General features: G+C 72.3%; 41 protein-coding genes. 28 read left to right on the forward strand and 13 right to left on the reverse strand.

The genetic code is table 11. The features are described 5' to 3' along the window. Positions 1-120 precede the first annotated feature (120 nt). The 8 genes from mshD to pstB all read left to right on the forward strand — a co-directional run bounded on the left by mshD (position 121) and on the right by pstB (position 9769). Positions 121-1125, forward strand: coding sequence for a mycothiol synthase (gene mshD / locus ACFVVA_RS39370; RefSeq protein WP_387695498.1), 1005 nt, complete (start codon positions 121-123; stop codon positions 1123-1125). A gap of 271 nt (positions 1126-1396) precedes the next feature. Next, entirely contained in the window at positions 1397-3667 is a 2271-nt protein-coding gene (locus ACFVVA_RS39375) for an RNA degradosome polyphosphate kinase (RefSeq protein ID WP_387695499.1), read from the forward strand. Positions 3668-3771: 104 nt separating this feature from the next. After that, the gene (locus ACFVVA_RS39380; protein WP_387695500.1) at positions 3772-4860 is read left to right on the forward strand and encodes a CHAD domain-containing protein; all 1089 of its coding nucleotides are present in this window, start codon (positions 3772-3774) and stop codon (positions 4858-4860) included. Positions 4861-4903: 43 nt separating this feature from the next. Beyond that, positions 4904-5389, forward strand: coding sequence for an NUDIX hydrolase (locus ACFVVA_RS39385; protein ID WP_387695524.1), 486 nt, complete (start codon positions 4904-4906; stop codon positions 5387-5389). A 229-nt stretch (positions 5390-5618) separates the two neighbouring features. Beyond that, positions 5619-6755: a phosphate ABC transporter substrate-binding protein PstS gene (gene pstS, locus ACFVVA_RS39390; protein ID WP_359914160.1), complete on the forward strand. Its 1137-nt coding sequence runs from the start codon at positions 5619-5621 to the stop codon at positions 6753-6755. A gap of 150 nt (positions 6756-6905) precedes the next feature. After that, positions 6906-7883, forward strand: coding sequence for a phosphate ABC transporter permease subunit PstC (pstC, locus tag ACFVVA_RS39395; RefSeq protein WP_360355288.1), 978 nt, complete (start codon positions 6906-6908; stop codon positions 7881-7883). Continuing rightward, entirely contained in the window at positions 7880-8950 is a 1071-nt protein-coding gene (gene pstA, locus ACFVVA_RS39400) for a phosphate ABC transporter permease PstA (RefSeq protein ID WP_387695501.1), read from the forward strand. The genes pstC and pstA overlap by 4 nt, the downstream gene beginning before the upstream one ends. Before the next feature lie 42 nt (positions 8951-8992). Then, entirely contained in the window at positions 8993-9769 is a 777-nt protein-coding gene (gene pstB, locus ACFVVA_RS39405) for a phosphate ABC transporter ATP-binding protein PstB (protein ID WP_359914169.1), read from the forward strand. 159 nt (positions 9770-9928) lie between these two features. Here pstB and ACFVVA_RS39410 read toward each other — a convergent pair whose 3' ends face one another. Both ACFVVA_RS39410 and ACFVVA_RS39415 read right to left on the reverse strand, forming a co-directional pair. Beyond that, positions 9929-10924 carry an inorganic phosphate transporter gene (locus ACFVVA_RS39410; RefSeq protein WP_359914171.1) on the reverse strand — a complete coding sequence of 332 codons (996 nt, stop codon included), beginning with the start codon at positions 10922-10924 and terminating at the stop codon, positions 9929-9931. Positions 10925-10929: 5 nt separating this feature from the next. Then, complete coding sequence (locus ACFVVA_RS39415) at positions 10930-11550, reverse strand: DUF47 family protein (RefSeq protein WP_359914173.1); 621 nt, start codon at positions 11548-11550, stop codon at positions 10930-10932. 359 nt (positions 11551-11909) lie between these two features. Between ACFVVA_RS39415 and ACFVVA_RS39420 the strand changes: the two genes are divergently transcribed. Then, entirely contained in the window at positions 11910-12278 is a 369-nt protein-coding gene (locus ACFVVA_RS39420; RefSeq protein ID WP_359914176.1) for a metal-sensitive transcriptional regulator, read from the forward strand. 145 nt (positions 12279-12423) lie between these two features. On the opposite strand, the gene ACFVVA_RS39425 is transcribed toward ACFVVA_RS39420, so the two are convergent. Then, complete coding sequence (locus ACFVVA_RS39425; RefSeq protein ID WP_387695502.1) at positions 12424-12612, reverse strand: hypothetical protein; 189 nt, start codon at positions 12610-12612, stop codon at positions 12424-12426. Positions 12613-12829: 217 nt separating this feature from the next. Further along, positions 12830-13729, reverse strand: a complete 900-nt coding sequence (locus tag ACFVVA_RS39430) for a hypothetical protein (protein WP_387695503.1) — start codon at positions 13727-13729, stop codon at positions 12830-12832. A gap of 133 nt (positions 13730-13862) precedes the next feature. Here ACFVVA_RS39430 and ACFVVA_RS39435 point away from each other — a divergent pair, with 133 nt between their 5' ends. Continuing rightward, on the forward strand, positions 13863-14054 hold the full coding sequence (locus tag ACFVVA_RS39435) for a hypothetical protein (protein ID WP_387695504.1): 192 nt from the start codon (positions 13863-13865) through the stop codon (positions 14052-14054). Between the two features lie 74 nt (positions 14055-14128). On the opposite strand, the gene ACFVVA_RS39440 is transcribed toward ACFVVA_RS39435, so the two are convergent. Next, positions 14129-14851 carry a phosphatase PAP2 family protein gene (locus ACFVVA_RS39440; RefSeq protein WP_387695505.1) on the reverse strand — a complete coding sequence of 241 codons (723 nt, stop codon included), beginning with the start codon at positions 14849-14851 and terminating at the stop codon, positions 14129-14131. Positions 14852-15044: 193 nt separating this feature from the next. After that, the gene (locus tag ACFVVA_RS39445; RefSeq protein ID WP_387695506.1) at positions 15045-16253 is read right to left on the reverse strand and encodes an NlpC/P60 family protein; all 1209 of its coding nucleotides are present in this window, start codon (positions 16251-16253) and stop codon (positions 15045-15047) included. A gap of 239 nt (positions 16254-16492) precedes the next feature. Between ACFVVA_RS39445 and ACFVVA_RS39450 the strand changes: the two genes are divergently transcribed. The 6 genes from ACFVVA_RS39450 (at position 16493) to ACFVVA_RS39475 (ending at position 24108) form a co-directional block, all read left to right on the forward strand. Next, the gene (locus ACFVVA_RS39450; protein WP_359914191.1) at positions 16493-16843 is read left to right on the forward strand and encodes a hypothetical protein; all 351 of its coding nucleotides are present in this window, start codon (positions 16493-16495) and stop codon (positions 16841-16843) included. 166 nt (positions 16844-17009) lie between these two features. Next, complete coding sequence (locus tag ACFVVA_RS39455) at positions 17010-17825, forward strand: hypothetical protein (protein ID WP_387695507.1); 816 nt, start codon at positions 17010-17012, stop codon at positions 17823-17825. 52 nt (positions 17826-17877) lie between these two features. After that, a complete protein-coding gene (locus ACFVVA_RS39460) occupies positions 17878-19110 on the forward strand; it encodes a hypothetical protein (protein WP_387695508.1) in 1233 nt (410 codons plus the stop codon). 7 nt (positions 19111-19117) lie between these two features. After that, positions 19118-20692, forward strand: a complete 1575-nt coding sequence (locus ACFVVA_RS39465; RefSeq protein ID WP_387695509.1) for an SCO6880 family protein — start codon at positions 19118-19120, stop codon at positions 20690-20692. Between the two features lie 70 nt (positions 20693-20762). Continuing rightward, positions 20763-22112: an ATP-binding protein gene (locus tag ACFVVA_RS39470; protein ID WP_387695510.1), complete on the forward strand. Its 1350-nt coding sequence runs from the start codon at positions 20763-20765 to the stop codon at positions 22110-22112. Positions 22113-22308: 196 nt separating this feature from the next. Beyond that, entirely contained in the window at positions 22309-24108 is a 1800-nt protein-coding gene (locus tag ACFVVA_RS39475) for a bifunctional metallophosphatase/5'-nucleotidase (RefSeq protein WP_387695511.1), read from the forward strand. On the opposite strand, the gene ACFVVA_RS39480 is transcribed toward ACFVVA_RS39475, so the two are convergent. The 5 genes from ACFVVA_RS39480 to ACFVVA_RS39500 form a co-directional block, all read right to left on the reverse strand. Continuing rightward, entirely contained in the window at positions 24015-25625 is a 1611-nt protein-coding gene (locus tag ACFVVA_RS39480; protein WP_387695512.1) for a sensor histidine kinase, read from the reverse strand. The two genes, ACFVVA_RS39475 and ACFVVA_RS39480, sit on opposite strands and share 94 nt — an antisense overlap. Then, positions 25622-26392, reverse strand: a complete 771-nt coding sequence (locus tag ACFVVA_RS39485) for a response regulator transcription factor (RefSeq protein ID WP_359915066.1) — start codon at positions 26390-26392, stop codon at positions 25622-25624. The genes ACFVVA_RS39480 and ACFVVA_RS39485 overlap by 4 nt, the downstream gene beginning before the upstream one ends. Positions 26393-26460: 68 nt before the next feature. After that, on the reverse strand, positions 26461-27708 hold the full coding sequence (locus tag ACFVVA_RS39490) for a S1C family serine protease (protein WP_387695513.1): 1248 nt from the start codon (positions 27706-27708) through the stop codon (positions 26461-26463). Between the two features lie 115 nt (positions 27709-27823). Further along, entirely contained in the window at positions 27824-28882 is a 1059-nt protein-coding gene (locus tag ACFVVA_RS39495; RefSeq protein WP_387695514.1) for a LacI family DNA-binding transcriptional regulator, read from the reverse strand. A gap of 148 nt (positions 28883-29030) precedes the next feature. Continuing rightward, on the reverse strand, positions 29031-29762 hold the full coding sequence (locus tag ACFVVA_RS39500) for a response regulator transcription factor (RefSeq protein WP_387695515.1): 732 nt from the start codon (positions 29760-29762) through the stop codon (positions 29031-29033). A gap of 718 nt (positions 29763-30480) precedes the next feature. Here ACFVVA_RS39500 and ACFVVA_RS39505 point away from each other — a divergent pair. The 7 genes from ACFVVA_RS39505 (at position 30481) to ACFVVA_RS39535 (ending at position 35326) form a co-directional block, all read left to right on the forward strand. Next, positions 30481-30774, forward strand: coding sequence for a MoaD/ThiS family protein (locus ACFVVA_RS39505; protein ID WP_387695516.1), 294 nt, complete (start codon positions 30481-30483; stop codon positions 30772-30774). 5 nt (positions 30775-30779) lie between these two features. Continuing rightward, entirely contained in the window at positions 30780-32309 is a 1530-nt protein-coding gene (locus ACFVVA_RS39510; RefSeq protein ID WP_387695517.1) for a hypothetical protein, read from the forward strand. Between the two features lie 193 nt (positions 32310-32502). After that, positions 32503-33234 (forward strand): DUF2993 domain-containing protein, encoded by a 732-nt coding sequence (locus ACFVVA_RS39515; protein ID WP_387695519.1) that lies wholly within the window; start codon positions 32503-32505, stop codon positions 33232-33234. Between the two features lie 254 nt (positions 33235-33488). Continuing rightward, a complete protein-coding gene (locus ACFVVA_RS39520) occupies positions 33489-33569 on the forward strand; it encodes an Ms5788A family Cys-rich leader peptide (RefSeq protein ID WP_353652343.1) in 81 nt (26 codons plus the stop codon). Between the two features lie 233 nt (positions 33570-33802). Further along, the gene (locus ACFVVA_RS39525; RefSeq protein WP_380354414.1) at positions 33803-34636 is read left to right on the forward strand and encodes a sulfurtransferase; all 834 of its coding nucleotides are present in this window, start codon (positions 33803-33805) and stop codon (positions 34634-34636) included. Between the two features lie 53 nt (positions 34637-34689). Then, positions 34690-34980 (forward strand): DUF1416 domain-containing protein, encoded by a 291-nt coding sequence (locus ACFVVA_RS39530; protein WP_030059605.1) that lies wholly within the window; start codon positions 34690-34692, stop codon positions 34978-34980. Between the two features lie 73 nt (positions 34981-35053). Beyond that, a complete protein-coding gene (locus ACFVVA_RS39535) occupies positions 35054-35326 on the forward strand; it encodes a DUF3099 domain-containing protein (RefSeq protein ID WP_359909413.1) in 273 nt (90 codons plus the stop codon). 14 nt (positions 35327-35340) lie between these two features. Here the strand turns inward: ACFVVA_RS39535 and ACFVVA_RS39540 are convergent, their stop codons facing one another. Then, the gene (locus ACFVVA_RS39540; protein ID WP_359909410.1) at positions 35341-35703 is read right to left on the reverse strand and encodes a DsrE family protein; all 363 of its coding nucleotides are present in this window, start codon (positions 35701-35703) and stop codon (positions 35341-35343) included. A gap of 348 nt (positions 35704-36051) precedes the next feature. On the opposite strand from ACFVVA_RS39540, the gene ACFVVA_RS39545 reads away from it, so the two are divergent. From ACFVVA_RS39545 to ACFVVA_RS39555, 3 genes are all read left to right on the forward strand, one after another. Beyond that, on the forward strand, positions 36052-36654 hold the full coding sequence (locus ACFVVA_RS39545; protein WP_359909407.1) for an FABP family protein: 603 nt from the start codon (positions 36052-36054) through the stop codon (positions 36652-36654). A gap of 116 nt (positions 36655-36770) precedes the next feature. Next, the gene (locus ACFVVA_RS39550) at positions 36771-37235 is read left to right on the forward strand and encodes a Fur family transcriptional regulator (protein WP_387695520.1); all 465 of its coding nucleotides are present in this window, start codon (positions 36771-36773) and stop codon (positions 37233-37235) included. Between the two features lie 19 nt (positions 37236-37254). Continuing rightward, positions 37255-38217 carry a folate-binding protein gene (locus tag ACFVVA_RS39555; protein WP_359909431.1) on the forward strand — a complete coding sequence of 321 codons (963 nt, stop codon included), beginning with the start codon at positions 37255-37257 and terminating at the stop codon, positions 38215-38217. Between the two features lie 7 nt (positions 38218-38224). Here the strand turns inward: ACFVVA_RS39555 and dtd are convergent, their stop codons facing one another. Continuing rightward, complete coding sequence (gene dtd / locus ACFVVA_RS39560) at positions 38225-38665, reverse strand: D-aminoacyl-tRNA deacylase (protein WP_387695521.1); 441 nt, start codon at positions 38663-38665, stop codon at positions 38225-38227. Positions 38666-39289: 624 nt separating this feature from the next. On the opposite strand from dtd, the gene ACFVVA_RS39565 reads away from it, so the two are divergent. Further along, entirely contained in the window at positions 39290-39910 is a 621-nt protein-coding gene (locus ACFVVA_RS39565; protein WP_387695522.1) for an ABC transporter substrate-binding protein, read from the forward strand. Positions 39911-39982: 72 nt separating this feature from the next. Beyond that, complete coding sequence (locus tag ACFVVA_RS39570) at positions 39983-40942, forward strand: asparaginase (protein ID WP_387695523.1); 960 nt, start codon at positions 39983-39985, stop codon at positions 40940-40942. Positions 40943-41033: the final 91 nt, after the last annotated feature.

A 41033-nucleotide genomic window follows, 5' to 3' on the forward strand; every position in this document is an offset into this window, starting at 1 on the left:
ATGGTACTGCAGGGGGGACCCTGTGGGAGAGTAGGACGCCGCCGAACAATTATTCAGAAGAACCCCCATCCGGGATCCGGATGGGGGTTCTTCGCATTTCCGGTGACGTATCGTCTGGGCATGGACGATCAGACAGCGGTCATTGCGGACGATGTGCTCCGGCCCGAGCAGCGCGACGGTTCCCTGCGTGTTCTGGCGGCGGCCCAGGCGGTGGACGGCCGGGCCGCCGTGTCCGAGCAGGGCCGGCTTCGGTTGCGGAACGCGGACGTCCCGCGGCCGGGTGTGATCCACCTCGTCGAGACCGGGACCGACACCGACACCGACACCAAGACCGAATCCGGGACCGGGAGCGACGCCGTCCTCGGCTACGGCCAGCTCGAGGTGCCGGAGAACCGGGCGGCCAACCCCGCCGCCGAGCTGGTGGTCGACCCGGCCGCCCGCGGTCGCGGCCTGGCCCGCCCGCTGGTGGACGCCGTCCTGGAGCAGGCCCACCGGGCGGGGCGCGACGCGGTGGACTTCTGGGTGCACGGCGGCCACCCGGCGGCCCGGCACCTGGCCGGGGCCTACGGCGCCGAGCTGGTCCGCGAGCTGCGGCAGATGCGCCGCACCGGCCGGCAGACCGAGGAGGTGGCCGTTCCCGAGGGCATCGAGCTCCGGACCTTCCGCCCGGGCGAGGACGACGCCGAGTGGCTGCGGCTGAACGCCCTGGCCTTCGCCCACCACCCCGAGCAGGGCGCCTGGACCGGGCAGGACCTGGCCGAGCGGATCGCCGAGCCGTGGTTCGACCCGGCCGGTTTCTTCCTCGCGACCCGCGACGGCAGGGTGGTCGGCTTCCACTGGACCAAGGTGCACCCGGCCACCGCCACCGAGCCCGAGCTCGGCGAGGTGTACGTGGTCGGGGTGGACCCGGCCGAGCAGGGCAGCGGTCTCGGCCGTGCGCTGACCGCGGCGGGCCTGCGCCACCTGACCGGCACCGGTACCGGGGAGCGCGGACTGGACACCGTGCTTCTCTACGTCGACGCCGACAATCCGGCCGCCGTGCGGGTATATGAACGATTGGGATTCGCCGTTCACGAGGTGGACCTCATGTACCGAGCCCAGTACCGGACGAACCGGTCGGCCTAGCCGGGTCCCCGGGGTGTCCGCGCACCGGACTCCCCGGTCCTCCGGCGGCGTCGAACGCGGCCGGGACGGCCCCGCGGGCGGTCGCGGGCGAGGGACGGGACGGCGACGCCCCTTGCTCCGACCGACTCAGCTTTCCTCCTGGCCATGCGGTGTTTACCGTGGATTCAATTGCTGCCGCGAAGATCACAGGATGAAGTCCGTAGTGTCTCGCTCGTGCAGAGTCGACCGCCACGCACCGGCCGGTCCTGTACGGACCGCACCGGGAGGGTGGGTGCTGTCCCCGGGTCCGGCCCGGGGCGAGGGCGACGGCCCGCAGAGCCATTCGCGTCCGGACGCCGTCCTGCTGCTGGAGGAGCTGGAGCCCATGAGCATCCCCCGCCCCGTCTCTGCCCCGCTGTCACCTACGGCCCGGATGTCCGGCGCGCTGGGTATTCCGCCGGAGCTGCCGGCCACGGACGAGGAGGAGTTCGAAGCACTGCCGCAGGGCCGCTTCCTGGACCGTGAGCGCAGTTGGCTGGCGTTCAACGAACGGGTCCTGGAACTGGCCGAGGACCCGGGCATCCCGTTGCTGGAGCGGGCGAAGTTCCTGGCGATCTTCGCGAGCAACCTGGACGAGTTCTTCATGGTCCGGGTGGCCGGCCTCAAGCGCCGGATCGCCACCGGAGTAGCCCAGCGCAGCGCGTCCGGCCTCCAGCCGCGCGAGGTGCTGGACCTGATCTGGACCCGCTCGCGCGAGCTGATGGCGCGCCACGCCGCCGCCTTCCAGCAGGAGGTGCTGCCGGACCTCGCCGGCGAGGGCATCGAGGTGGTCCGCTGGTCGGAGCTGGCGGAGAAGGAGCAGGCCCGGCTGCACACGCTGTTCCGGCAGAAGATCTTTCCCGTCCTGACCCCGCTGGCCGTCGACCCGGCGCACCCCTTCCCGTACATATCGGGACTTTCGCTCAACCTGGCCGTCGTGGTGCGCAACCCGGTGTCCGGCCACAAGCACTTCGCGCGCGTCAAGGTGCCGCAGTCGCTGGCCCGCTTCCTGGAGGCCTCGCCCCAGCGGTACGTCCCGCTGGAGGACGTCATGGGCGCCCACCTGGAGGAGCTCTTCCCGGGGATGGAGGTGCTGGCCCACCACGCCTTCCGCGTCACCCGCAACGAGGACCTGGAGGTGGAGGAGGACGACACCGAGAACATCCTCAAGGCCCTGGAGAAGGAGCTGATGCGGCGGCGCTTCGGCCCGCCGGTCCGGCTGGAGGTCGAGGAGTCGATCGACCCGTACATCCTGGACCTGCTGGTGCGGGAGCTGAACATCACCGAGGCGGAGGTCTTCCCGCTGCCCGGGCCGCTGGACCTGACCGGGTTGTTCGGGATCGCCGAGCTGGACCGCCCGGAGCTCAAGTACCCGAAGTTCGTGGCCGGCACGGCCCGGGGGCTGACCGACGTCGAGTCGGCCTCCCAGCCGGACATCTTCGCCGCGATGCGCGAGCGCGACGTCCTGCTGCACCACCCCTACGACAGCTTCTCCACCTCGGTGCAGGCCTTCCTGGAGCAGGCCGCCGGGGATCCGGACGTGCTGGCGATCAAGCAGACCCTGTACCGCACCTCCGGCGACTCGCCGATCGTCGACGCGCTGATCGACGCGGCCGAGTCCGGCAAGCAGGTGCTGGTGCTGGTGGAGATCAAGGCGCGCTTCGACGAGCAGGCCAACATCAAGTGGGCCCGCAAGCTGGAGGAGGCCGGCTGTCACGTGGTGTACGGCCTGGTCGGGCTGAAGACGCACTGCAAGCTCTCGCTGGTGGTCCGGCAGGAGGGCGACACCCTTCGCCGCTACTCGCACGTCGGCACCGGCAACTACCATCCGAAGACGGCCCGGCTGTACGAGGACCTCGGCCTGCTCACCTCCGACCCGCAGGTCGGCGCGGACCTCTCGGACCTGTTCAACCGGCTCTCCGGCTACTCGCGCCGCGAGTCCTACCGCCGCCTGCTGACCGCCCCGCGCGGCCTGCGCGACGGGCTGGTCTCCCGGATCCACAACGAGATCGCCCACCACCGGGCGGGCCGCCCGGCCTACGTGAAGCTCAAGGTCAACTCGATCGTCGACGAGGCCGTGATCGACGCGCTGTACCGGGCCTCCCAGGCCGGTGTGCCGGTGGACGTCTGGGTGCGCGGGATCTGCGCGATCCGCCCGGGCGTGCCGGGGCTGAGCGACAACATCCGGGTCCGCAGCATCCTGGGCCGCTTCCTGGAGCACTCCCGGGTCTTCGTGTTCGGCAACAACGGCGATCCGGAGGTCTGGATCGGCAGCGCCGACATGATGCACCGCAACCTGGACCGCCGGATCGAGGCGCTGATGCGGATCACCGATCCGGCACACCGCGCCGAGCTGTCCGGGCTGATCGACCTCGGGGTGTCGGACGAGACCGAGTCCTGGCACCTGGGGCCGGACGGCGCGTGGACCCGCCACTCGCAGGACGCCGAGGGCCGTCCGCTGCGACATGTCCAGGACCTGCTGATCGACTCGCGCCAGCGCCGCCGGGCCGCGACCTCGCGCTGACGCGTCCACTGATGCGAAGCCGCCGGGACAGCAAGGGGACCTGTCCCGGCGGTCGGCCACCAGCTCCGGGGGAGCACCTCGGAGGAACGGGGATCTACCACGCCATGACCGAAGCGCCGATGACGGCCCAGGCGGCCTCCACAGCGACCGCCGGGGACATCCTTTCCCACCACCTCACCGCCCAGGCCGGCGCCTTCCTGCGCGCGCTGCCGCTGGCGGTGGGCGAGGTCGGCGCCAGACCCGGGACGGCCTCGGTCGTCCCGTCGGCCGGCACCTCGGACCTGCTGCGGGCCGTCCGGCGGGTCGGCGGGCTGCTGCACACCTTCGGCTCGGTCTTCGAGCAGACCTGGGCGCAGGAGTCGCGCACCGAGCTGCGCTGGCTGCTCAACCTGCTGGCGCTGGAGCCCGGCTACGTCCGCCGCTCGGCCCGGCTGCTGGGCGCGCTGGACTCGCTGAGCGGCACCGACCCGGAGGGGACGGGCATGCTGGCCGGCCACGTGGGCGCCCCCAAGGCGCGGGCGCTGCTGGACCGGCAGCTGACCCTGGCCCGGACCAGGGCGCACTCCACGGTGCTCCAGGAGCTCCGTTCCGCCCGGCTGCACGCGCTGGCGGACCGGATGACCCTGCTGGTCGGCGACGCCCCGCTGCTGGAGTCGGCGGGCGGCCGGGCCCCCGCGGTGCTGCTGCCGCAGGCCGCCGCCGCCTTCGCCGCGCTGACCGCGGGCGCCCAGCAGCTGCCGCTGCGGCGGGCCGCGACGCCGTACGGCGGGGACGGCCTGCGCCGGCTGGGCACGGTGCCGGCGTCCCGCGGGGCGACGGACGCGGACACCGCGCTGGCGGCCGACGACGCGCCCTGGGCCCGGATGCGGATCCTGGTGAAGCGGGCCCGGTACGCACTGGAGGTATGCGGCCGCGCCTCCTCCGAGCTGGACGGGCTGGACCTGGTGCTGGCCCGGCAGCAGGAGGCGGCGGACGCCGCCGTCACCGCCGCCACCGCGGCGCGCACCCCGCGGATCACCCCGGCGACCGCGTACGTGCTGGGGGTGGTGCACGCCGACCAGCGGCTGGAGGTGGAGTCCGCGCGGTACGCCGTCGGCCTCCGCTGGCCCGACCTGCCGCCCGGCCCGGACGGCTGGCTGGAGCTCGTCCCGACCGACGCCTGGGGGCACTCCGCCGCGGCCGGGACGGTCTGAGGTGGGCGAGCGCCCGCCCGTCGGCCGGGCGGCGGCGGGGGCCGTGACCGGGGCGCGGCACGCCCCGGTGGTGCTGGCGGCGGGCGCGGTGCTGTGGCTGCCGGGCCGGCCGAAGAAGAGCGGCCGGCTGGGGCGGCCGCGGATCGCGGTGATCCACCGGCCCAAGTACGACGACTGGAGCCTGCCGAAGGGCAAGCTCGAAGCCGGTGAGGGCGTGGTCGACGCGGCGCTGCGCGAGGTCCGGGAGGAGACCGGGTTCCGCTGCCTGCTGGGCCCGGAGCTGCCCACCCAGCACTACCGGGTGCAGGGCCGTCCCAAGGAGGTCCGCTACTGGGCGGCGGTGCCCTCCAGCGGCTCCTTCCGGCCCAACCGGGAGGTGGACCGGCTGGAGTGGCTGCCGGCCGGGAAGGCACGGGCCCGGCTCACCCACGACCACGACCGGTCGCTGATCGACGCGCTGCTGGCGCTCCTGGGGGCGAAGCCGGTGCGGGCGGCCGGGGCGGCACCGGTGAAGGAACGGTGGAAGTGATCTTCCCGCGCCCTTGCCGTGACGCAACCGTTACTACCTGACGTAGTTTCCTGTCATCCGTTCGAGGTTCACTCCCCGTTCACTTGCGACCGGCTGTCGTGTCACTTACCCGGCCTAACTTCGGGACCACCGGAGGGCCGAACGGGCCCCGGACCACAGCAAAACCCGTGCTGGGCCGCCGTAGCCGTACGGCCCGCGCAAGGGCAATGCCACAGAAAGGGACACCCCTGTGAAGCTCCAGCGGAACGGCCGCTCCAAGGCCCTCGCGATCGGTGCCATGGCGCTCGTCAGCTCGCTGTCGCTCGCCGCCTGCGGGTCGGACAACAACAACAACACGACCGCGTCCGGCGGCTCCGGCGGTTCCGCCGCGCCCGCCGCCGCGATCAACTGTGGCAAGGCCGGTTCGCTGATCGCCGCCGGTTCGACCGCGCAGGGCGCGGCGATGGACGTCTGGAAGACCAGCTTCGCCGCCGCCTGCTCGGGCAGCACCATCAACTACCAGGGTGGCGGCTCCGGTGCCGGCATCCAGCAGTTCAACCAGGGCAAGATCCAGTTCGCCGGCTCCGACTCGGCCCTGAAGCCGGCCGAGGTCGACGCCTCCAAGGCGGTCTGCACCGGCGGCCAGGGCATCGACCTGCCGATGGTCGGCGGTCTGATCTCGCTGGTCTACAACGTCGACGGTGTCGACAACCTGGTCCTGGACGGCCCGACCTCCGCCAAGATCTTCGACTCGCAGATCACCAAGTGGAACGACCCGGCGATCGCGGCCCTGAACCCGGGCGCCAAGCTGCCGGACACCGAGATCCAGACCTTCCACCGCTCGGACGACGCCGGCACCACCGAGAACCTGACCAAGTACTTCGCCGCCGCCGGCGGTGGCGCCTGGTCCTACCCGGCCGGCAAGGCCTGGGCGGGCAAGGGCGGCCAGTCGGCCAACGGCAGCGCCGGTGTCTCGGCCCAGGTGAAGCAGGTCAAGAACTCGATCAGCTACGTCGAGCTGGCCTACGCCCAGACCAACAGCCTGAAGAGCGCCGCGATCAACACGGGCGCCGCCAAGCCGGTCGAGGCCACCGCCGAGAACGCCGCCTCCACGATCGCCAAGGCGCAGGCCGCCGGCACCGGCAGCGACCTCGCGCTGAAGCTCGACTACGCGACCAAGGAAGAGGGTTCCTACCCGCTGGTCCTGGTCACCTACGAGATCGTCTGCGACAAGGGCAACAAGGCCGAGACCCTCGACACCCTGAAGTCCTTCCTGACCTACACCGCCAGCGACGCGGGTCAGAAGGCCATCGGCGAGAAGGGCTACGTCCCGCTGCCGAAGGCCGTGACCGACAAGGTCAACGGCGTCATCGCCACCCTGGCCTGACCCGACAGGACCCCCGGTGGAGCGGCCCCGTGAGCGAGGGGGGCCGGGGCCGCCCCACCGGAACGGACCACACCCAGCACCACGTCCGGGGCACCGCCGCCATGGTGCCGTCCCCCTTCCGGGGCGGCACCACCAGACCGGAGTAGACCAATGACTTCATCCTCCCCTGCCGCCCCGCGAGGCAGGGAACGCCGGCCGCGCGACAGCCGGGTCGGCGACAAGATCTTCATGAACCTCGCCCGGGGCTCGGGCATCCTCCTGCTGGTCGTCATGGCCGCCATCGCCGCGTTCCTGACCTGGCGGTCGGTCCTGGCCCTGACCACCAACGAGGGCAACTTCCTCACCAGCTTCGAGTGGACGCCGGACGCCCCGAAGCCCGTCTTCGGCATCGCCGTCCTGGCCTTCGGCACCATCGTCAGTGCCGTCATCGCGATGGCGATCGCCGTCCCGGTGGCCATCGGGATCGCGCTGTTCATCTCGCACTACGCGCCGCGCAGGATCGCCCAGCCGTTCGCCTACCTGGTCGACCTGCTCGCCGCCGTCCCCAGCATCGTCTACGGCCTCTGGGGCGCGCTCTTCCTGGTCCCGCACATGGACGGCCTGACCAGCTGGCTCAACGAGTACCTGGGCTGGACGTACATCTTCGACCAGACCAGGACCGGCACCCCGCGCAACCTGTTCACCGTCGGCATCCTGCTGGCGATCATGGTCCTGCCGATCATCACCGCGGTCTCCCGCGAGGTGTTCCGCCAGGTGCCGCGGATGCACGAGGAGGCGGCGCTCGCGCTCGGCGCGACCCGCTGGGAGATGATCCGCACCGCGGTGCTGCCGTTCGGCCGCCCCGGCATCATCTCGGCCTCGATGCTCGGCCTCGGCCGCGCGCTCGGCGAGACCATCGCGGTCGCGGTGGTGCTCTCCGCCAGCAACGTCCTGTCGCTGCACATCCTCGACGCGGGCGGCGGCACCTTCGCGCAGAACATCGCGCTGAAGTTCGCCGAGGCCGGTGACAACGGCCGCAACGCGCTGATGGCCTCCGGCCTCGTCCTGTTCGTCATCACCCTGCTGGTGAACGGTGCCGCGCGACTGATCATCGCCCGCCGCAAGGAGTACTCGGGGGCCAACGCATGACCGTCACCGCCGTCATCGAGGACGCCCGGCCGGTCGGCCGTCCGCTGACCGCCAACCGACTGCCCAAGTGGGCCCCGGCCGCCGTGGCCGTCGGCTCGATCGCCCTCGGCTGCGGGATCGGCGTGGCCGGCGGGCTTGCCAGCCACCTCCAGTGGGGCCTGATCTCGGCCCTGCTCTTCGTCCTGATCAGCTACGTCCTCTCGGCCCGGGTCGAGGGCCGCCGGCAGGCCAAGGACCGCTTCGCCACCTCGGTGGTCTGGGTCGCCTTCATCCTGGCCGTCGTCCCCCTGGTCGCCCTGACCTTCTACACCGTCCAGCAGGGCATCGGGGTGGTCGACGGGAACTTCCTGAGCCACTCCATGAAGGGCGTGATCCAGTCCGGTCCCGGCGGTGGCATCTACCACGCGCTGATCGGCACCCTGGAGCAGGTCGCCCTGGCCACCGCGATCGCGGCCCCGATCGGGCTGCTGACCGCCGTCTACCTGGTCGAGTACGGCCGCGGCACGCTCGCCAAGGCGGTCACCTTCTTCGTCGACGTCATGACGGGCATCCCGTCGATCGTCGCCGGTCTGTTCATCCTCTCGCTCTGGAACCTCGCCCTGGGCTTCAGCTACTCCGGCTTCTCGGGCAGCCTCGCGCTGGCGATCCTGATGATGCCGGTCGTGGTCCGGTCCACCGAGGAGATGCTGAAGCTCGTCCCGAACGAGCTGCGCGAAGCCTCGTACGCGCTCGGCGTGCCGAAGTGGAAGACCATCCTGCGGATCGTCATCCCCACCGCGATCGGCGGCATCACCACCGGTGTGATGCTCGCGGTCGCCCGCATCACGGGCGAGACCGCCCCGGTGATGATGCTGGTGTTCGGCGCCGACTACATCAACAACAACCCGTTCGACGGACCGCAGCAGTCCCTGCCGATGTACATCTGGACCCAGTACTCGCAGGTCAACAACGACTTCGGCTACGCCCGTGCCTGGGGCGCGGCGCTGGTGCTGATCGCCTTCGTGATGGGGCTCAACCTCGTCGCCCGGGGCATCGCACGCTGGCGCTCGCCCAAGGGCGGGCACTGAGCGACCGACTGACGTACGAGACAGACGAGAGAAGCAACGATCATGGCCAAGCGCATCGACGTCAGCGGACTGTCGGCCTACTACGGCACCACCAAGGCCATCGAGGACATCTCGATGAGCATCGAGCCCCGCTCGGTGACCGCCTTCATCGGCCCGTCCGGCTGCGGCAAGTCCACCTTCCTCCGGACCCTGAACCGGATGCACGAGGTGATCCCGGGCGCCCGGGTCGAGGGCAAGGTCCTCCTGGACGACGAGAACCTCTACGCCTCCAACGTCGACCCGGTCGCCGTGCGCCGCTCGGTCGGCATGGTCTTCCAGCGCCCCAACCCCTTCCCGACCATGTCGATCTACGACAACGTGATCGCGGGTCTGCGGCTCTCCGGCGTGAAGAAGAAGTCCGTGCTGGACGAGGTGGTGGAGCGTTCGCTGAAGGGCGCCAACCTCTGGAAGGAGGTCCACAACCGGCTGAACAAGCCGGGGGCCGGCCTCTCCGGCGGTCAGCAGCAGCGCCTGTGCATCGCCCGCGCCATCGCGGTCGAGCCCCAGGTCCTGCTGATGGACGAGCCCTGCTCCGCGCTCGACCCGATCTCCACCCTCGCCATCGAGGACCTGATCGGCGAGCTCAAGGAGCAGTTCACCATCGTCATCGTGACCCACAACATGCAGCAGGCGGCCCGCGTCAGCGACCGCACCGCCTTCTTCAACCTGGCCGGCGTCGGCCAGCCGGGCAAGCTGGTCGAGCTGGACGACACCCAGCGGATCTTCTCCAACCCGCAGGTCCAGGCCACCGAGGACTACATCTCCGGCCGCTTCGGCTAGACCGGAGCCCGTCACGGGCGGCGCCGAGGCGCCGGGACGCGTGACGGACCGCGAGCTGTCCCGCGGTGCTGCATGGCGGTGCCGCCGCGGGACATGGAAAAGGGCCCGCCCCCGAGATGTGGGGGCGGGCCCTGTCCGTTCGTGCGTCCTGCGGGGCCGTCAGCCCCAGAACAGGTGGACGAACCAGTACATCAGCGCCGCGACGACGGCGGCCGCCGGCATCGTGATGAACCAGCCGAGCACGATGTTCTTCGCGACGCCCCAGCGCACCGCGCGGATCCGCTTGGTGGCCCCCGCGCCCATGATCGCCGCGGTGATCACGTGGGTGGTGGAGATCGGCGCCTTGAAGACGAACGACGAGATGTACATGACCGTCGCGGAGGTGGCCTCGGCGGCGAAGCCCTGCGGCGGGTCCAGCTCGATGATCTTCCGGCCGAGCGTCCGCATGATCCGCCAGCCGCCCGCGTAGGTGCCCAGCGAGAGCATCGTCGCGCAGGAGATCTTCACCCAGACCGGAATGCCGTTGCCGGACTGGTGGCCGGAGATGGTCAGTGCCATGACCACGATGCCCATGGTCTTCTGGGCGTCCTGGAGGCCGTGCGCCAGGGCCATCGCGGCGGCCGAGGCGGTCTGGGCGACCCGGAAGTTGCGCTTGGCCCGGTGCGGGTTGGCCCGGCGGAAGATCCACAGGATCGCCAGCATCACCAGGAAGCCGCCGACCAGGCCGACCACCGGCGAGACGAACATCGGGATGACGATCTTGTCGAGGACCCCGCTCCAGATCACCTCGGTGCCGCCGGCCAGCGCCGCGCCCACCATGCCGCCGAACAGCGCGTGCGAGGAGGAGGACGGGAGGCCGAAGTACCAGGTGACCAGGTTCCAGGCGATCGCCCCGACCAGGGCCGCGAACAGGATCGCCATCCCCTGGTTGCCGGTGGGGGTCTCGATGATCCCCTGGGAGACGGTGTGCGCCACGCCGCTGCCGAGGAACGCGCCCGCCAGGTTCATCACCGCGGCCATCGCCAGCGCCGCCCGGGGGGTGAGCGCCCGGGTGGAGACCGACGTGGCGATCGCGTTCGCCGAGTCGTGGAAGCCGTTGGTGTACGTGAAGAAGAACGCAACGCCGATGACGGCGATGAGTGCTGCCATGTCCACGGGGGTCAGGACTCCTTGACGGCGATGGTCTCCACCGTGTTGGCGACGTGCTCGAACGCGTCCGCCGCCTCCTCAAGGACGTCCACGACCTGCTTGAGCTTGAGGACCTCGATGGCGTCGTACTGACCGGAGAACAGGTGGGCGAGCAGCTTGCGGTGGATCTGGTCGGCCTGGTTCTCCAGACGGTTGACCTCGATCCAGTACTCGGTGAGGTTGGACATGCTGCGCAGGTTCGGCATCGCCTCGGCGGTGAGCTCCGCGGCGCGCGCCAGTACCTCGATCTGCTGCTCGACGCCCTTCGGCAGGGTCTGGATGTCGTAGAGGACGACCAGGTCGACGGCTTCCTCCATGAAGTCCATGATGTCGTCCAGCGACGAGGCGAGGCTGTAGATGTCCTCGCGGTCGAAGGGCGTGATGAAGGACGAGTTCAGCTGGTGGAAGACGGCATGGGTGGTGTCGTCCCCGGCGTGCTCGGCGGCGCGCATGCGCTCGACGATCTCCGCACGGGCCGACACGTCTGATCCCAGCAGCTCCAAAAGGAGCTTCGATCCGACGACGAGGTTCTCCGCCGCGGCGGCGAACATGTCGTAGAAGCTCGTCTCCTTCGGGGTCAGGCTAAAACGCACGGAAATCTCCGATGTGCGGGGTAGGGACTGAACGATGCTAGGTGCAACCGAACGCAATCACGCAAACGGGGTGTCGGGAAAGGAGCCGGAACCTCCCCTTCCGTTCGGCCGCCGCACCGGCTGATCCAGGCGCACCACCACACGTGGACGCGAGCCCCAGTCTGACGGAACCTCGCCCGGATTGTCCCCGTCGTGCGCACCGGAGAACGGGGCGCCGCTCAGACGGGTGAACCGCCGGGAGCCCCCTCCAGGACCCCCGCGGCACATGCCGGGACGGCCGTCGGAACACCACGGAGGGCCCCGGTGTTGGACACTTGTGGCCGACGCAGCCACCAGGCACTGAGACGAAGGCGGGGCCGATGACCACGACGCAAGCGCGCAGCGAGCCGGAGCACGCGCAGGGGACCGAGCCGCCTGCCGGCCAGGCCCCGGCCGGGCACCACGGCCCGCACGGCTACAGCGCGCAGAAGGACGCCCACCTCAAGCGGCTGCGCCGGATCGAGGGCCAGATCCGCGGCCTCCAGCGCATGGTCGACGAGGACGTCTACTGCATCGACGTGCTCACCCAGGTCTCGGCCGGCACCAAGGCGCTGCAGTCCTTCGCGCTCTCCCTGCTGGAGGAGCACCTGCGGCACTGCGTCGCCGCGGCCGCCGAGGAGGGCGGCGCCGAACTGGACGCCAAGGTGGCGGAGGCCACCGCCGCGATCAGCCGCCTGCTGCGCAGCTGAGCCGCCGGGCCGGCCGCTTCGCTCCGGGGGCGCGTCGCTCCCGGAGCGGGCCCACCCGTGGCGCGTGCGGGGCCGCGTCGCACCGGGGCCGCGTCGCTCCCGGAGCCCGTGTCGCGTCCGGAGTCCGCCTCGCGCCCGGAGCCCGCTAGCCGTCGGCCTCCCGGTCGCACTGCCCGCGTTCGGACCGGTCCAGCAGCACCTCGTCGATCCGCTCGGTCGGCAGCCGGTCGCCGGAGCTGGCCGTCGCGGCGATCATCAGCTCGCCGGCCAGATCGATCTCGTCGAGGGCCGCGTCGTCGTGGCCGCCGCTGCGGCCGCCCGTGGACGACACCACCTGCACCACCCCTTCAGTGCCTCGCCAGCCCGGGCGGCAGCCACCCGGAGTCCAGCCTAGGCACTTCGGGGCCCGTCCACATGGCACGGACGGGCCATCTCGGCGCCGCCGAAACGGGTGGCAGCCGCTCCCCGGACGGCCACCCGCCCCGGCGGCACCCCGTCTCGCCCCGGCGCCGGAGCGCTGCCCCGGCGGCCCGGGGCGCGTCGGACCATCTCTACTTCGGGCTCTCCGTGGGCTTCATCCGGTAGATGTCCGAGGCCGAGGGCTCGGCCGCCTCCACCGGCTTGCCGAAGTCCGACAGCGAGGTCGTCGACGTCACCTTCACCTGGTCCTTGGGCTCCTTCGACCCGGCCACCCCGGCGAAGGTGAACACCTCGACCACCTTGCGCAGCCGGCCCTGGTCGTCCAGCCAGGCGTCGTACGGGACCTCCTTGACGGTGAAGGTCTGCGCGCCCGTCCGCAGGCCGTCCCCGCCCCTGCCGCCCGTCGCGTCGGCCGCCTTCACCAGGTCCAGGGTGCCCCGGAAGTGGTGCAGCGCCACCCCGTCGACGGTCTCGGTGCCCACCGCCTCCGCCTTCTGCGCCCCGCGCAGCGCCCCCGCCGCCGAGGCCGGGTCGGTGGCGCCGCTGCTGACCAGGTTGCCGTCCGGCAGCTGGCGCACGTCCAGCTTGACCCACTTGCCTGCGGGGACCTTGGCGCCGCTGTTCTGGAGGTAGACGGTGCCCGGCAGGACCACCTCGACGATCTTCCCGGTGGTCGCCGCACCCGGCGGCACCTGGACCTCCAGCCGGCCGATCCGCTTGACGTAGTCGTAGCCGCCGGTGCCGCTGAACGAGGCCTTCTTCTCGGTCGACTCGGTGACCAGCTCGGTCGCGGCGTGCGCGGAGCCGGTGCGGCCGGTGATGTCGGGGGCGTTGCGCACCGCCGTCAGCGCGTCCGCGGCGAGCTGGTCGGGGGCGCCCGACTGCTGGTCGGAGGAGCCGTCGACGGGGCCGGCGGAGCAGCCGGCGGCCCCCGCCGCCAGGACGGCGGCGAGCAGGGCGGCCCCCGCCGCCGAGCGCAGGTGCGGACCCGGCCGGCGTGCCGACCGTCCGGTGCGCTGCTGGTCGGTCATCTTCATCCTCGCGACAACCCCCTCGGGCCCGACTGCCCCGCCGGCCACCACCGGGCGGGCAGAGCTCTTTCCGGGCAAACGAGTTGGGGCGCCAAGGGTTACGGGGGCCGGTGCGGGCGCTACCGTGAACCACGTGCACAGTGAGCTGCCGACGGCACCCGGCACCGCCCGGATGCCCGAACACCGCCTCGTGGTCGGCGAGCGCGGATCCTTCGCCTTCGCGACCTGCAGCTGCGGCTGGTACTCCCCGGCCCGCCGCTCGCGCGATCTGGTCCGCCGCGAGGGGGCCGACCACCTCGCCGAGAACGGCGCCGGACCGGACTGACCCCACCGGGCCCAGGACACCTCGTCGGCGCCGGGCCCTGGACACCTGCACGGCGCCGGGCCCGGGGGACGGCGTCAGGCCGCGAGGTCGGACTCCGGCGGCTGCTCCCCGGCCCGCACCGCCCCGCGCCCGCGGCGACGGCCGCGCGGACCGGCCCCGACGCGGGCCGCACCGCCGCGCTCGGGCGCCCGGATCAGCGGGGCGACCACCGTGCGGCTCAGCGCGTGGCAGAACGGCACCAGCACCGCCATCGCGATCGGCGCCAGCAGCAGCACCACGGCGACGGCGAGCGCGAAGCCGCCGATCACGTCGGTCGGGTAGTGGACGCCCATGAACATCCGGCAGAAGCCCTGGAGGAGCGCCAGCCCGCCGGCGATCCAGCCCAGCCTGCGGTTCACCAGGAACAGCGCCACCGCGACACCCATGGTCATGGTCGAGTGGTCGCTGACGAAGGAGTGAGTGCCGGCCTTGCCGTCCACCAGCACCAGCAGCCCGGGATGGTCGACGAAGGGACGCGGGCGGTTCACGATCGCGGCGATCGGCAGGTTGGCCAGCTCGGCGACGGCCACCGAGAGCGGCACCCAGAGCAGCCCGGCCACCGCCACCGGCGCGTCCGGCCGGCGTCTGGCCTGGAGCCAGGCCACCAGGCCGAGCATCGCCAGGCCGATCAGGATGCCGTACTCGCCGATCCACGAGACCAGGTGGTCCAGCCACTGCGGGGAGCGCTTGGCCAGACCGTTGACGGCGTAGAGCAGGTCGAGGTCGGGGTTGGTCGTGTCGGCAAGCGGCGTCGACACGCCGCACCTCCTTCTGGTCCGCTGCACCTGTACGTTCCCGCCGGGGTCCGCCCGGCGCCGAAAGCTGACGAGGGACCACCGGACCCAACGTCATCGCCGGGACACAGCGTTCCACGGAAACGCGCGGTTATGGAAACTTGACTCAGCGTCCACAGCGCGCACACAGCTCCCCGCCGTCCCGGCCCCACCGCACCTACCGACCCGCCCCGGCGGGAGCCGGCCCGGACGGTGCGGGCGGGGCGGCGACGGCCGACCGGGCGGGGGTCGCCGGGGCGCTTCCCGGCGCGCCGCCCTGGGGGAGGCCCTGGGTGCCGCCCTGGTTCCCCGCGGGGGCGGTGGGCTCCGTCCCGCCCGGGCGGGACGGAGCGTTGACCGCGCCGTCGTTGTTGCGGGTCGGCAGCGCCTGGGCCCCGTCCGAGGTGACCCGGGTCGCGCCGATGTACTCCCGGGTGTCGATCTTGTCGTAGCGGATCACCGCGCCGGTGTGCGGGGCGTTGATCATGTACCCGCCGCCCACGTAGATCCCGACGTGGTGGATGCTCCGCGGATCGCTCAGGTCCGTCGCCCAGAACACCAGGTCGCCCGGCCGCAGCTGATCGCGCGACGGGTGCGGCCCGGCGTACCACTGGTCGTTGGCCACCCGGGGCAGGGTGATGCCCACACTGGCGAACGCGGCCTGGGTCAGGCCCGAGCAGTCGAACCGCCCGCTCTGCGAGGGCAGGCCCTCACCGCCCCACAGGTACGGGGTGCCGAGCTTGGTCTGCGCGAAGTAGATCGCGGCCGACGACTGCGGGGACACCTCCAGCGGCGCGGTCGGCGAGGAGGGCGCCGTGAAGCTGCGGGCCATCGCCTGGATGTTCCGCACGTAGCCCTGGGTCTCCTTGTACGGCGGCACCCCGTTGTACTTCTCCACCGCGCCCTCGCCGGCGTTGTAGGCCGCCAGCAGGTTGGCCTGGGGGTCGCCCGGAACCTTCGCGACCCGCTTGGCGATCGCGCAGTCGTAGGTCGCCGCCGAGGCGATCGCGTCCAGCGGGTCCCAGACGTCCGCCCTGCCGTCCCCGTTGCCGTCGGTGGCGTACGAGCTCCAGGTGCCCGGCATGAACTGCGCCATGCCCTGCGCCCCGACCCCGGAGCGCGCCCTGGGGTCGAAACCGCTCTCCTGGTACAGCTGCGCCGCGAGCATCGGCGGGGAGATCTCCGCGCAGAGCGCGCCCCACTTCTGGATCGGGTCCTGGTAGGCCGCGGGGACCGTTCCGGGGGAGAGGGCGGAACGATTCGCCGCCTGTTGCGGCGTCCCACTTGCCGCATAAGTCCCCATCGTCACCAGCCCGATGAACCCGAACGCAACAACTCCCGCAGCGGCGGCGGCCGTACCGGCCTTCCGGAGTACCATCAGCACCATCCCGACGAATCGTCAGTCGAAGTGTCCCGGAAGGCGTTGCTCACCGCAATCATCAGAGATACGAACAGTGAGCGCTATCCTTCGTACGGTGTACATCCTCGCGTACGTGTCCGATGCCTCACGACCGATTCGCGAGAAGTAGCCAAGTCGACATCAGATCTGGCCAAGAATAGGTACCGACCCTTCGCGCGGGCCGGGTCCGGGCCCTTGAATTTGCCTGATCGGGCGGTGAGATGGAAATGAACCTGAGCAGCGTGCACACCAATGCGGTCGGCCACCTGGCCGAGGACCCCCCCAAGAAGCCGAACATCGACACCATCATCGGCGGAATCGCCCCGGACTGGGGGCCGTTCGCGACCCTCGGGTCGGAGGCACGGGTGATGGTCGAGGTCATCATGGCCGTCGCCATCCTCCTCTGCCTCGGCATCGCGGTCTGGGGCGCGGCCAAGCAGCGGATCGGTGCGACCGCGATGCGTGACAGCTTCGGCGCCGAACAGGGCAAGGGGCTGATCGTCGCCGGACTGACCGGCGTGTTCATCATCGGATCACTGGGCACCCTGTTCACCATTGTCTACGGCATGGCGATCTGACGATCGGACAGCAGTAGTCCGACCTGCCTGGGACCGGGTCCCCGCCCGGACCCCCTCCGACAGCCGACCCGCCAGGAATCCACCCCGTTCCCACCCCCCGTCCGCGCCCGCCCCCGGACGGAGGGCCCCCGGAGCCGCCCCGGCTCCCCGCACCAGGAGGGCCGCCGTGCCGTTGTCCGACGACCAGCCGCGCACCCGTACGCGCCTGCCGGTCGGCGAACAGTCCTCCCCCCCGTCGAACCACCGTCAGACCCGCCCGCTGCGCGCCCTGCTGGCCGTCCTGGCCGTCGTCACCCTGCTCGTGGTGGCCATCGCCGTCGCCAACCGCGTCACACCCGGCACCAGTACCGGCAGCGACGGCTCCTCCGCCGACCGCGCCGGATCCGGCGCCGGCGCCGGCCCCGCCCCCAGCGGCGACCAGCCCGTCGGCACCACCGTCAACGGCATCCCGACCGGCTACCCGCACACCGAACCGGGCGCCCAGTCCGCCGCCACCAACTACGCGGTGGCGATCGGCTCCGCGGACATGTTCCGCACCGACAGCCGGCACGGCATCGTCGCCACCATCACCGACCCGGGCGCCCTGGCCGGACTCCAGAGCCGGCTGGACCAGGGCTTCGGCGGCGACACCGCCACCCGCTACGGCCTCGACGCCCAGGGCCACGCGCCCAAGGGCCTCACCTTCGTCAGCCGCACCGTCCCGGTCGGCACCAAATCGACGGGCTACAGCGAGGACGACGCCAAGGTCGAGGTGTGGTGCACCGGCCTCACCGGCCTCGCCGGCGAACGCTCCGTCCAGCCGGTGACCACCAACTGGTTCACCCTCGCGCTCTCGCTGCACTGGACGGGCAGCGACTGGAAGCTCACCGACTACACCAGCAGGCAGGGCCCCGCGCCGGTGCCCGCAGACCAGCAGGCCGCCACCGCCGATGAGATCACCGGCGCCGTCCAGCAGTTCGGGGGGTTCCGTTTTGCACGTTGACCAGACCTCACGCCGTTCCGGCACACGGCGCCGTGTGGGCACCCTCGCCGGTGTGCTGGCCACCTTGCAGGTGGCGGCGCTGTCGGCGGCCCAGCGGGTGTTCGCCGAGCCTTCGCCGACGGCCACTCCGACGCCCAGCGCCAACGCCAATTGCCCTGACCTGCCGATCTCAGGGAACGGCATTCTCTGCGTGGACAAGCCCGGGGGGAGCTCCCTCCCCGGGAGCGGCACCGTCGGGGCCGTGACCGACCCGCTCGGGTCGTTGGCCAAGAGCTGTGCGCAGGCCGCGGCGTGGGTGGTGCGGAAGTTGTCGGGGGCGATCGACGGGACGACGCAGGTGGACTTCACCAATGCGTCGTTCCTGCAGCAGTACGCCGTGGTGTTCGCCGTGTCGACGGTGATCACGCTGGTGCTGTGGCTGCTGGCGGTGGCGAAGCGGGCGGTGCGGGGGGCGCCGTTGACGACGGCGTTCTCGGAGGCGATCGGCTTTCTGTGGCTGACGGTGGTGGCGTCGGCGTTCACGCCGTTGATCCTGTTCACCGTGGTGAGCGTGACGGACGGGCTGACCAAGGCGATAGCGGTCGGGACGAAGACGGACACCGGGTCGTACCTGGGCGGGTTCGCCGACACGCTGGAGAAGGGTGACGTGGGCGGCGGTCCGCTGATCCTGGTGATCGTGTCGCTGGTCGCGGTGCTGGCGGCGGCGGTGCTCTGGATCGAGCTGCTGATCCGGGCGGCGATGCTGTACGTCGGCGCGCTGCTGGGGACGGCGGTGTACGCGGGGCTGGTGGACCGGCAGCTGTGGAAGCACGTGCGGCGCTGGGCGGGCGTGATGCTGGCGGTGGATCTGGCGAAGCCGATCATCGTGGTCATCCTGGGCCTGGCGGGGGCGGTGGCGACGGGGTCCGGGGCCGACGACGATTTCGCCCGGGTGCTGTCCGGGTTGGCGATCCTGTTCCTGTCGATCTTCGCGAGTGCCTCGGTGTACCGCTTCGTGCCGGGCTTCGGCGACGAGCTGCTGAACATGCGCGGGGCCCGGGCCAACGCCGTGCAGGCCGGTTCGGCGATGATCAACGGCACCGCGAACCTGATGAAGCAGGGCATCACCACCCACGGCGACCGCGGTCCGCAGGGGGCCGGCACGGGTGGCGGGGGTGCCGGCGGCGGTTCGGTCGCGCCGGGCATCGCCGCCCACGCGGGCCGGACGCCGGCCCCGCCGCCGCAGGGCGGGCCGCCGCAGGCCCCGGTTCCGATCCGCGACAGCAATCCAGCGAAGGGAGGGTGACGGGTAAGTGAGCAGTGAACCGCTCGGCCAGTACGGTGCCCAGTACGCCCAGCCGTACGTGCACCAGCGCCGCACCTACCTGATCGGCAAGGCCCGCCCGAACGCGCCGATCGGCCGGAACCGGGAGTCCGGCGAGATCGTGCTGATCATCTTCGGGGCCTTCCTCGGCATGCTCTGGGGCCTGCTGATGCCGGTCCTGCCACTGCGGATCGGCGGTCTGGTCGGTCTGCCGGCGCTCGCCATCGCGGCGGTGTACGTGCCGTACCGCAGGCGGACGTTCTACAAGTGGGTGGAGATCAACCGCACCTACCGTCGGACGGTCCGCAGCGGGCGGGCGGTGTGGCGTTCGGACGTGATGGACGCCGGCACCCGGCTGGACGGCCGGGAGGTTGAGGTGGGCCCGCCGCCCGGGGTGGGGCGGCTGCGCTGGCTGGCGGCGCCGTTCGGGCCGGACGAGGTCGGGGTGCTGATGCACCTGGAGCGGCGTACGGTGACGGCCGCGATCGAGATCGAGGGTCCGGGTGTCGGTCTGCGCGACTCGGAGGACCAGGAGGCCCTGGTCGACCGGTTCGGGACGCTGCTGAAGCACGTCGCCAACGGGGACGGTTTCGTGACCCGGTTGCAGATCCTGGCCCGGACCCTGCCGGCGGACCCGGACGCGCACGCCAAGGACGTCGAGCGGCGCGGTGACCCGTCCTCGCCGCGCTGGCTGCAGGACTCGTACGACCAGCTCCAGTCGATGGTGTCGACCTCCTCGGAGCAGCACCGGGCGTACCTGGTGGCCTGCATGCACTACACCCGTGACCTGGCGGCCGAGGCGCACGCGATGGGCCGGACGGCCACCGGGCGGCGGGCGCGGGACGACGAGGGGCTGGCGGCCGTGATGGCGCGCGAGCTGACGGACATCTGCGCCCGGCTGGCCGAGGCGGACATCCGGGTGCGCCAGCCGCTGGGCCAGGCCCGGCTGTCCTCGCTGCTGCACTCGATGTACGACCCGGACCACCCGATCGACCACATCCAGGCGATGTCCCGGCGCAACGCCTGGCCGGCCGAGCTGGACGCGACGCAGCCGCAGTACCTGCAGGCGAAGACCCGCGAGTCGGCGACCCGGGAGCCGTGGTGCCACGCCACCGCGTGGGTCAAGGAGTGGCCGCTCACCCCGGTGGGCGTCAACTTCCTGGCGCCGCTGCTGGTGCACACCCCGGACGTGATCCGGACGGTGGCGGTGACGATGGACCTGGAGCCCACCGACGTCGCGATCGAGCGGATGCTGACCGAGAAGACCAACGACGAGGCCGAGGCCAGCCGTGCGGCCAAGATGAACCGCACGGTGGACCCGCGCGACCTGGCCCACACCGGCCGGGTGGACCAGCGCGGCGACGACCTGGCCTCCGGCGCGGCCGGGGTGAACCTGGTCGGCTACATCACGGTCTCCTCGCGCAACCCCGACGCGCTGGCCCGCGACAAGCGGACCATCCGGGCCTCGGCCGGCAAGAGCTACCTCAAGCTGGAGTGGTGCGACCGCGAGCACCACCGGGCTTTCGTCAACACCCTCCCGTTCGCCACCGGCATCCGCCGCTGAGCGCACCGGCCGACCCGCGCACCCGCGCACCCGCACGTCCGTCCACCGCTGACCCGTCAGGAGACCGCCCATGGCGCTCGGCAACCTCACCGATGCGTTCACCAGCCTGATGTTCGGCAAGGTGGAGACCACCCGCCTGCCGGTGCGCACCTCCACCGGCCAGGCGCAGGCCGTCTACCTGCCCACCGCCGCCCCGGGGCTGGGGGACTCGGGTGTGATCATCGGCCGCGAGGTGTACAGCGGCAAGGGGTACGTGTACGACCCGTTCCAGCTGTACGGGCAGCAGCTGCCCGCCCCGCACTGGCTGGTGCTCGGGGAGTCCGGCAACGGCAAGTCGGCGCTGGAGAAGACGTACGTGCTGCGGCAGCTGAGGTTCCGTGACCGCCAGGTCGTGGTGCTGGACGCGCAGGGCGAGGACGGTGTGGGCGAGTGGAACCTGATCGCCAACGCGCTGGGCATAAAGCCGGTCCGGCTGGACCCGATGGCGGCCCGGGACGGCGGGGTGAAGCTCAACCCGCTGGACCCGGCGATCACCCAGACCGGCCAGCTGTCGCTGCTGCGCACCATCGTCGAGGTGGCGATGGGGCGCGGGCTGGAGGAGCGGGCCGGCTTCGCGCTGAAGGCCGCGCACGCCCATGTGGTGGCCTCGGTGCAGGACCGCCAGCCGGTGCTGAACGACATCATCGACACCCTGCGCAGCCCCGAGCTGTCCTCGGTGGAGTCGCTGGGCGTGGCGGTGGACGAGGTGCAGTCCTGGGGCCTGGACGTGGCGCTGGTGCTGGACCGGCTGGTCGACGGTGACCTGCGCGGCATGTTCGACGGGTCGACCACCGACGGCATCGACCTGGACGCGCCGCTGATCGTCTTCGACCTCTCGCACATCGACCGCAACTCGATCGCGATGCCGATCCTGATGGCGATCGTCGGGGTGTGGCTGGAGCACACCTGGATCCGGCCGGACCGGAAGAAGCGCATCTTCCTGGTCGAGGAGGCCTGGCACATCATCAACAGCCCGTTCGTGGCCCAGCTGTTCCAGCGGCTGCTGAAGTTCGGCCGCCGGCTCGGCCTGTCCTTCGTGGCGGTGGTGCACCACCTGTCCGACGTGGTGGACGGCGCGGCCGCGAAGGAGGCCTCGGCGATCCTGAAGATGGCCTCCACCCGGACGATCTACATGCAGAAGGCCGAGGAGGCGCGGGCCACCGGCCGGGTGCTGGGCCTGCCGCGCTGGGCGGTGGAGATCATTCCCACCCTGTCGCCGGGCATCGCGGTCTGGGACGTCAACGGCAACGTCCAGGTGGTCAAGCACATCATCACCGAGGCCGAGCGTCCGCTGGTCTACACCGACCGCGCGATGACCGAGGATGCGGTGGCCGAACGGGTGCGTGCGGAACGGCAGTTGGCTGCCGAGCCGGGCGTCTGAGCGGGGTCGTCGGGGCGCTTCCGCGCGGTCTCCGCATCCGGCGGACGGCGACGGTTCGTCAGTAGGTAATCCTCTCGTTACGTTCGACGTCCTGACAGCTACGCGCGTTGACCCTAGGCTTCGCAGTCGCAACACATGTTCGAACGCCGATGCTGTCCACAGCCGGTGCTCCTTCCAAGGTGCAGGGGAACCCTTCATGCTCACCGTCAGATCCCGACGGACGGCGCTCGCCGTCGTCGCCGCCGCAGGTCTGTTCGGCACGGTGGTCGTGCCGACGGCCGCCCAGGCCGCCGACGCCGACGCCAAGCGCCACAAGACCGTCAACCTCCAGCTGCTGGCGATCAACGACTTCCACGGCAACCTGGAGCCCCCGGCCGGTTCGTCCGGCACGATCAAGGAGATCGATCCGGCCACCGGCAAGGAGGTCGCCACCCCGGCCGGCGGCATCGAGTACCTGGCCACCGAGCTGCGCAAGGCGCGCATCCCGGCCGACGACTCGATCACCGTCGCGGCCGGCGACATCATCGGCGCCAGCCCGCTCACCTCGGCGCTCTTCCACGACGAGCCGACCATCGAGGCGATGGACAAGCTCGGCCTGGACGTCACCTCCGTGGGCAACCACGAGTTCGACGAGGGCGCGCAGGAGCTGCGCCGCATGCAGGACGGCGGCTGCCACCCGACCGACGGCTGCTACGAGCCCGGCCGCACTTTCAAGGGCGCCAACTTCAACTACCTGTCGGCCAACGTCACCGACGAGAAGACCGGCAAGCCGCTGCTGGCCCCGTACTGGATCACCAAGTCCCAGGGCGTGAAGGTCGGCTTCATCGGCGTCACCCTGGAGGGCACGCCGAACATCGTGACCGCCGAGGGCGTCAAGGGCCTGAAGTTCGCCAACGAGGTCACCACGATCAACAAGTACGCCGCCGAGCTCAAGGCCAAGGGCGTCAACTCGATCGTCGCGCTGATCCACGAGGGCGGGTACCCGGCCAGCAGCGTCTACAACTACGACTGCGGCGCGGCCGGCCAGGGCATCTCCGGCCCGATCGTCGACATCGCCAAGAAGATCGACCCGGCGGTCGGCGCCATCGTCACCGGCCACACCCACAACGCGTACGCCTGCAGCATCCCCGACCCCAACGGCGTCCCGCGCTCGGTGACCAGTGCCGCCTCCTTCGGCCGGCTCTTCACCGAGATCGACATGAAGCTGGACAAGACCACCGGCGAGATCGTGCGTCCCTCGGTCAAGGCCGAGAACCACGTGGTGCGCCGCACGGTCGAGAAGGCGCCCGACATGACGGCGCTGGTCGACCGCTACTCCAAGCTGGCCGCCCCGATCGCCAACCGTCCGATCGGCTACATCGCCTCGGACATCAACGGCCGCGGCAACAGCGACCTGGAGAAGCCGCTCGGTGACGTGATCGCCGACGCGCAGCTCGCCGGGCTCGCCCCGGCCGACAAGGGCGGCGCGCAGGTCGCCTTCATGAACCCCGGCGGCATTCGCTCCGACCTGGTCTACAAGGCCTCCGGCGCCGAGGGCGACGGCGTGGTGACCTACGGCGAGGCGTTCACCGTCCAGCCGTTCACCAACATGATGCAGGTCAAGACGCTGACCGGCGCCCAGCTGATCCAGCTGCTCCAGCAGCAGGTGAGCGGCTCCAACACCGCCGCGCCGAAGGTCCTCCAGGTGTCCTCGAACCTGCACTACACCCTGGACATGCGCAAGACCGGCGCGGACCGGGTGGTCCTGGACTCGGTCCGGCTGAACGGTGCCCCGGTCGACCCGGCCGCCACCTACCGGGTCGCGGCCAACGAGTTCCTGGCCGGCGGCGGCGACGGCTTCCCGGCCTTCGCGGCCGGCACCGACAAGCTGGTCGGCGCCTCGGACCTGGACGTCTTCGCGACCTACCTGAGCGCCCACAGCTCGGCGGCCTCGCCGCTCCAGGCCCCGGCGCAGGACCGGATCAAGATCATCGGCCCGGGCAGCGACATCGACTGACCGTAAGCCGGCCCGGGAGGGGCGGGGCCGCCGGGCAGCCGGACGGTGGCCAGCGCGCCCGGGCCGCCGTCGCCCGCCGGACCGAGCGTGACCTCGCCGCCCGCCTCCCGGACGCTCTGCGCGACGATCGACAGCCCGAGGCCGGAGCCGGGCAGCTGGCGCGAGGAGGGCGAGCGCCAGAACCGGTCGAAGACGTACTGGAGCTCGTCCGGAGGGATCCCGGGGCCGTGGTCGCGGACGGTCAGCACGCCCTGGTGCAGCCGGACCTCGATGGTGCCGCCGGGCGGGCTGTACTTGACCGCGTTGTCCAGCAGGTTGATCACCGCGCGTTCCAGCCCGGCCGCGTCGCCGTGCACGTACCAGGGCTCGGTGTCGGTCTCGAACACCAGGCCCGGGCCGCGCAGCTCGGCCCGCTCGACGGCCCGTCCGGCGATCTCGTGCAGGGCGACCACGGTGAGGGCCGGGCCGCTCTTCGGGGTGTCCGGGCGGGAGAGCTGGAGCAGGTCGCCGATCAGCAGGGTGAGCTCCTGCATCTGCGACTTCATGTTGCCGAGCAGCTTGGTCTTGGTCGCGGCGGGCAGCGGGCGGCCGGTGTCGTTGCTGCGGATCAGCAGGTCGACGTTGGTGCGCAGGGAGGTCAGCGGGGTGCGGAGCTCGTGCCCGGCGTCGGCTATCAGCCGGGTCTGCCGCTCGCGGGAGTTGGCGAGGGCGGTGCTCATCGAGTTGAAGGAGGTGGAGAGCCGGGCGATCTCGTCGTCCCCGTGGACCGGGATGGTGCTGCCGACCTCCTCGGTCCGGGCGATGTGCTCGACGGCGTCGGTGAGCTGGTCGACGGGCTTCAGGGCGGAGCGGGCGACCAAGCGGCCGGCGACGGCGGCGAGCAGGATGCCGCCGACGGAGACCGAGGCGAGGAGGATGGCGAGGCCCTGGAGGGAGTCCTCGACGGGTTGGGTGGAGGTGGCCACCATCAGCAGAGCGGGGCGTGACGAGAAGTGGGTCAGTGAAATACGGACGACCGCAGGAGTACCGTCGGTGAATTGGCCGTCACGGATGATCGATTGGCCGTTCCTGAGGCTGAACCCCGCCGAGTCACCGGGCATGACTACGATCGCCTTGGTCGCGTACGGGGGCAGGCAGACACCCGCCGGATTGGCCACGACGTACTGGGTGTCCCTGACGACTGCTGCGCTGTTCTCCGTAGCTGTGCTGCTCGGCTGGTTCTGCAGGGCGAGATCCGGCGTCGCGTAGCACGGGAGGCTGAGCACCCCGCGGGGCGGCGGCGGCAGCGTCGCGCCGGCCAGGTCGGCCCGCACCTGCCCGTACAGCTGCTTCTCCACGATGAACCAGCACGCCAGTGCCGACAGCGCGATCGCCACCGCCACCGCCGCCGCGCTCAGGAAGATGAGGCGGCTGCGCAGGGAGCGGGAGCGGAACCAGTGGAGGAGGCGCTGTCGGCGGTCGGGCGTGCGGGGCCGGGCCTGCGGAGGGGTCAGCGGAGGGGGCGGAACGTTGTTCACGCGCTCGTGCCGGCGGCCTGGCGCAGGGCGTAGCCGACGCCGCGTACGGTCTGGATCAGGCGGGGCATGCCGCCCTGCTCGGTCTTGCGGCGCAGGTACATCACGTACACGTCCAGGGAGTTGGAGGAGGGCTCGAAGTCGAAGCCCCAGACCGCCTTGAGGATCTGTTCGCGGGTGAGGACCTGGCGGGGGTGGGCGAGGAACATCTCCAGCAGCATGAACTCGGTGCGGGTGAGCTCGATCGGCTTGCCGGCCCGGGTGACCTCGCGGGTGGCGGTGTTCATCCGCAGGTCGGCGAAGGAGAGGACCTCGCTCTCGTCCTCGACGGCGGCGCGGGCGGCGGCCTCGGCGGCGAGGGCGTTGCGGCGCAGCAGGGCGCGGACGCGGGCGAGCAGTTCGTCGAGCTCGAAGGGCTTGGCGAGGTAGTCGTCGGCGCCGACGTCGAGGCCGGTGACGCGGTCGCCGACGGCGTCGCGGGCGGTCAGCATCAGGACCGGGACGGTGTCGCCGCGCGAGCGCATCCGGCGGACGGCGGTGAGGCCGTCCATCCGGGGCATCATGATGTCCAGCAGGACGAGGTCGGGCCGGTCGCGTTCGACGGATTCCAGGGCCTCGTAGCCGTCGGTGGCGGTGGCGACCTCGTACCCCTCGAAGGCGAGGCTGCTCTCCAGGGCGTCCCGGAGGGCGGGTTCGTCGTCGACCACGAGGAGCCGGGCGGAGGGGTGGCCGGCCTCGGCGGTGGTGCGGTCGTCGGCGGACGGGGTCATGGGCGGGTGCCCTTTCTCGTCGGGTGGAGGGCCTGCTGGGAGCAATTGTCCGTCTCAGCGAGTGTGGCTCACAGGTTCTGGCCGGCTTCGAGTTTCGGCAGGACCTGCTTGATGTCGTTGATCGGGATGGCGAAGCCGAGGCCGACGCTGCCGGCCGAGCCGCCGCCGGAGGAGCCGGAGCCGCCGGGCGCGTACATCGCCGAGTTGACGGCGATGACCTGGCCGCCGGCGTTGATCAGCGGGCCGCCGGAGTTTCCGGGGTTGAGCGCGGCGTCGGTCTGGAAGGCCTTGTAGGTGGTGCTGCTGCCGCCGGTGGGCTGCGGGGTGGTGCCGCGCAGGCCGGGGACGCCGGGCAGGAAGGGGAGGCCGAAGCCGCCGTTGTTGCTGGTGCTGCCCTCGTCGAGCTGGACGGTGACGTCGCGGTTCTCGGCGCTGATGATGCCGGAGGTGACGGTGCCGGTGAGTCCGTCGGGGTTGCCGATGGCGACGACCGGGTCGCCGACGGCCACGGCGGAGGAGTCGCCGAGGACGGCGGGGGTGAGGTTCTTGGCGCCGGTCGCGGTGATCACGGCGACGTCGAGGGCCTTGTCGGTGCCGGTGACGGTGGCCTGGGCGGTGGAGCCGTCCTTGAAGGTGACGGTGATCCGGCCGCCGGCGGTCGCGGTGTCGATCACGTGGTAGTTGGTGAGGATCCGGCCGTCGGTGTCGAGGACGACGCCGGTGCCGGTGGCGGTGCCGTTGCCGTTCTTGACGGTGATCTGGACGGTGCTGGGCGAGACGGCGGCGGCGATGGCGGCCACGTCGGCGCTGCCGTCGGAGCGGGCGGAGACCGGGCTGGCGATGGTGCCGACGCGGTTGTCGGTGCCCTGCCGGTCGGTGGCGACCAGGCCGCCGGTGACCCCGCCGAGGACGGCGGCGATCGCGGCGACGGCGGTGACCAGGGCGAGCCGCCCGCGCAGCAGTCCGCGCCGGGCCCGGTTGCCGTGGTCGCCGGGGCCCTCGGGGGAGCCCGGCCCGAGGATCGTGGGCGGCTCGGGCGGGGTGGGCGGGGGCGGCGGCGGGCCGTCGAAGACGCCGCCGGAGTGGTCCTCGCGGTAGCCGTACCCGGCCGGGCCGGTGGTGCCGTGGGCGCCGGGGGTCGGGCCGCCGCCGAGCACGGTGCCCTCGATCACCCGGGGCTCCGGGGCCCGGTCCGGGCCCTGCTGCTCGTACTGGCCGTACTGGCTGTACTGGCTGTACTGCTGGTGCTGCGGGTGGGACGCGTGGGGCTCGTACGGGCCGTACTGCTCGCCGGGGTACCGCTGCTGTTCGCTCATGCCGACCAAGCTCGTCCCGCTGCATGAGGAGTGCATGAGAACCGGCTCAGAACGGGGAGAGAAGCCCGTTGGATTCTCATAAAGCCTGGTCAGGCGGCCTGCCGAGCGGAATCGGCTACTCCGGTACGGATCGGTCCGGGGCGGAGCCGCCGCAGCCGCAGGAGCGGCGGATGACCAGCCGGGACGGGAAGGTGCGGACCCGCTCGGTGTCCGAGCCGGGCACCATCAGCGAGTCGTCCAGCACCAGGTCCACGGCGGCCCGGGCCATCGCGTCGCGGTCGGAGGCGACGGTGGTCAGCGGCGGGTCGGCGAGCGCGGCCTCCGGCACGTCGTCGAAGCCGGCCACCGCGAGGTCCTCCGGGACCCGCAGGCCGACCTCGCGGGCGGCCCGCAGCACGCCGATCGCCTGGTCGTCGGTGGAGCAGAAGATCGCCCGCGGCCGGTCCGGCGAGCGGAGCAGGCCGAGCGCGACGTCGTAGGCGCCGTAGCGGTGGAAGGGCGCGTCGATCAGGTGCGGCTCGGTGGGGATGCCGTGCGCGTCCATGGCGCGCTGCCAGCCCTCGACGTGGTCGATGACCGGGTCGCCGGGGGCGGGGGACTCGACCGGGCCGCCGAAGCAGGCCACGTACGGGTGCCCGTGCACCTCCAGCAGGTGGCGGACCACGGCCTCGGCGCCCGCCACGTCGTCGGTGACCACCGCGACGTCGTCGATCGCCTCGGGCCGGCGGTGCAGCAGCACCACCTTGGCGCCCTCCATCGCGGCGAACTCCTCGGCGGCGCGCTGCGAGGGGCCCTGGCTGACCAGGATCAGGCCGGAGACGCGCATCCCGAGGAACGCGCGGACGTAGTGCACCTCGCGGTCGTCCACGTAGTCGGAGTTGCCGATCAGCACGAGCTTGCCGCGGTCGGAGGCGGCCCGTTCCACGGCGTGCGCCATCTCGGCGAAGAAGGGCTGGCGGGCGTCCGGGACGACCATGCCGATCAGGTTGGTGCGGCGGGAGGCCATCGCCTGGGCGACGCTGTTCGGCCGGTAGCCGAGCTGCTCGATCGCCGCGAGGACCTTCTCCCGGGTCGCGGGCGCGACCGGGCGCGGCCCGTTGTTGATGACGTAGCTGACGACCGCGGTCGAGGTACCAGCCAGCCGGGCTACATCGTCGCGCGTCACTTTGGCCACGGGGGGAGTCTACGCGTGTGGCCTCCGGGGCGGCAGTGGGGTCCGGGGCCCTGTTCGGCAGGCCGACGGGCCCCTCCGGGAGGAACCGGACAAGCCGGGCGGGCCGCGGCCCGCCCGGCTCCGGAGCGGTGTCCGGGCGGGCCCGGGCTCAGGCGTCCAGGTGGGTGGCGGGGCGCTGGGCGAGCTCCGGCCGCTCGCCCTTCTCGGGTTTCTCCGGGACGACGAAGCGGTAGCCGACGTTGCGCACGGTGCCGATCAGCTGCTCGTGCTCCACGCCGAGCTTGGCGCGCAGCCGCCGGACGTGCACGTCCACGGTCCGGGTGCCGCCGAAGTAGTCGTAGCCCCAGACCTCCTGGAGCAGCTGCGCCCGGGTGAAGACCCGGCCGGGGTGCTGCGCGAGGTACTTGATCAGCTCGAACTCCTTGAAGGTGAGGTCGAGCGCCCGGCCCTTGAGCTTGGCGGAGTAGGTGGCCTCGTCGACCGAGAGGTCGCCGTTGCGGATCTCCATCGGGCTGTCGTCGGTGACGACCTGGAGGCGGCCGAGGGCGAGCCGCAGCCGGGCCTCGACCTCGGCCGGGCCGGCGGTGTCCAGCAGGACGTCGTCGATGCCCCACTCGGCGGTGACGGCGGCCAGGCCGCCCTCGGTCACCACCAGGATCAGCGGGCAGCCGATGCCGGTGGAGCGCAGCAGCTGGCAGAGGCTGCGGATCTGCGGCAGGTCACGCCGGCCGTCGACCAGGATGACGTCCGCGCTGGGGGTGTCCACCAGGGCCGCGCCCTCGGCGGGCGCCACCCGGACGTTGTGGAGCAGCAGTCCGAGGGCGGGCAGCACCTCGGCGGAGGGTTGCAGCGCATTGGTGAGGAGGAGGAGAGAACTCATGCCCGGTGGTCCCCTTTCCGGGTCGTCGCGGTCGCGTTACGGCTGCCGCCACAGCCGGATGGCGCACGTGCTGAGGGGGAGGGGAGGACGACGGTCGGCCGCGGCGGACCGGGGGAGCGGACGGCGAGCAGGGCGCGACGGCGGGTCGGCCGGGGGTCCCGCAACCCCTGGCGCACCGTTTCTGCCCTGTTCATCACCGCGAACCCTCCGGTCTGGTCCGGTGCCGGGTGGCGGCCCGGTGCCGGTGGCGGTGCCCCGGCCGGCCGGGGCACGTCGTTGTGCCGCGTCAGGCGGGGTGGTTCCTGCTGCGCGCCGGGGGTGGGCCGACGAATCGCAAGAACGTCCGTACTGGCGTCCTGAAAGCACAAAAGGACCCGGGGGCGACTCTGCCCGGATCCCTCTTGGTGGTCGAGGATAGCCGACCGCCCCCTCCACCGGGAGTGCGGGAATCCGGCGGTTCGCCCAATTCGGGCGTGCGCCGGGTGAGGCTGGACACAGCTTCGAGCGCCGGTCCGGCGCACCTCGGTGGCGCTCCGGTGCCTTTCTCCGGGCCGGCCCGGCCAGGGCGATTGCCGCTCGTGGCGGTGGACACGCCATCATGGGACGCACATCGAAGGCGCTGTTCGGGTCCATCGTTCGGGTGGTCGGGCGGCCGCTGAGGTGTCGAGCCGGACCGGGACACCGGCACCGGGCGAGGACGACGAGAAGGGGTGGCCCGATGGGCGTGACCACCGAGCCCGCGAGCGGCGCCCGGGCGCGCGGGACGATCCGCTACTGGGCGGCGGCGAAGTCCGAGGCCGGGCTGGCCGAGGAGGCGTACGAGGCGGCGACCCTGGCGGAGGCGCTGACGGCGGCCAGGGAGCGGCACGCCGACCGGCCGAAGCTCGTCCGGCTGCTCGGGCACTGCTCGTACCTGGTCGACGGGGCCCAGGTGGGCGGCCGCGACCACGCGACCGTCGCCCTGACCGAGGGCGGGACGGTGGAGGTCCTCCCCCCGTTCGCGGGAGGCTGAGCGGCGTGACGGACATGAACAACCCGAACGACCCGAACGACCCGAACCGCGGCGGCTACGGCGGATGGCCGCAGCAGCCCCACCAGCCGCAGCAGCCGTACCCGCCCCGGGCACAGCAGCAGCACCCGCAGCACCCGCAGCAGCACCCGCACCCGCAGCAGTCGCACGTCCCGCAGCAGCAGCCGGGCCACCCGTCGCCGTACGGTTTCCCGGTGGACGACGCTGCGGCGACCACGGTGATGCCGCCGGTGCCCGCGTTCGACGACGGGGCCGCGACCACGGTGATGCCGCCGGTGCGGGCCGTGGACGACGCCGAGGTGACGGCGCTGCTTCCGCCGGTGGTGGTGTCCGGTTCGGTGCCGGTCGCGCCGCCCCGGTCGCACCAGCCCCACCAGCAGCAGTTCCAGCCGCAGCCCCGGCTCCACCAGCCGCAACAGCCTCAGCCTTACCAGCAGCAGCCCCAACAGTTCCAGCCGCAGCAGCCGCCGCAGCAACCCCAGCCGCCGCAGCAGCCGCAGTCGAGGCAGCAGCGGCGTCGGCAGTCGGGGCAGCCGGAGCAGCCGGTGCAGCCCCAGCCGGACCCGACGATCCAGCTCCAGCTCCAGCAGCCGTCGAGGCCGCGGGCCCGGCACGCGGCCCCTGCGGCGCAGCCGGCTCCCGCGCCGCAGCCGGCGGAGGCTTTCGATCCGCCGACCATGACGCTCAAGCGCCCGACCGCCCCCGGCGTGCCGGGTCCGGCCGGGGCCCCCGGCCCGCTGGGTGTTCCCGCCGCGGCGCCGTTCCCGGTCGTCCCGCCGTCGTCCGCGCCGTCCGCGGGCCCGCGCGGCCGGACCGGCTCGCCGATCATCGATCCGGGCCTGCAGCCGGCCCTGATCACCGCCGGTGCGGCCGCGCTGCTGGCCGGCGGTGCCGCGCTCGGGCAGGTCGCGCTGGCCCTGGTGGTCGCGCTGCTCCAGCTGCTGACGGCGGCCGGCTGGTTCCGGCTGAACGGCATGTGGCCGGCCCGGCAGGGCATCCTGCTCGCCGCGCTGGCCGGTCTCACGGCGGACGTGGCGGTGCTGCTGGCGGACTCCGACGGCGGCGTGGCGGCGGTGGTGGGCACCCTGGGCGGGTTCTTCCTGCTCGTCCTGGTGCTTCAGACGTTCCGTCCGTCGGATCCGAAGGAGCGGTTCTACGCGCTGACCGTGCTCGGCTCGGCCACCGTGGTGACCGCGCTGTGCACCATGCTGCTGCTGGCCGACTGGGTGCCGGCCGCGGTGGGCGCGGTGGCGCTGGCCACCCTGCTGGCCGCGGCGCCGCTGCCCGGACCGAAGCAGCTGGGCCCGGTGCTGGGTCTGGCCGCGGCGGTGGTCCTGGGCCTGCTGGTCGGGGCGCCGGTGGCGCTCGGTGCGCTGGCCGGGCTGGGTGCGCTGGTCGGCCGCCGGGTCGCGGCGTACGACTTCCCGTCCCGCTTCGTGCACATGACGGCGGGGGTGGCGCTGCCGCTGGCGGTGGCCGCGCCGCTGATCTGGATCGCCACCGAGCTGCTGGCCTGATTCTCCCGTCCGCTGCGCGCAGGGTCGGATTCCGGCTCCGGAACCATGTTCCGGGGCCGGACGTCGTACGGTCGTGCGAGGGCGGACGTGTCCCGCGTCCGCCGCGGAACGACGAGCGACCCACTGCGAACGACCGACTGCGAACGATTTCAGCGACGAACGACCACAGCGAGCGGCGACGACGGGGGACACGATGCGCGGATGGCTGAAGGCCACGATCGGCCTGGCGGTGCTCTCGGGCCTGCTGCTGGGGGCCGACCGGATCGCGGTGGGCGTGGCCGAGGACGAGGCCGCCGACCGGATCGTGAAGAGCGGCCGGATGAGCCAGCGCCCGGACGTCTCGATCGAGGGCTTCCCGTTCCTCACCCAGGTGGTGTCGATGAAGCTGGACGACGTCCGGATCTCCTCCGACGGCCTGACCGTCGGGGACGGCAGTCACCAGGTGGCGCTGCACTCGTTCAAGGCGCAGCTGTCCGGCGTCAAGGTCAGCGACAGCATGAGCAGTGCCACGGTGGACAGCGGCACCGGCAGCGGGGTGATCTCGTACCCGGACCTCGCGCAGTTGCTGCCGCCGGCCTCCCAGCTGCTGCACGGGGCCAAGCTGCCGGTGGGCGGCAGCTCGCGGCTGACGCTGTCCTACGCCGGTCCGGGCAAGGTCAAGGCCTCGCTGGGGCCGATCGCGATCGGCGAGGGCACGGTGCACAACAAGGGGAACACCGTCACGGTGGACGGTTTCCGGCTGAGCTCGCTGGCGGGGTTGGTGGCCGGTGCCACCAACCAGCAGCTGGAGCCGATGAGCTTCACCCTGGACTCGCTGCCGGCCGGGCTGAAGCTGGCCGACAAGGACGGCGGCAGCGGGGTGACGCCGCTGCCGGAGGGCCTCCAGCTGGCCTTCGACGGCAAGGGCGTCAAGCTGCTGGGCTGATCCCCGGCCGGTCCTGGTTCCAGTCCCTGTCTCCGGTCCCGTTCCCGGGCCGCCGAATCGTTCCGCTCCGCGAGACGCGCTGTCCAGCGCGGACCGCGGAGCGGTGCCGTTTCCGCCCCGCGCATGCGTTCGGACGGCTTCGGTGCGGGCTCCCGCGGGCCGGTCCGGGGCTAAATCCCATCATGCGGTCGTTTCGATCCCACCATTCGATACGCTGATGACAGCGGGCCTCCGGTGTCCCTAGCATCGTCGGCATGAAGCGACAGACGGACCTCACGAAGCGGCGGGCGGTAGACCTGTGCCGCGTGTCCGCCTGTCTGTGTCGAATGCGCTGATTCGGCGCTCCGGCTGGGCAGTTGAAGCCCGCCGCCGATCTTTCCGGTGACCGCGTCCGGCTCTGTGAGCGGGCGGTCGCCGAGGTACTCCGCAGTTCACTGCCCGGCCGCGCCGGTCCGCCCCCTCGTCCCGGTATTCGGACAGGATTTCGGACCGCGCCCACTCGGGCACCCTGCAGCACCCTCCTGAGCAGCACCTTCCGTACAACCGCCCTCGGATGGAGAACCCCACCATGAGCCGCAGCGACGTCCTGGTCGACGCCGACTGGGTCCAGGCCCGCCTGGACGACCCGAAGGTCGTGATCGTCGAGGTCGACGAGGACACCTCCGCGTACGACAAGAACCACATCCGCAACGCCGTCCGGATCGACTGGAAGCAGGACCTCCAGGACCCGGTCCGCCGCGACTTCATCGACCAGGCCGGCTTCGAGGCGCTGCTCAGCGCCAAGGGCATCGCCAACGACGACACCGTCGTCCTGTACGGCGGCAACAACAACTGGTTCGCCTCGTACGCCTACTGGTACTTCAAGCTGTACGGCCACGGCGACGTCCGCCTGCTGGACGGCGGCCGCAAGAAGTGGGAGCTGGACTCCCGCGACCTGGTCGCCGAGGTGCCGGCCCGCCCCGCCACCGAGTACACGGCGCAGGCCGTCGATTCCTCGATCCGCGCCTTCCGCGACGACGTGCTCGCCGCCATCGGCACCCTGAACCTGGTCGACGTCCGCTCGCCCGACGAGTTCTCCGGCAAGCTGCTGGCCCCGGCCCACCTCCCGCAGGAGCAGTCGCAGCGCCCCGGCCACGTGCCGAGCGCCCGCAACATCCCGTGGGCCAAGAACGCCAACGACGACGGCACCTTCAAGAGCGACGACGAGCTCAAGGCGCTGTACGAGGCCGAGGGCATCGACCTGGCCAAGGACACCATCGCCTACTGCCGCATCGGCGAGCGCTCCGCGCTCACCTGGTTCGTGCTGCACGAGCTGCTCGGCCAGGAGAACGTCAAGAACTACGACGGCTCGTGGACCGAGTACGGCAGCCTGGTCGGCGTGCCGATCGAGCTCGGCAACTGAGCCCAGGCCCGACCCGTAAGTCAGAAGGCCAGTAAGTCAGAAGGTAGGCAGACATGTGCGGTGCGAAGGCCGGCGGCCCGGACCTGGCAGGAGTTGACGTGGCGAACGAGACGATCATCCAGGGTTCGGTGACCCGCGACGGTGAGCCGGTCAACGGCTACGTCCGGCTGCTGGACGAGGGCGGTGAGTTCACGGCCGAGGTGCCCACCTCGGCGACCGGCCAGTTCCGGTTCTTCGCCCGCCCGGGCAAGTGGACCCTGCGCGCGCTGGTGCCGGGCCAGACCGTGGACCGCCAGGTGGTGGCCTCCCAGGGCACCGCCGTCGAGGTCGCGATCGCGGTCTGACCGGAGCCGCGACGTTCCCGGATCATCCCGAGGGCCCCTGCCGTGCAGGGGCCCTCGGTCGTACCGTGGAGGGGTGCAGGCAAGGCGGCGGCGTCGCTACTACTTCGCCATGATGGGCGTGTGCCTGGGCCTGTTCGTCATGGCCTGGGGCGTGGTGCGGTTCTTCTCGGTGGGCGCGGCGATCGGCATGTGCGTGGTCGCGATGGTCATCCCGCCCGCCGCCGCGGTGTTCGCCAACAAGCGGGACCCGGACGACGACTGGTGGGACGACCCGCGCTGGGACGACCCGAAGTGGGACGAGCCCGGCCACGACCGGGACCGCCCCGACCACGAGGAGCACCCGTAGGGCCCGGGGAGGCGTCAGTACACGAGCGCCTGGACGCCGTCCGCCATGATCTCGCTGACGAAGACCTGGGCGCCCGCGATGCGGACACCCTCGACGGTGTCCTTCTGCTCGATCCCGCGCCGGGCCGCGCACTGGGTGCACAGCGTCACCGAGCCGGCCGCCAGGATCGACTCCAGCAGGTCCGGCAGCGGTGCCGCGTGCGGCAGTTCGAACTCCGCCGCCCGGTCCGGCAGCGCGAACCAGGAGGACTCCCCGGTCAGCCAGAGCGAGACGTCGATCCCGCTGGCGACGGCCACCGCCGCCACCGTGAACGCCTGCGAGCACCGCTCCGGCGCGTCCGCCCCTGCGGTGACCTTGATGACCAGTTTCTTCGACATGGCGCCACCATAGAGGTCGGGCCGCCCCCGCCGTCCGGCATCCCCGGAACCCTTGGGCAAAGCTTGGGCAGCCGCGGTGGGGCGGCGCGAACCGCGACGTGGTGGGGCTCACCGCGACCGGCCGGAACCCGGCGGATAGAGTGAGCCGAGCACAATCCACCACACTGTCGCCGCCTGGGAGCCACCCGTGTCCGGTCTGGAAATCTTCTTCGACGGTCTGCTGGCCCTCATGGCCGTGCTGATCACCTGGTTCGCCATCTTCTCGGTGATGAAGCTGTACCAGGGCCAGCGCTGAGCCTGCCGTACGGTTGAGGCAGGCCCACACCGACGAGAACAGCGACCAGGAACATGATCGAGATCCCTTCCGACCTCCACAAGGACGTCGTCCCGCTCGCCTTCCTCCTCGGCACCTGGGAGGGCGCGGGCGTCTACGCCCCTCTGCCGGGTGACGGGGGCCCGGGCGCGGAGAAGTGCAACTTCGGCCAGGAGATCGTGATCCGCCACGACGGCCGCCCCTTCCTGGAGTTCCGCTCCCGCACCTGGGTGCTGAACGAGGAGGGCGAGAAGGTCCGTCCGCTGGAGAACGAGCACGCGTTCTGGCGCATCACCAGCAACCACGACGGCACCAGCGGCGCCCGGGGGATCGAGATCTCCTCCGTGCGCGACGACGGCACGGTCGAGATCTGGTACGGCGAGCTGGCCGACGGCAAGCCGCAGGTCGACGTCTCCACCGACGCGGTCGCCCGGATCGAGGGCTCCCCGGAGTACTCGGGCGGCAAGCGGCTGTACGGCTTCGTCAACGGCGAGCTGCTCTGGGTCGGCGAGAAGGCCGCCCCGAACGTGCCGCTGCGCCCGTACATGTCCGCGCAGCTGAAGAAGGTGCTCAGCCCGGCCCAGCTGATCAAGGACATCAACGACCTGCCGGACGACGGCATCGCGTTCTTCAAGTAGGCCGATGGCGCAGGCCGGTCGCACGACCGGCACTTCCGTGCACGAGGTAGGGACCGGCCCGCGGCCGGTCCCTACACTTGCCCCAGGACCCCCGACCATTGGCAGGGACGAGTACCGTGGCGGACACCGGCACCACCGACTGGCAGCTCTCCGGCGACTGGAAGGCCGACCTGCGCGAACGCGGGTACCGGCTCACCCCGCAGCGCCAGCTCGTGCTGGAGGCCGTCGACGAACTCGACCACGCCACCCCCGACGACATCCTCTGCCACGTCCGCCGGACCGCCAGCGGCGTCAACATCTCCACCGTCTACCGGACCCTGGAGCTGCTGGAGGAGCTGGGGCTGGTGTCGCACGCCCACCTCGGCCACGGCGCCCCGACCTACCACCTGGCCGGCCGCCACCACCACCTGCACCTGGTCTGCCGGGACTGCGAGCAGGTCACCGAGACCAGTACCGAGATCGCCCAGCCGCTGATCGACAGCCTGCGCGAGCGGCACGGCTTCGACACCGACCTCAAGCATTTCGCCATCTTCGGCCGCTGCGCCGACTGCACCGCCAAGGCCGCCGGGGAGCAGCCGTAAGCTGGCCGGTATGACCGGTGTGAAGAGCCCGCTGCTTTCCCTGCCCGGAGCCGTCCCCGCCGAGGGGGCCGACGAGGGTGTTGCCGCCCACTACGGCGACATCTTCCGCGAGCAACGCAACCTGTCGCAGGGCGCCGGCTTCGTCGACCTCTCGCACCGCGGCGTGGTCACCGTGACTGGCCCGGACCGGCTCTCCTGGCTGCACCTGCTGCTCACCCAGCACGTCAGCGAGCTGCCGCCGCAGCAGGCCGCCGAGGCGCTGGTGCTCTCCCCGAACGGGCACGTCGAGCACGCGCTCTACCTGGTGGACGACGGCACCACCACCTGGGCGCACGTCGAGCCGGGCACCCAGGAGGCGCTGGTCGCCTACCTGGACGGCATGCGGTTCTTCTACCGGGTGGAGGTCGCCGACGCGACCGCCGAGTACGCCGTGGTCCACCTGCCGGCCGGCTCCACCGCCTCCGTGGAGGGCGCCGCCGCCGTCCGCGAACTCCCGTACGGGCGTGACCTGTTCGTGCCGCGCGGCGAGCTGGGGCGGCTCACCGCCGGGTACGGCCCGGCGGCCGGGGTCTGGGCGTACGAGGCGCTGCGGATCGAGGGCCACCGGCCCCGGCTGGGCTTCGAGACCGACCACCGGACCATCCCGCACGAGGTGGACTGGCTGCGCACCGCCGTCCACCTGCAGAAGGGCTGCTACCGCGGCCAGGAGACCGTCGCCCGGGTGCACAACCTGGGCCGGCCGCCGCGCCGGCTGGTCTTCCTGCACCTGGACGGCACCGAGGAGTCGCTGCCCCCGCACGGCACCGAGGTGCGGCTGGCCACCGACCCGGACGGGCGGGCGCTGGGCTTCGTGACCTCCTCGGCCCGGCACCACGAGCTGGGGCCGATCGCGCTGGCGATCGTCAAGCGGAACGTCCCGGTGGACGCCGTGCTGCTGGCCGGGACGGTGCCCGGCACCCAGGACGTGATCGTCCCGCAGTAAGGGCCGCTCAGACCTCGACGAGGACGGTGAACGGGCCGTCGTTCACCAGCGCCACCTGCATGTCGGCGCCGAACCGGCCCGTCTCCACCTTGGCGCCCAGCGCCCGCAGCTGCGCCACCACCTCGTCGACCAGCGGCTCGGCGACCGGGCCGGGGGCGGCGGCGTTCCAGGTGGGGCGGCGGCCCTTGCGGGCGTCGCCGTAGAGCGTGAACTGGCTGATCACCAGCAGCGGGGCGCCGAGGTCCGAGCAGCTCTGCTCGACGCCCTCGTCGTTCGCGGGCAGCAGCCGCAGCGTCCAGAGCTTGCGGGCCAGCTGGGCGGCCTTCGCGGGGGTGTCGTCGTGGGTGACGCCGACCAGGGCGCAGAGCCCCGGTCCCTCGATCGCGCCGACGGTCTCACCGGCCACGGTCACCCGGGCCTCGGTCACTCGCTGCACCACTGCTCGCATGCCGCCATTGTGCCGGAGCGCCGTACGGCCCCCGGAGGGCCCCCGGCGGCCGTGGGGGGCCTCCCCGCGCGTCGGCCCGTGCGCCCGTTGCCGCCCGCGCCGGACGCCGTGCGCCCACCGCCCCGGCGCCCCGCGCCCGTCGTGCCTCCGGGCCCGCGCCGCACCCTTCCCGTGCGCCCCGGTTGGCCTCCCCAGGGCGCACACCAGGGGCGCGTGAAGTGGCTCTGAGCGCCCCTGGGTGCGCGCCTGCGCCGAATCGGGCGCTGCTCTTCCTGCGGAAAGGACCGGTCATATCAGCCACCCCTGTTCGCCAGGGGGCCGTTCGGGTGCACGGGCGGTGCGCGTGCGCCGGGCGGGGTGGCACGCTGGTGGACCGTACGAAGGGTCCGGGGCGCCAGGAGGTCCGCCGCGCCGGGCCGGGTTCGGCCTGGCGGTCGAGCCGGTAGGTCAGGCGTCTGGCGGTGCCGCCCCGGTGGGCGGACGCGGCCGGGGACCGGAGCCTCCGGGGGGTTCCCGGGCGTGCCGGTGGACGGGACGTGCGGCCCGTCGGGGGACGGGCCGGACCGGCGGCAGGCACGGGGTGCCGCGAGCGGGCGGGATCGGACGACGTCAGGTGGTTGGGTGATGGACGCGAGCAGCGCGGCGCGGGACCGGTCCGGGCCGGTGGTGCGGCCCCCCGGGGCCCCGTACGGCCCGGCGGCGGGCGCGGGGGACGAACCCGACCTGGAGCGGCTGGGCCTGGAGCAGCTGCGGGTGCTGCGCCGGGAGACCCTGGAGCAGGAGGCCGACCTGTCGTACCTGCGGCGGCTGCTGCACGGGCGGATGGACATCCTGCGCGCCGAACTCGACCGGCGGCCCGGAGCGGGCCCGGTCCGTACCGCCGGCCCGTCCGGCCCCGAGCCGGCCCCCGGCGACCTGCTGGACCGGTTGCCCGCGATCCTGACCGACGCGCCCTCCACCGTGCGGCGCTCGGCCCGGCACGTCACCCTCGGCCCGCCGCGCACCCGGGAGTCCGGGCTGGAGGCGGACGCCCTGATGGGCGACGTCCAGCTCGCCGACCTGGCCGCGCACCCGGCCGAGGAGCTGCTGGCCGCGCTGGAGCGGCTGCGGGCGCACGAGCGGGAGGTGTCCGGACGGCGCCAGCGGCTGCTGCGCACGGCCGACGGTTGCAATGCCGAGATCACCCGCAGGTACCGTGATGGGGAAGCACGGGTCGACGACCTGCTCGCAGGGGGGCCGCTCTGACCGGGTGAGTCGCCGCGGGCGGTGGGCCCGGCTCACGCCCGGCCCACCCTCGCCCCGGAAGGCTCACCCGCCATGTCCCTGCCCGCCACCACGCCCGTTCTCGCCGAGGTCGTGCGCTCCGGTTTCGTCGAGGGCCGCCACCGCGGCTCCCTGGTGCTGCTCGCGGCCGACGGCTCGGTCGAGTTCGCGCTCGGCGACCCGGACGCCCCGGTCTTCCCGCGGTCGACCGCCAAGCCGTTCCAGGCGGTGGCCACGCTGCGGGCCGGGCTGGCGATCGAGGGCGAGCTGCTGGCGCTGGCGGCCTCCAGCCACTCCGCAGAATCGTTTCACCTCGATGGTGTGCGGAGCATCCTCGGCTCCGCCGGGCTCGACGAGTCGGCCCTGCGCACCCCGGCCGACCTGCCGCTGGACGAGACCGAGGCGGAGCTGCTGCTCGCCGGCGGCGGCGGCCGCGCCCCGATCCTGATGGACTGCTCCGGCAAGCACGCCGGCTGGCTGGCCGCCTGCACGGCCAACGGCTGGGACACCGAGAGCTACCTCGACCCGGCCCACCCGATCCAGCGGCTGGCCCGCGAGGCCCTGGAGGAGGCCACCGGCGAGACCGCCGCCCACGCCGGGGTGGACGGCTGCGGCGCGCCGCTGCTGGCCGTGTCGCTGACCGGGCTGGCCCGCGGCTACCGCGGCCTGGTGCTGGCCGCCGAGGGCACCGAGCCGCGTCGCGTCGCCGACGCGATGCGCGCCCACCCCGAGTACGTGGCCGGCACCCGCCGGGCCGACACCCGGCTGATGCGGGCGGTACCGGGAGCGCTGTCCAAGATGGGCGCCGAGGCCGTCCAGGTGGTCGCGCTGCCGGACGGGCGGGCGCTGGCCTTCAAGATCGAGGACGGCGGCGAGCGGGCCCGCGGCCCGGTGCTGGCGGCGGCGCTGCGCCGGCTCGGGGTGACGGGGGCGGACGGGACCGTCGAGCGGATCGGCGCCGCCCCGTTGCTCGGCGGCGGCGTGCCGGTCGGCGAGGTGCGGGCGGCGTTCTAGCGCGTGTCTCGTAATTGATCTCGGCAGGGGCTATTTCTCGTCGGCTCGCAGCCACAGGATCAGTGAGGCGAGGACGACGCCGGCTCGGTAG

Origin of the sequence: Kitasatospora sp. NPDC058048 (genome assembly GCF_042885555.1) — a bacterium.
Classification (GTDB): domain Bacteria; phylum Actinomycetota; class Actinomycetes; order Streptomycetales; family Streptomycetaceae; genus Kitasatospora; species Kitasatospora lactacystinica.

What these genes read in the sequence shown, in the direction of transcription:
- pstC (WP_360355288.1), top strand. Translation starts at nt 6,906, where the DNA reads ATGACTTCATCCTCCCCTGCCGCCCCGCGAGGCAGGGAACGCCGGCCG.
- ACFVVA_RS39475 (WP_387695511.1), top strand. Translation starts at nt 22,309, where the DNA reads ATGCTCACCGTCAGATCCCGACGGACGGCGCTCGCCGTCGTCGCCGCC.
- ACFVVA_RS39540 (WP_359909410.1), bottom strand. Translation starts at nt 35,703, where the DNA reads ATGTCGAAGAAACTGGTCATCAAGGTCACCGCAGGGGCGGACGCGCCG.
- ACFVVA_RS39520 (WP_353652343.1), top strand. Translation starts at nt 33,489, where the DNA reads ATGAAGCGACAGACGGACCTCACGAAGCGGCGGGCGGTAGACCTGTGC.
- ACFVVA_RS39490 (WP_387695513.1), bottom strand. Translation starts at nt 27,708, where the DNA reads ATGAGCGAACAGCAGCGGTACCCCGGCGAGCAGTACGGCCCGTACGAG.
- ACFVVA_RS39545 (WP_359909407.1), top strand. Translation starts at nt 36,052, where the DNA reads ATGATCGAGATCCCTTCCGACCTCCACAAGGACGTCGTCCCGCTCGCC.
- ACFVVA_RS39380 (WP_387695500.1), top strand. Translation starts at nt 3,772, where the DNA reads ATGACCGAAGCGCCGATGACGGCCCAGGCGGCCTCCACAGCGACCGCC.
- ACFVVA_RS39530 (WP_030059605.1), top strand. Translation starts at nt 34,690, where the DNA reads ATGTGCGGTGCGAAGGCCGGCGGCCCGGACCTGGCAGGAGTTGACGTG.
- pstA (WP_387695501.1), top strand. Translation starts at nt 7,880, where the DNA reads ATGACCGTCACCGCCGTCATCGAGGACGCCCGGCCGGTCGGCCGTCCG.
- dtd (WP_387695521.1), bottom strand. Translation starts at nt 38,665, where the DNA reads ATGCGAGCAGTGGTGCAGCGAGTGACCGAGGCCCGGGTGACCGTGGCC.
- ACFVVA_RS39525 (WP_380354414.1), top strand. Translation starts at nt 33,803, where the DNA reads ATGAGCCGCAGCGACGTCCTGGTCGACGCCGACTGGGTCCAGGCCCGC.
- ACFVVA_RS39430 (WP_387695503.1), bottom strand. Translation starts at nt 13,729, where the DNA reads ATGACCGACCAGCAGCGCACCGGACGGTCGGCACGCCGGCCGGGTCCG.
- ACFVVA_RS39420 (WP_359914176.1), top strand. Translation starts at nt 11,910, where the DNA reads ATGACCACGACGCAAGCGCGCAGCGAGCCGGAGCACGCGCAGGGGACC.
- ACFVVA_RS39485 (WP_359915066.1), bottom strand. Translation starts at nt 26,392, where the DNA reads ATGACCCCGTCCGCCGACGACCGCACCACCGCCGAGGCCGGCCACCCC.
- ACFVVA_RS39450 (WP_359914191.1), top strand. Translation starts at nt 16,493, where the DNA reads ATGAACCTGAGCAGCGTGCACACCAATGCGGTCGGCCACCTGGCCGAG.
- ACFVVA_RS39470 (WP_387695510.1), top strand. Translation starts at nt 20,763, where the DNA reads ATGGCGCTCGGCAACCTCACCGATGCGTTCACCAGCCTGATGTTCGGC.
- pstB (WP_359914169.1), top strand. Translation starts at nt 8,993, where the DNA reads ATGGCCAAGCGCATCGACGTCAGCGGACTGTCGGCCTACTACGGCACC.
- ACFVVA_RS39445 (WP_387695506.1), bottom strand. Translation starts at nt 16,253, where the DNA reads ATGGTGCTGATGGTACTCCGGAAGGCCGGTACGGCCGCCGCCGCTGCG.
- ACFVVA_RS39565 (WP_387695522.1), top strand. Translation starts at nt 39,290, where the DNA reads ATGGACGCGAGCAGCGCGGCGCGGGACCGGTCCGGGCCGGTGGTGCGG.
- ACFVVA_RS39505 (WP_387695516.1), top strand. Translation starts at nt 30,481, where the DNA reads ATGGGCGTGACCACCGAGCCCGCGAGCGGCGCCCGGGCGCGCGGGACG.
- mshD (WP_387695498.1), top strand. Translation starts at nt 121, where the DNA reads ATGGACGATCAGACAGCGGTCATTGCGGACGATGTGCTCCGGCCCGAG.
- ACFVVA_RS39515 (WP_387695519.1), top strand. Translation starts at nt 32,503, where the DNA reads ATGCGCGGATGGCTGAAGGCCACGATCGGCCTGGCGGTGCTCTCGGGC.
- ACFVVA_RS39500 (WP_387695515.1), bottom strand. Translation starts at nt 29,762, where the DNA reads ATGAGTTCTCTCCTCCTCCTCACCAATGCGCTGCAACCCTCCGCCGAG.
- ACFVVA_RS39570 (WP_387695523.1), top strand. Translation starts at nt 39,983, where the DNA reads ATGTCCCTGCCCGCCACCACGCCCGTTCTCGCCGAGGTCGTGCGCTCC.